At 74.5% G+C, this 56,572-nt stretch carries 50 protein-coding genes, 2 pseudogenes and 1 riboswitch (2 of these 53 only partly in view); of the genes and pseudogenes, 29 read left to right on the forward strand and 23 right to left on the reverse strand.

Going from position 1 to position 56,572, the window contains the following annotated elements; all coding sequences use genetic code 11:
• From DEH69_RS01805 to DEH69_RS01815, 3 genes are all read left to right on the forward strand, one after another.
• Positions 1–223: the final stretch of a GuaB1 family IMP dehydrogenase-related protein gene (locus DEH69_RS01805; RefSeq protein ID WP_113685069.1), read on the forward strand. Its footprint begins 1,241 nt before the window's first position; only the last 223 of its 1,464 coding nucleotides appear in the window; its start codon lies off the left edge, out of view; the stop codon is at positions 221–223.
• 62 nt (positions 224–285) lie between these two features.
• Positions 286–987, forward strand: coding sequence for a bifunctional 2-polyprenyl-6-hydroxyphenol methylase/3-demethylubiquinol 3-O-methyltransferase UbiG (locus tag DEH69_RS01810; RefSeq protein ID WP_113685070.1), 702 nt, complete (start codon positions 286–288; stop codon positions 985–987).
• Between the two features lie 129 nt (positions 988–1,116).
• On the forward strand, positions 1,117–1,575 hold the full coding sequence (locus DEH69_RS01815; RefSeq protein ID WP_113685071.1) for a phospholipase: 459 nt from the start codon (positions 1,117–1,119) through the stop codon (positions 1,573–1,575).
• Between the two features lie 81 nt (positions 1,576–1,656).
• Here DEH69_RS01815 and DEH69_RS01820 read toward each other — a convergent pair whose 3' ends face one another.
• The gene (locus DEH69_RS01820) at positions 1,657–2,907 is read right to left on the reverse strand and encodes an MFS transporter (protein ID WP_113685072.1); all 1,251 of its coding nucleotides are present in this window, start codon (positions 2,905–2,907) and stop codon (positions 1,657–1,659) included.
• Positions 2,908–2,967: 60 nt separating this feature from the next.
• Here DEH69_RS01820 and DEH69_RS01825 point away from each other — a divergent pair, with 60 nt between their 5' ends.
• The 9 genes from DEH69_RS01825 (at position 2,968) to DEH69_RS01865 (ending at position 10,797) form a co-directional block, all read left to right on the forward strand.
• A complete protein-coding gene (locus DEH69_RS01825) occupies positions 2,968–4,185 on the forward strand; it encodes an ROK family transcriptional regulator (protein WP_113685073.1) in 1,218 nt (405 codons plus the stop codon).
• A gap of 331 nt (positions 4,186–4,516) precedes the next feature.
• Positions 4,517–4,647: riboswitch (FMN riboswitch) on the forward strand.
• 159 nt (positions 4,648–4,806) lie between these two features.
• Positions 4,807–5,892 carry a bifunctional diaminohydroxyphosphoribosylaminopyrimidine deaminase/5-amino-6-(5-phosphoribosylamino)uracil reductase RibD gene (ribD, locus tag DEH69_RS01830; RefSeq protein ID WP_113685131.1) on the forward strand — a complete coding sequence of 362 codons (1,086 nt, stop codon included), beginning with the start codon at positions 4,807–4,809 and terminating at the stop codon, positions 5,890–5,892.
• Entirely contained in the window at positions 5,893–6,513 is a 621-nt protein-coding gene (locus tag DEH69_RS01835) for a riboflavin synthase (protein ID WP_113685074.1), read from the forward strand. It begins immediately after the preceding gene.
• Positions 6,510–7,199 (forward strand): nicotinamide mononucleotide transporter family protein, encoded by a 690-nt coding sequence (locus tag DEH69_RS01840; RefSeq protein ID WP_113685075.1) that lies wholly within the window; start codon positions 6,510–6,512, stop codon positions 7,197–7,199. The genes DEH69_RS01835 and DEH69_RS01840 overlap by 4 nt, the downstream gene beginning before the upstream one ends.
• Complete coding sequence (locus tag DEH69_RS01845; protein ID WP_113685076.1) at positions 7,196–8,494, forward strand: bifunctional 3,4-dihydroxy-2-butanone-4-phosphate synthase/GTP cyclohydrolase II; 1,299 nt, start codon at positions 7,196–7,198, stop codon at positions 8,492–8,494. The genes DEH69_RS01840 and DEH69_RS01845 overlap by 4 nt, the downstream gene beginning before the upstream one ends.
• Positions 8,495–8,615: 121 nt before the next feature.
• Complete coding sequence (gene ribH / locus DEH69_RS01850; protein ID WP_113685077.1) at positions 8,616–9,101, forward strand: 6,7-dimethyl-8-ribityllumazine synthase; 486 nt, start codon at positions 8,616–8,618, stop codon at positions 9,099–9,101.
• Between the two features lie 33 nt (positions 9,102–9,134).
• Positions 9,135–9,407, forward strand: a complete 273-nt coding sequence (locus DEH69_RS01855) for a phosphoribosyl-ATP diphosphatase (protein WP_113685078.1) — start codon at positions 9,135–9,137, stop codon at positions 9,405–9,407.
• Positions 9,408–9,469: 62 nt separating this feature from the next.
• Positions 9,470–10,318, forward strand: coding sequence for an ATP phosphoribosyltransferase (gene hisG / locus DEH69_RS01860; RefSeq protein ID WP_113685079.1), 849 nt, complete (start codon positions 9,470–9,472; stop codon positions 10,316–10,318).
• Positions 10,315–10,797, forward strand: a complete 483-nt coding sequence (locus DEH69_RS01865; protein WP_113685080.1) for a PH domain-containing protein — start codon at positions 10,315–10,317, stop codon at positions 10,795–10,797. Before hisG ends, DEH69_RS01865 begins: the two co-directional genes overlap by 4 nt.
• 53 nt (positions 10,798–10,850) lie before the next feature.
• Here the strand turns inward: DEH69_RS01865 and DEH69_RS01870 are convergent, their stop codons facing one another.
• Both DEH69_RS01870 and DEH69_RS01875 read right to left on the reverse strand, forming a co-directional pair.
• On the reverse strand, positions 10,851–12,710 hold the full coding sequence (locus DEH69_RS01870; protein ID WP_113685132.1) for an AAA family ATPase: 1,860 nt from the start codon (positions 12,708–12,710) through the stop codon (positions 10,851–10,853).
• A gap of 51 nt (positions 12,711–12,761) precedes the next feature.
• Positions 12,762–13,364: a uridine kinase gene (locus tag DEH69_RS01875; protein ID WP_258534363.1), complete on the reverse strand. Its 603-nt coding sequence runs from the start codon at positions 13,362–13,364 to the stop codon at positions 12,762–12,764.
• 170 nt (positions 13,365–13,534) lie between these two features.
• On the opposite strand from DEH69_RS01875, the gene DEH69_RS01880 reads away from it, so the two are divergent.
• A complete protein-coding gene (locus tag DEH69_RS01880; RefSeq protein WP_258534364.1) occupies positions 13,535–14,917 on the forward strand; it encodes a peptidase C39 family protein in 1,383 nt (460 codons plus the stop codon).
• A 326-nt stretch (positions 14,918–15,243) separates the two neighbouring features.
• Positions 15,244–16,413 (forward strand): acyl-CoA dehydrogenase family protein, encoded by a 1,170-nt coding sequence (locus DEH69_RS01885; protein ID WP_113685081.1) that lies wholly within the window; start codon positions 15,244–15,246, stop codon positions 16,411–16,413.
• 29 nt (positions 16,414–16,442) lie between these two features.
• Here the strand turns inward: DEH69_RS01885 and DEH69_RS01890 are convergent, their stop codons facing one another.
• A complete protein-coding gene (locus tag DEH69_RS01890; RefSeq protein WP_113685082.1) occupies positions 16,443–16,832 on the reverse strand; it encodes a hypothetical protein in 390 nt (129 codons plus the stop codon).
• 199 nt (positions 16,833–17,031) lie between these two features.
• Here DEH69_RS01890 and DEH69_RS01895 point away from each other — a divergent pair, with 199 nt between their 5' ends.
• The 5 genes from DEH69_RS01895 (at position 17,032) to fxsA (ending at position 22,812) form a co-directional block, all read left to right on the forward strand.
• Positions 17,032–17,472 (forward strand): Lrp/AsnC family transcriptional regulator, encoded by a 441-nt coding sequence (locus DEH69_RS01895; RefSeq protein WP_113685083.1) that lies wholly within the window; start codon positions 17,032–17,034, stop codon positions 17,470–17,472.
• Between the two features lie 30 nt (positions 17,473–17,502).
• Positions 17,503–19,173 (forward strand): amidohydrolase, encoded by a 1,671-nt coding sequence (locus DEH69_RS01900; protein ID WP_113685084.1) that lies wholly within the window; start codon positions 17,503–17,505, stop codon positions 19,171–19,173.
• A gap of 589 nt (positions 19,174–19,762) precedes the next feature.
• A complete protein-coding gene (gene lnt, locus DEH69_RS01905) occupies positions 19,763–21,430 on the forward strand; it encodes an apolipoprotein N-acyltransferase (protein WP_258534376.1) in 1,668 nt (555 codons plus the stop codon).
• Positions 21,427–22,194 (forward strand): polyprenol monophosphomannose synthase, encoded by a 768-nt coding sequence (locus DEH69_RS01910; protein ID WP_258534365.1) that lies wholly within the window; start codon positions 21,427–21,429, stop codon positions 22,192–22,194. Before lnt ends, DEH69_RS01910 begins: the two co-directional genes overlap by 4 nt.
• A 3-nt stretch (positions 22,195–22,197) precedes the next feature.
• Complete coding sequence (fxsA, locus tag DEH69_RS01915; protein WP_113685085.1) at positions 22,198–22,812, forward strand: FxsA family membrane protein; 615 nt, start codon at positions 22,198–22,200, stop codon at positions 22,810–22,812.
• Positions 22,813–22,932: 120 nt separating this feature from the next.
• Here fxsA and DEH69_RS01920 read toward each other — a convergent pair whose 3' ends face one another.
• Entirely contained in the window at positions 22,933–23,307 is a 375-nt protein-coding gene (locus tag DEH69_RS01920) for an RNA polymerase-binding protein RbpA (protein WP_059008394.1), read from the reverse strand.
• Between the two features lie 169 nt (positions 23,308–23,476).
• Complete coding sequence (locus tag DEH69_RS01925) at positions 23,477–24,184, reverse strand: YitT family protein (RefSeq protein WP_258534366.1); 708 nt, start codon at positions 24,182–24,184, stop codon at positions 23,477–23,479.
• Positions 24,185–24,296: 112 nt separating this feature from the next.
• Here DEH69_RS01925 and DEH69_RS01930 point away from each other — a divergent pair, with 112 nt between their 5' ends.
• Positions 24,297–25,802, forward strand: coding sequence for a PLP-dependent aminotransferase family protein (locus DEH69_RS01930; RefSeq protein WP_113685086.1), 1,506 nt, complete (start codon positions 24,297–24,299; stop codon positions 25,800–25,802).
• A gap of 266 nt (positions 25,803–26,068) precedes the next feature.
• Here the strand turns inward: DEH69_RS01930 and DEH69_RS01935 are convergent, their stop codons facing one another.
• Positions 26,069–27,697: a bifunctional 3'-5' exonuclease/DNA polymerase gene (locus DEH69_RS01935; RefSeq protein ID WP_113685087.1), complete on the reverse strand. Its 1,629-nt coding sequence runs from the start codon at positions 27,695–27,697 to the stop codon at positions 26,069–26,071.
• Between the two features lie 305 nt (positions 27,698–28,002).
• A complete protein-coding gene (locus tag DEH69_RS01940; protein ID WP_113685088.1) occupies positions 28,003–28,842 on the reverse strand; it encodes a DeoR/GlpR family DNA-binding transcription regulator in 840 nt (279 codons plus the stop codon).
• A 172-nt stretch (positions 28,843–29,014) separates the two neighbouring features.
• On the opposite strand from DEH69_RS01940, the gene DEH69_RS01945 reads away from it, so the two are divergent.
• Positions 29,015–31,408 (forward strand): hypothetical protein, encoded by a 2,394-nt coding sequence (locus DEH69_RS01945; RefSeq protein ID WP_113685089.1) that lies wholly within the window; start codon positions 29,015–29,017, stop codon positions 31,406–31,408.
• On the opposite strand, the gene DEH69_RS01950 is transcribed toward DEH69_RS01945, so the two are convergent.
• The gene (locus DEH69_RS01950) at positions 31,405–33,810 is read right to left on the reverse strand and encodes a right-handed parallel beta-helix repeat-containing protein (RefSeq protein WP_113685090.1); all 2,406 of its coding nucleotides are present in this window, start codon (positions 33,808–33,810) and stop codon (positions 31,405–31,407) included. The genes DEH69_RS01945 and DEH69_RS01950 overlap by 4 nt on opposite strands.
• 375 nt (positions 33,811–34,185) lie before the next feature.
• Between DEH69_RS01950 and DEH69_RS01955 the strand changes: the two genes are divergently transcribed.
• Both DEH69_RS01955 and DEH69_RS01960 read left to right on the forward strand, forming a co-directional pair.
• Positions 34,186–35,598, forward strand: coding sequence for a family 2B encapsulin nanocompartment shell protein (locus tag DEH69_RS01955; protein ID WP_113685091.1), 1,413 nt, complete (start codon positions 34,186–34,188; stop codon positions 35,596–35,598).
• Between the two features lie 74 nt (positions 35,599–35,672).
• On the forward strand, positions 35,673–37,049 hold the full coding sequence (locus tag DEH69_RS01960) for a family 2B encapsulin nanocompartment shell protein (protein WP_258534367.1): 1,377 nt from the start codon (positions 35,673–35,675) through the stop codon (positions 37,047–37,049).
• A gap of 12 nt (positions 37,050–37,061) precedes the next feature.
• On the opposite strand, the gene DEH69_RS01965 is transcribed toward DEH69_RS01960, so the two are convergent.
• Positions 37,062–37,604, reverse strand: coding sequence for a DUF6643 family protein (locus tag DEH69_RS01965; protein ID WP_258534368.1), 543 nt, complete (start codon positions 37,602–37,604; stop codon positions 37,062–37,064).
• Positions 37,605–37,865: 261 nt separating this feature from the next.
• On the opposite strand from DEH69_RS01965, the gene DEH69_RS01970 reads away from it, so the two are divergent.
• Genes DEH69_RS01970 through DEH69_RS01980 form a run of 3 tightly spaced genes read left to right on the forward strand, consistent with a single transcriptional unit; the run spans position 37,866 to position 40,545 of the window.
• A complete protein-coding gene (locus DEH69_RS01970; protein WP_113685092.1) occupies positions 37,866–39,272 on the forward strand; it encodes a TerD family protein in 1,407 nt (468 codons plus the stop codon).
• Complete coding sequence (locus DEH69_RS01975; RefSeq protein ID WP_113685093.1) at positions 39,269–40,048, forward strand: glutamate racemase; 780 nt, start codon at positions 39,269–39,271, stop codon at positions 40,046–40,048. Before DEH69_RS01970 ends, DEH69_RS01975 begins: the two co-directional genes overlap by 4 nt.
• 11 nt (positions 40,049–40,059) lie before the next feature.
• Positions 40,060–40,545, forward strand: a complete 486-nt coding sequence (locus DEH69_RS01980) for an NUDIX domain-containing protein (RefSeq protein ID WP_113685094.1) — start codon at positions 40,060–40,062, stop codon at positions 40,543–40,545.
• Here DEH69_RS01980 and dhaM read toward each other — a convergent pair.
• From dhaM to DEH69_RS02035, 11 genes and pseudogenes are all read right to left on the reverse strand, one after another.
• A complete protein-coding gene (gene dhaM, locus DEH69_RS01985; protein WP_113685095.1) occupies positions 40,532–40,942 on the reverse strand; it encodes a dihydroxyacetone kinase phosphoryl donor subunit DhaM in 411 nt (136 codons plus the stop codon). The two genes, DEH69_RS01980 and dhaM, sit on opposite strands and share 14 nt — an antisense overlap.
• The gene (gene dhaL, locus DEH69_RS01990) at positions 40,935–41,540 is read right to left on the reverse strand and encodes a dihydroxyacetone kinase subunit DhaL (RefSeq protein WP_113685096.1); all 606 of its coding nucleotides are present in this window, start codon (positions 41,538–41,540) and stop codon (positions 40,935–40,937) included. The genes dhaM and dhaL overlap by 8 nt, the downstream gene beginning before the upstream one ends.
• Before the next feature lie 13 nt (positions 41,541–41,553).
• Positions 41,554–42,546 (reverse strand): dihydroxyacetone kinase subunit DhaK, encoded by a 993-nt coding sequence (dhaK, locus tag DEH69_RS01995; protein WP_113685138.1) that lies wholly within the window; start codon positions 42,544–42,546, stop codon positions 41,554–41,556.
• 119 nt (positions 42,547–42,665) lie between these two features.
• Positions 42,666–43,814: a Gfo/Idh/MocA family protein gene (locus tag DEH69_RS02000; protein WP_258534369.1), complete on the reverse strand. Its 1,149-nt coding sequence runs from the start codon at positions 43,812–43,814 to the stop codon at positions 42,666–42,668.
• On the reverse strand, positions 43,811–44,575 hold the full coding sequence (locus tag DEH69_RS02005; RefSeq protein ID WP_113685097.1) for a ThuA domain-containing protein: 765 nt from the start codon (positions 44,573–44,575) through the stop codon (positions 43,811–43,813). Before DEH69_RS02005 ends, DEH69_RS02000 begins: the two co-directional genes overlap by 4 nt.
• Positions 44,572–45,726, reverse strand: coding sequence for a cytochrome P450 (locus DEH69_RS02010; protein WP_258534370.1), 1,155 nt, complete (start codon positions 45,724–45,726; stop codon positions 44,572–44,574). The genes DEH69_RS02005 and DEH69_RS02010 overlap by 4 nt, the downstream gene beginning before the upstream one ends.
• 63 nt (positions 45,727–45,789) lie before the next feature.
• A pseudogene (locus DEH69_RS33325) lies at positions 45,790–46,607 on the reverse strand (FcoT family thioesterase); the annotation flags it as partial.
• A gap of 238 nt (positions 46,608–46,845) precedes the next feature.
• Positions 46,846–47,037: pseudogene (locus DEH69_RS31205) on the reverse strand (hypothetical protein); the annotation flags it as partial.
• Between the two features lie 148 nt (positions 47,038–47,185).
• Entirely contained in the window at positions 47,186–48,331 is a 1,146-nt protein-coding gene (locus DEH69_RS02025) for a glutathione-independent formaldehyde dehydrogenase (protein ID WP_113685099.1), read from the reverse strand.
• 452 nt (positions 48,332–48,783) lie between these two features.
• Positions 48,784–49,386, reverse strand: a complete 603-nt coding sequence (locus DEH69_RS02030) for a bifunctional 4-hydroxy-2-oxoglutarate aldolase/2-dehydro-3-deoxy-phosphogluconate aldolase (RefSeq protein ID WP_113685100.1) — start codon at positions 49,384–49,386, stop codon at positions 48,784–48,786.
• A complete protein-coding gene (locus DEH69_RS02035; RefSeq protein ID WP_220131159.1) occupies positions 49,383–50,387 on the reverse strand; it encodes a sugar kinase in 1,005 nt (334 codons plus the stop codon). The genes DEH69_RS02030 and DEH69_RS02035 overlap by 4 nt, the downstream gene beginning before the upstream one ends.
• A 153-nt stretch (positions 50,388–50,540) precedes the next feature.
• Here DEH69_RS02035 and DEH69_RS02040 point away from each other — a divergent pair, with 153 nt between their 5' ends.
• Both DEH69_RS02040 and DEH69_RS02045 read left to right on the forward strand, forming a co-directional pair.
• A complete protein-coding gene (locus tag DEH69_RS02040) occupies positions 50,541–52,370 on the forward strand; it encodes a serine/threonine-protein kinase (protein ID WP_113685101.1) in 1,830 nt (609 codons plus the stop codon).
• A gap of 31 nt (positions 52,371–52,401) precedes the next feature.
• The gene (locus DEH69_RS02045) at positions 52,402–52,899 is read left to right on the forward strand and encodes a hypothetical protein (protein WP_113685102.1); all 498 of its coding nucleotides are present in this window, start codon (positions 52,402–52,404) and stop codon (positions 52,897–52,899) included.
• A gap of 27 nt (positions 52,900–52,926) precedes the next feature.
• Here the strand turns inward: DEH69_RS02045 and DEH69_RS02050 are convergent, their stop codons facing one another.
• The gene (locus DEH69_RS02050) at positions 52,927–54,036 is read right to left on the reverse strand and encodes an aminoglycoside phosphotransferase family protein (RefSeq protein WP_113685103.1); all 1,110 of its coding nucleotides are present in this window, start codon (positions 54,034–54,036) and stop codon (positions 52,927–52,929) included.
• Positions 54,037–54,281: 245 nt separating this feature from the next.
• On the opposite strand from DEH69_RS02050, the gene DEH69_RS02055 reads away from it, so the two are divergent.
• Positions 54,282–55,784, forward strand: a complete 1,503-nt coding sequence (locus DEH69_RS02055; RefSeq protein ID WP_113685104.1) for a hypothetical protein — start codon at positions 54,282–54,284, stop codon at positions 55,782–55,784.
• Between the two features lie 99 nt (positions 55,785–55,883).
• Here DEH69_RS02055 and DEH69_RS02060 read toward each other — a convergent pair whose 3' ends face one another.
• A protein-coding gene (locus DEH69_RS02060) for a SpoIIE family protein phosphatase (protein WP_113685105.1) crosses the window boundary here: on the reverse strand, positions 55,884–56,572 show its 3' end. 703 nt of this gene lie beyond the right edge of the window; only the last 689 of its 1,392 coding nucleotides appear in the window; its start codon lies off the right edge, out of view; it ends in the stop codon at positions 55,884–55,886.

Below are 56,572 nucleotides of genomic sequence, written 5' to 3' on the forward strand. Positions count from 1 at the left end.
CAAGGGGCTGTTCGAGGAGGGGATCTCCACGTCGCGGATGTTCCTCGACCCGGTGCGGCCCGGCGTCGAGGACCTGATCGACGCCATCGTGGCGGGTGTGCGATCGGCGTGCGCTTACGCGGGTGCGGGGACGCTGCGCGAGTTCGCCGAGCGCGCCGTCGTCGGGGTGCAGAGCGCCGCCGGGTACGCCGAGGGGCAGCCGCTGCACGCCAGCTGGCAGTAATCCGGGGGCGGTTGGCGTTCCGGCCCCTGGTGGGGGCGGGTGCCAGGTGGTCTGATGGGCCCGTGGGCGGACAGGCACGCGAGGGCAGCGCCGGAACGGGTCCCGGGGTCATCACCCCCGACGGGAGCCCGGTGGAGTGGTGGCTGCGGCTGCCGGTGGGGCGCGAGCCCGATGTGATCGCCTCCGTCTCGCCACCGGGCGCCCGCCTGCTGGAGCTCGGCTGCGGCGTGGGCCGGGTGACCCGTCCCCTCCTTCGGCGCGGGTTCACCGTCACGGCGGTCGACGAGTCGCCCGAGATGCTGGCCCATGTCTCGGGCGCGCGCACGGTGTGCTCGCCGATCGAGGCGCTTGAGCTCGGCGATGAGCGCTTCGACGTGGTGGTCCTCGGCTCGTTCCTGGTGCACTCGGGTGATCCCGCGGTGCGGCGCGGCCTGTTGGCCGCATGCCGCCGCTATGTCGCCCCCGGCGGCGCGGTGTTGATCGAGCGCGAGGGCGAGGACTGGCACGTCCGGGTGCCGCGCGAGCGGGAGTTGGGCAACGGCGGGGTGGTGCGCGTCGTGTCGGCGGACCCCGTGGACGCCGACACCTCGCGGATCCGCGTGGAGTACGCGATCGATGGCGCGGAGTGGAGCCAGACGTTCCTCTCCCACCGGTACGGCGAGGGCGCGTTCGAGCGGGCGCTCGCCGGGGCCGGGCTGGCGTTCGACGCCGCGCTGACGGACGACGGGTGCTGGGTCAGGGCGCTTCCCGTTGACGCGCGTTGACGTTCGCCTCCGCGTCAACAACCGTGCATGCGGGAAGGGTTGAGTATCCCTTTACCCGCAAGTAGCTTTCCCTCCGGAACCCCCACGCGGCCCGCTCGCCCGGCCGCCCACATCCTCCGGAGGATGCGCATGCGCACCCGTCAACGGCTCGCGACCGCGGTGTCCGCTTCCGCCTTGGCGCTCGGCGCCGTCGCCGTCTCGGCGTCCCCCGCCGCCGCCGCTCCGCCCGACAAGCCCCAGGTGCTGTCCAGTTGGACGCAGACCAGCGCGAGCAGCTACAACGCCTGGCTCAACGCGCGTCACAACCAGGCGGCTTGGGCCGCCTACGAGTTCGACTGGTCGACGGACCTGTGTTCCTGGTCCCCGGACAACCCCTTCGGCTTCCCCTTCGAAACGGCGTGCGCGCGCCACGACTTCGGCTACCGCAACCACAAGGACCTCGGCATTTTCGAGCCCAACAAGGCCCGCCTCGACAGCGCCTTCTACGAGGACCTGCTGCGCGTGTGCGACGGGTACTCGGGCGCCACCGGCGCGGCCTGCGACGGCACCGCGTGGACCTACTACCAGGCCGTTCGCAACGTGGGCTGAACGCAACGGAGTTGACGCGACGCGCGTCGACCCCGAGGGGCGCGGGCGGCGGCGGAGGCAGTGACCGCCGCCCGCGCCGTCTCACTCGCGGGCCAGCCGCCCGCCCGCGTCCCCTGAGGCCCGCGCCCCGCCGGGCGAGGACAGGTCCGAGGCGACCGTGGTGCTCCTTCCCCCCGCGCCCAGCACGCCCGCCGCGGCCACGAGCACCGCGGTCGCGGCCGTCACGACGCCGAACGACACGGGCAGGGACGTCACTTCGCCGATGGTCCCGATGAGCGTGGGGGCGATGAGGCCCGTCGTGTAGGTCACCGTCGCCACGCCGGCGATGGCCTGGCCGGGGTTCGGCCCGCTGCGCCCTGCCGCCGCGAAGGCCAGCGGCACCACGACCGCGATCCCCACCCCGAGCAGCGCGAACCCCACGATGCCCTGCGCCGGCGCCTGCGCCGTCACCACCAGCGTTCCACCGGAGACGGCGAGCACCCCGCTCAGCCGCACGGCGCGCACCGGGCCCATGCGCCGCACCACGGCGTCCCCGGCGAGCCGCGCGGCGGCCATGGTGCAGGCGAACGCCGTGTAACTCGCGGCCGCCACCGTCTCGGACGCGCCGGTCACGTCCCTGAGGTACACCCCCGACCAGTCGGCGCTCGCGCCCTCGGCCAGGATCGCGCACATCCCCACCGCGCCGATCAGCAGCGCCGAACGCGGGGGCAGCGCGAACCGCGGCGGCGGGTCCTCGTCCGGCCCTGGGCGCACGTCGAGCAGCCCCCGGCAGATGAACGGCGTCGCCGCCACCAGAGCCGCGGCGACCAGCGCCAGGTGCGCCCGCGCGTCGACGTTCAGGTGGACCGCGCCCACGCCGATCGCGGCGCCCAGCAGGGTGCCCACGCTCCACAGGCCGTGCAGCCCGGACATGATGGACCGCCCATGGGCGCGTTCGACGTCCACGCCCTGGGCGTTCATGGCGACATCGGCCATCCCGGCGGTCGCGCCGAAGACCGCGAACACGGCGCACAGCGCGACCAGCGAGGGCGCCACCGCGGGCAGCGCGAGGGCGGCGCACCACAGCATCAGCAGGCCGCGCACGGCGGCGAGCGCGCCGTAGCGGTGCATGATCCGGCTGGCGAGCGGCATGGCGAGCGAGGCGCCGATGGCGGGGAAGGCCAGGGCGAGGCCGAGAACGGCGGTGCTCAGGTCGAGCTGGTCCTTGATCCACGGGATGCGTGTGGCGAAGCTGCCCTGCGCCGCCCCGTGCACGGCGAAGACGGCGCCGACGGCCAGGCGGGCGCGGCGGGTCGAGTCGGGCGAGGGGGCCGGGGGGTCGGGGTGCGGCATGGCCGTAAACTATCAGGAAGCCTTACTGATAAAAAGTGGAAGGTCTGCGAGGATGCCGGGATGAGCACCGCGCGCACCGCGTCCCCCCGCACGGCCAGGGCCATCAACGACCGCATCGCCCTCGAACTCCTGGTCGAGCGCGGCCCGTTGACCGCCACCGGGCTCAGGGAGCTGACGGGCCTGTCCCGGCCCAGCGTCTCGGACCTCCTCGACCGGCTGGGCCGCAGCGGCCTTGTGCAGGTCGTGGGGGAGGCGGGGGAGGAGCGCCGCGGGCCCAACGCCAAGGTCTACGGCCTGGTCGGCGAACGCGCCCATGTCGCGGCGCTCGACGTGCGCACCGGAGGGGTGGCGTTTGCCTTCGCGGACCTGACAGGCGCCACGGTCGGGCGGGGCGCGGTGCCGGTCGACGGCGGCGCCGACGCGGTGGGGAACGTGCTGGCCGCCCTGGACGACGCGCGGCGCGCCGCGGGCGTCCCGGCGTTCCACACGGCCGTGATGGGCGCCCCAGGGCTGGCCGACCCGCGCACGGGCGCGCTGCCGCCGTTCGGCGGACTGCCGGGCTGGCACGGGGAGTTGCTCGCGGCGCTGCGGGAGGGGATGGCCGCTCCCGTGCTGCTGGAGAACGAGGTGAACCTCGCGGGCATCGCCGAGCACCGCGTCGGCGCCGTCCGCGATCGCGACACGTTCGTGCTGATCTGGCTCGGCCACGGCATCGGCGCGGCGGTCGTCCTCGACGGGGTGCTGCGCAGGGGCGCGTCGGGCGGCGCGGGCGAGCTCGGCTTCCTGCCGGTGCCGGGCACGGGCGGGCTGCCATCGGCGACCGACTGCGACGGCGGCTTCCACACGCAGGCGTCGAGCGGCGCGGTGTGCGCGCTGGCCCGCCGCCATGGCCTCTCGGCGGGGGCGGGGGACGACGCGGCGGCGGCCGAGGCGGTGGTGCGCGCGGCGGCCGAGGAGAACGCGGGGGCGGGGAACGCGGGGGCGGAGGGGGGCGCGGCGGCGAGCGCGACGTTCCTCGACGAGCTGGCCGAGCGCGTCGCGGTGGCCATCGCCGGGGTGGCCGCCGTTCTCGACCCCGGCTGTGTGGTGCTCGGCGGTGAGGTCGGCCGGGCGGGGGGCGCCGCGCTGGCTGAGCGCGTCGCGGCCCGCGTGCGGCCGCTCTCCCCGCTGGCGACGGAGGTCCGCGCCTCGACGGTCGCCGGTAGCCCGGTCCTGAACGGCGCCCTGCTGACGGCTCTGGACGCGGCGCGCGAGGCGTTGTTCACGTCGACCGCGTGAGGGGTGCCCTGCGGGCGGCTGCGACGGCGGCTACGGAGGGTCCGGTGGTGCGCGCCGTCGGCCGTGGTGGCTTGTCTCGTCGTCGGCCGGGACCGTACGCCGAACGGGCAGGCGGATACCGGTATGTGGCGGCCGCGCTCCCGGTGGCCGCTCCCGGTGGCGCGCGCCGTTCAGCGGGCTCGCTGGCGTTGACGCCCCGCTGACGCGGGGAGGTTCGTTGTGTGTCGCCGGGATGTCCGTGGCTGCCCCGGGGGAAGGCCCTCTGTGAGGCGTCACACAGCCGGGACCCGCCGAAGGCGAGGCGTGGCACACTGGTTGTGTACCAGTGACGTAGCGCACTCCGGGGTCGGTGAAACTCCGAACCGGCGGTTACAGTCCGCGACCCGTCCGCCTCCAGCGGCCGGTTGACCAGGTGGAATTCCTGGACCGACGGTGAAAGTCCGGATGGGAGGCAGTGCGCGGCGGAGCGGGACCGGTGTGTCCCGGGTGCTGGTCCGCCCGTGGGGCGGACCGGGTGTCCGAGGCGGCCGTCTTCCGTTGCCGTCCTGTCCCTCGCGCCCCGGAGCCGTGCCCAAGAGGCAGGAGGATCCGGTGGCCGCCCCCGCAGCAGAGGCCGAGGCGATGCGGCGCGCCGTCGCGCTCGCCGCCCGTGGCCTCGGCACCGCAAGCCCCAACCCCGTCGTCGGCTGTGTCGTCATCGACGCCTCGGGAGCGCCCGTCGGCGAGGGCTGGCACCGGGCCGCGGGCGGCCCGCACGCCGAGGCGCACGCGCTCGCCGAGGCCGGGCCCGCCGCCAGGGGCGGCACCGCGGTCGTCACGCTCGAGCCCTGCGCCCACACCGGCCGCACGGGCCCGTGCGCCCGCGCCCTGATCGACGCCGGGATCGCCCGCGTCGTCTACGCCGTCGCCGACCCCAACCCCACCGCGTCGGGCGGCGCCGCCGTCCTCGCCACGGCCGGGATCGACGTCGCGGCCGGGCTGCTCGCCGACGAGGCCGAGGCCGTGAACGCCGCGTGGCTGACCGCCGTTCGCCTCGGCCGCCCCCATGTCCGCTGGAAGTACGCCGCCACCCTGGACGGCCGCGTCGCCGCCGCCGACGGCACGAGCCGCTGGATCACCTCGCCCGAGGCCCGCGCCGACGTGCACCTCCTGCGCGCCCGCGCCGACGCCGTGCTCGTCGGCTCAGGAACGGCCCGCGCCGACGACCCGCACCTCGCCGCGCGCGACATCCCGGGCGCCCGCCAGCCGTTGCGCGTCGTCGCCGACACCGAGGCCGTGGCCGTCAAGCCGGGCGCCCGTGTCCTCGACGGCGCCGCCCCCACCCTGATCGCCGTCGCCGACGACGTCCCCCCGGAGCGCACCGATCCGCTCGCGCCCCATGCCGAGGTCGTACGCCTGCCGCGCGCCCCCGGTGGGCGCGGGCTGGACATCCCCGCGCTCCTCGCCGCCCTGCACGCCCGCGACGTGCGGTCGGTGCTGCTTGAGGGCGGCCCCACGCTCGCCGGCGCGTTCGTCGCCGCCCACGCGGTCGACGCGGTCACCGGCTATCTCGCCCCCGCGCTCCTCGGCGAGGGCCCCACGGCCCTGACCGGCGCAGGAATCACCACGATCGCCTCGGCGTTGCGTCTGCGCGTCACCGAACTGACCCGTGTCGGCCCCGACGTTCGCCTCACCGCCGTGCCGACCACCGTCCCCCAGGAGTCGTAAGTGTTCACCGGAATCATCGAAGAGCTGGGCGAGGTCCTTGCCGTCGAACGCGTCGGCGACTCGGCCCTGTTGCGCCTGCGCGGCCCCGTCGTCACCGCGGACGCCGCCCACGGCGACTCGATCGCGGTCAACGGCGTGTGCCTCACCGTCACCGAGACCGGTGACGGCGCGTTCACGGCCGACGTCATGGCCGAAACACTCACCCGCTCCAACCTCGGGGAGTTGACGCCCGGTTCACGCGTCAACCTCGAACGCCCCACCCCCGTCGGCGGCCGACTCGGCGGCCACATCGTCCAGGGCCACGTCGACGGCACCGCGGCCGTGCTGAGCCGGGTGCCGGGCGACCAGTGGGAGGCCGTGACGTTCTCGCTCCCCGAGGGCCTGGCACGCTACGTCGTGGAGAAGGGCTCCATCACCGTCGACGGCGTCAGCCTCACCGTCACCGAGGCCACCGGTGACCGCTTCGCCGTCGGCCTCATCCCCACCACGCTCGACCTCACCACCCTCGGCCGCAAGCAGCCGGGCGACACGGTGAACCTCGAGGTCGACATCATCGCCAAGTACACCGAGCGCCTGCTGACCCACCGCGAGCGGACGCCCGAGGGGGCCGATCTCCGATGAGCCCGCTGGACCCGTTGCACGCCACGGCGTTCACCGCCTTCGGGCAGGACGTCATCTGGTCCGACATGACCGGGAACCTCGCGGGGCTCGCCGCCCTCGCCCTCGGCTGGCGGCGCTCCCTGCTGACGTGGCCCGTCCAGCTGCTCTCCGGCGCCATCCTGGTCGCCGCGTACGCCTCGGCCGACCTGGCCGGGGGCGTCGGCAAGCAGCTCCTCGTCATCACCGTCGCCGTGTGGGGCTGGCGCCAGTGGCACCTCGGGCGCGACACCGGCGGCGGCCGGATCGCCATCCGGTTCGCCACGTGGCGTGAGCGCGGCGCGCTCGCCGCGGGGGCGGCTCTTGGCACCCTCGCCGTCGGCGGGCTGTTCTCCGCCTTCCCCGACCTCTCCTGGAACCCCTGGCCCGACGCGTACATCTTCGTCGGAACGCTCGTGGCCATGGTCGCCCAGGCGCGCGGCCTCGTGGAGTTCTGGTTCGCCTGGCTGCTGGTCGACCTCGTGGGCGTCCCGCTCGCCTTCAGCAGCGGCCTGCCGTTCTCCGGGCTCGTCTACGTCGTCTACCTCGTCCTCGTCCTGTGGGGACTGCGTGACTGGTGGCGGCGCTCGCGCGCCGCGGACGCCCCCCAGGACCGCACGACCGCACCGCCCGCCGCCAGGCGACCCGTCACGGAAGGAGCGACCGCATGACCGTGGCCCCGCGACGCCCACTCCCCGAGGAGCGCCAGGCGCCCCTCGACCCGGTCAGGCGCGCCATCGACGACATCGCGCTCGGCCGCCCCGTCGTGGTCGTCGACGACGCCGACCGGGAGAACGAGGGCGACCTCATCGTCGCCGCCGAGCTGATCACGCCCGAGATCGTGGCGTTCATGATGAGCCAGTGCCGCGGCATGATCTGCGTCCCCATGGCGGGCGACGACCTCGACCGGCTCGACCTGCCGCAGATGGTGGAGAAGAACACCGAGTCGATGGCCACCGCGTTCACCGTCTCGGTCGACGCCACCGCGGCGCACGGCGTCACCACCGGCATCTCCGCCGCCGACCGCGCCGCCACCATCAGGCTGCTCGCCGACCCGGCCGCCGCGCCCGCGGACTTCTCGCGCCCCGGGCACGTCTTCCCGCTGCGCGCCCGCCCCGGCGGCGTGCTGGCCCGCCCCGGGCACACCGAGGCCGGGGTCGACCTCGCCCGCCTCGCCGGGCTGCGGCCCGCCGCCGTCGTGGTGGAGATCGCAGCCGAGGACGGCACGATGCTGCGCCTGCCCCAGCTGCGGACGTTCGCCCGCACCCATGGCCTCGCCCTCGTCTCCATCGCCGACCTCATCGCCTACCGCGGCCAGGCCGAGGAGGAGGCGCCGCCCGCCGTGCGCCGCGAGGCGGAGACCGCCCTGCCCACCGCGCACGGCGACTTCCGCGCCTACGGGTACCGCTCGGCCGCCGACGGCGTCGAGCACATCGCCCTGGTCGCGGGCGACCTCGGCGACGGCGATGACGTCCTGGTCCGCCTGCACTCCGAGTGCCTCACCGGCGACGTCCTCGGCTCCCAGCGCTGCGACTGCGGCCCCCAGCTGCGCGCGTCGATGGCCCGCATCGCCGCCGAGGGCCGCGGCGTGGTGCTCTACCTGCGCGGCCACGAGGGCCGCGGCATCGGACTGCTGTCCAAGCTGCGCGCCTACGAGCTCCAGGAGCGAGGCCGCGACACCCTGGACGCCAACCTCGAACTCGGCCTGCCCGCCGACGCCCGCGACTACGCCGCGGGCGCCAGGATCCTCGCCGACCTCGGCGTGCGCTCCCTGCGGCTCATGACCAACAACCCGGACAAGACCGCCGCACTGACCCGGCACGGCCTGCGCGTCATCCGGCGCGAGCCCGTGCCCGTGCCCCCGGGGGCGCACAACCTGCGCTACCTGGAGACCAAGCGCGACCGCCTCGGCCACGACCTGCCCTGGCTCGACGCGGCGCCCGTCTCGCCCTGCGCGAGCCAGTGAACGCCCGCCCCCGCGGGTCCCATCCACCCACGCACCACCCCACGCACCACCCCACGCACCACCCCACGCACCACCCCACGCACCACCCGACACACCACCCCACACCCACGAAGGAGAACGAGTGAGCGGCAACGGCGCTCCCGAACTGCGCGTGACCGACGGCGCCGACCTCAGGGTCGCGATCGCCGCCGCCCAGTGGCACGCCACGGTGATGGACGGCCTCATCGACGGCGCCCAGCGCGCCCTCGTCGAGCTGAACATCCCCGAGCCCACCGTCGTCCGCGTCCCCGGCAGCTTCGAACTGCCCGTCGCCGCCCGCGCCCTGGCCACCCGCGGCTACGACGCCGTCGTGGCCCTCGGCGTCGTCATCCGCGGCGGCACCCCGCACTTCGACTACGTCTGCCAGGGCGTCACCCAGGGCCTCACCCAGGTCAGCGTCGACACCGGGGTCCCCGTCGGCTTCGGCGTGCTGACGTGCGACACCGAGGAGCAGGCCATCGACCGCGCCGGGCTGCCGGGGTCAGCCGAGGACAAGGGCCACGAGGCGGTCACCGCGGCCGTGGCCACCGCGGCCGTGCTGCGCGAGGTCCCCGGGCCCGCGCGCTGAGCCGTTCAGGTCAGGCCGTAGGGTAAGAGGACCATGGCCAACAAGACATTCGACGAGCTGTTCGCCGAGCTTCAGCACAAGGCCGCCACCGGCGACCCCCGCACGTCACGGACCGCGGAGCTGGTGGCCTCCGGGGTCCACGCGATCGGCAAGAAGGTCGTCGAGGAGGCCGCGGAGGTGTGGATGGCGGCCGAGCACGAGGGCGCCGACCGCACCGCGGAGGAGATCTCGCAGCTGCTGTACCACCTTCAGGTGATGATGGTCGCGCGCGGCATCTCCCTCGACGACGTATACGCTCACCTCTGACCCGGACAGCCCGCACCCGGACGGCCCCAGGCACCGGTGCGCCCGACGAGAAAGCTGGAGCCATGCTGCGCATCGCCGTTCCCAACAAGGGTTCCCTCTCCGAGCCTGCGGCGGCGATGCTCCATGAGGCCGGCTACCGGCAGCGCAAGGACCGCCGCGAGCTGGTCCTGATCGACGCCGACAACCAGGTCGAGTTCTTCTATCTGCGCCCCCGCGACATCGCCGTCTACGTCGGCTCGGGCCGCCTGGACATCGGCATCACGGGCCGCGACCTGCTGCTGGACTCCGGGGCGCACGCCGAGGAGATCATGCGGCTCGGCTTCGCGGCCTCCACCCTGCGCTACGCCACGCGCCCCGGCACGGTCACCGGCGTCGGCGAGTTCGGCGGGCTGACCGTCGCCACGTCGTTCGCCGGGGTCGTCACCAAGCACCTGGCCGACCACGGCGTCGACGCGGCCGTCGTCCACCTGGACGGGGCCGTCGAGACCGCGATCCAGCTGGGCGTCGCCGAGGTCATCGCCGACGTGGTGGAGACCGGCACCACCCTGCGCAACGCCGGGCTCGAGATCGTCGGCGAGCCCATCATCGAGTCCGAGGCCGTCGTCATCCGCCGCCCCGGCGACAGCGCGCAGGAGGCCAAGGCGCGGCAGTTCCTCCGCCGCCTCCAGGGCGTCCTGGTCGCGCGGCGCTACGTGATGATGGACTACGACATCCGCTCCGAGCTGGTCGACAAGGCCGTGGCCCTCACCCCGGGACTCGAGTCGCCCACCGTCTCCTCGCTGCACGACAAGGGCTGGGTCGCCGTCCGTTCGATGGTTCCCGTCCAGGACGCCCAGCGCGTCATGGACGAGCTCTACGACCTCGGCGCCCGCGCCATCCTGACCACCGGCATCCACGCGGCCCGCCTGTGACCGCCCCCGTCGACCCCGTGCCCGCCGACCCCGTCGCCGCGCTCCCGCTGACCATCCGCCCGACGGTCACGCGGGTGGCGCTGATGTCCATCGGCGCGGCCGTGTTCGCCGTGCTCACGCTGATCGCCGCCCTCCTCCCGGCGGGCGGCGCGGTCAGCTGGAGCCTGGGCGAACGGGCCGCGGTCGCGGCGAGCGGGCTGCTGGCCTGGGGCGTGCTCGCGCTGCTCAGCCGCCCCAAGGTGACCGCCGACCGCGAAGGGCTGACCGTGATCAACCTCACGACCACCCGCCGCCTCGCCTGGCCCGAGGTCGTCCGCGTCACCCTGCGCCCCGGCGACCCCTGGGTGACGCTCGACCTCGCCGACGGCACCGTTCAGCCGGTGATGGCCATCCAGCCGGGCGTCGCCCGCTCCCGCGCCCTCGCCGACGCCCGCACGCTGCGCTCCCTCGCCGAGACGCTGGGCACCAAGGCGCCCTGACCGTACGACGGCCCTGCGGCGATCACACGACGGCCCTGCGGCGCCCCGCGCGCTCACGCCAGCGGCGGCAGCTCGTCGTCCTCCCGCGGGCGCCCCCGCCCCGCCAGCACCTCGCCGTACGCCTGCATCAGGTCGGGCAGCCGCAGCGTCGCCAGCTCCTGCCGCGTGGGCGCCGCCGCCGCCTCCGAGAGCCGCATGTCCCGGAACGCGCAGCTCGACTCGTACAGGGTGCGCAGGAAGCGGCCGTTCCCCAGCTCGTCGATCCAGCCCTCCGCCACCACGTGGTCCGCGATGCTGCGCAGCTCCTCAAGCGCCTCGGCGTCCCACGCGTCGCCGTGCTCGGCCGCCAGCAGCTCGCCGATCGCCGTCAGCTCGCCCGGCTGGTAGCTCGGGAACTCCACGCGCGCCGAGAAGCGCGAGCTGAGCCCCGGATTGGCCGCGAGCAGCCGGTCCATGCCCGCCGGATACCCGGCCAGGATGACCACCAGGTGCTCCCTGCTGTCCTCCGCCCGCTTGAGCAGCACCTGCAACGCCTCGTCCCCGTACGCGTCGCCCTTGCTGTAGCCGGTGTGGACCAGGCTGTACGCCTCGTCGACGAACAGCACCCCGCCGAGCGCCGAGTCGATCAGGCGGTTGGCCTTGACCGCCGTCTGCCCCAGGAACTCCCCGACCAGATCGGCGCGTTGGGCCTCCACCAGCCGGTCGTGGCTGAGCACGCCCAGCGCGTGGAAGACCCGCCCCAGGATCCGCGCCACCGTCGTCTTGCCCGTGCCCGAAGGGCCGGAGAAGACGAAGTGCCGCTTGGGCGGCTGCACAGGAAGCCCCTGCCCCGAGCGGAGCCGCGCCATCCGCAGCTGCGCCGACATCGCCCGCACCTGCTCCTTCACCGGGTCGAGGCCCACCATGCGCTCCAGCTCGGCGAGCGTGCGCGCGAGCAGCTCGGGGTCGGGCGCGGGCGGCAGCGTCCGCGCCAGCCGCGGCGAGAGCCCGTGCCCCGCGGCGGCGGGGGCGGCGGGGGAGGGGACCCTGCGCCCGGCGGGCCCGCCGGTCAAGGGGGCCGCCGCCTCCTCGTCCGACGCCCCGAAGTCCGCGTCCGCGCCGTCCCTGTGGTCCATCACATGCCCGGCCTCGGGGTCCTCAGAGGCCAGCGCCGTCAGCCGCACCGCCGTGTCCATGAACTCGGGGTCCACGTGGTGCACCGCCCGGTACAGCGGGATCGCCGCCGCGCTGCGCCCGCTGCCCTCACGGGCGCGCGCGAGCCAGTACCGCAGCTCCTTGCGCTGCGGCTGCTCGCTGCGGCACCGCATGAGCGCCGCCGTCAGCAGCGGCTCCGCCTGGTCGAACATGTCGAGCCGTACCCGCGCCATCCCGGCGAACAGGCCCGCCTCCACGCCCAGATGGGGATCGTCGGTGAGCGAGGCCGTGAACCGGTAAAGGCCCTCCCAGTCCTTCGACAGATAGCACCGGCACGCGTGCAGGAAGCGGGCGTAGGGGTCCGACTCCGGCGCGGGGCACTCAGCCAGCGCCCGGTCGAGCTCTGGCATGCGCCGCCCGTCGAGCAGCTGCGAGGCGTGCGCGAGCAGCAGGTCGCGCGGGGTCTCCAGCACCGGCTGCACCCACCAGCCCAGCCAGTACCAGGAGCTCAACGGGCGCCCGTGCCTGGCGCGTTGCTCGCCGAACCTGGCGCGGTTGCGGTACATGTGCCGCAGCGCCGCGGGGACGTCCGTGCGCAGCGCGTGCAGCCCGAGCCAGGCGTCCGCCATGCCGGGGTCCTCGCGCACCGCCGCGCGGAACTCCTCCTCGGCCTCCGGATAGGCCGCGGCCGTGTAGGCGTCCACCCCGCGCAGCCACGCCAGATCGGCGCCCGTCTCGGGACGATGGTGACCGGACCGGACATGAGCGCCAGAGTTCATGACGACCCCCACAACGGGCTTCCGCTGTCTGCCCCCTGCACGAGGACGTCCTCACCAGCGCGCATCGTGACGACCACCCCTCGATAACATCAGGATATCCGCAAAGGGCCTCGACGGATCTTTCACGAAGTGCGCGGACTCGGCCGCCTCCCAGCGGTCCCAGAAGTCCCCGAGGCCCGGTCCGTCCCTGCGCCGCCCGCGTTTCCAGGCGACCGGCGCGGGGACGTCGAGCCAGATCAGCAGCGCGAGCCACGGGCGCAGCGCGCGCCGTCCCGCACCGACGCCCTCGAGCAGCACAACGGGCGCGGGCTGAAGCACCCGCGCGCCGGTGAACGCGCCCCTCTCCCAGTCGTACGTCAGGTACCGCGCCGTCCGCCCGGCCGCCAGCGGGCGCAGCACCTGACGTGTCAGCGGCTCGGTCCATCCGAAGAACGACGCGTGCGTCGCGAAGTCGTCGAGTCGCACCACGGGAGCGCCGCCGAGCGCCGCCGAAAGCCGGTCGGCCAGTGTCGACTTGCCGGAACCGGCGTGCCCGTCGATCCCCACGAGACGCGCCGGGCCGCACGAGGGCGGGAGCGCGCGCACCCTTTCCCGGAGTCCGGCGATTCCGGCGAGTCCGTCGTCGTCGAGTCCGTCATCCGGGGCGGCGATCATCGCGATCAGCCTAACGTCGGTTCGGCATCGTCACTGGTCGACACCAATATTGCTTCCGCGCGTTCCCGGTCGCTTACTGGTCGTCAGCTGACCGACCCGCGATAGTGGTGCTCCGCGCCCTCGCCCGCCCTCACCCGGCGAACGCCGGAAACGACCGGGAGACAATCACCGTGACCACGCCGCCCCGCCGCACCGTTCTCGCCGCCGCCGTCGCCGCTGCCGTCGGCTCATCCGCCTCCTTCTCCGCCCCGGCCGCGGCCGCCGATGGCGGCGGTGGCGCCGCGGCCCGCCACCGCCCCCGCCCCCGCCCCACCGCGTCCACCATCGGCAACGCCGCCTGGACCACCGCCGCCGACTGGCGCGCGGGCCACGGCGACGGCACCGCCGTGGTGACGGGCGACCGCCCGGGCGTGACCATCGGCACGCCGGTCGGCACGGTCTCCTACACCGACCCGCACACGGGCACCACCGCGTCGTGGGAGTACGCCACATGGCTCTCCCCGGTCCGCGAAGCGGCAACCCCCGCAAGCGAGTTGATCGCCTCGTGGAACGCCGACACCCCCGCGGGCACCTGGGTGCGCATCGAGCTGTTCGGCGTCTACACCGACGGCTCCCACACCCCCTGGTACACCATGGGCGTGTGGGCCTCGGGCGACGGCGACATCCGCCGCACCTCGGTGGACGACCAGTCGGATGGCAAGAGCACGATCTGGACCGACACGTTCTCCATCGACGACACCGACGCGGGCCCCCGCCTCGCCACCTACCAGCTCAGGCTCACCCTGCACCGCGCCCCCGGGGCAGGCGCCTCGCCCACCGTGTGGCGCCTGGGCGCGATGACGTCCGACGTGCCGGCCCGCTTCGAGGTCCCGGCGACCGAGCCAGGCCAGGCCGCTGGCGTCGAGATCGACGTCCCGCCCTACTCGCAGAACGTCCACATCGGCCGCTACCCCGAGTACGACAACGGCGGCGAGGCGTGGTGCAGCCCCACTTCCTCACAGATGATCATCGAGTCCTGGGGCCGCGCCCCCACCCCCGAGCAGCTGGAGTGGGTCGACCCCGCCTACGACGACCCGCAGGTCTGCCACGCCGCGCGGTACACGTTCGACTACCAGTACGACGGCTGCGGCAACTGGCCGTTCAACGCCGCCTACGCCGCCACCTACCCCGGGCTCCAGTCGGTGGTCACCCGCATCGCCTCCCTCACCGACGCCGAGCGCCTGGTCGCCGCGGGCATCCCGCTCATCACGTCGCAGTCCTTCTACGAGGCCGAGCTCGACGGCGCCGGATACGGCACGGCAGGGCACCTGATGACCGTCGTCGGCTTCACCGAGGACGGCGACGTCATCGCCAACGACCCGGCGAGCGACAGCAACGCCGAGGTCCGACGGGTCTATCCGCGGCGGCAGTTCGAGAACATCTGGCTGCGCACCCGGCGGTACAACGAGAGCGGCGGCGTCAGCAGCGGCACCGGCGGCGTCTGCTACCTGTACTTCCCGACCGACCTCACCCACCGGCAGCGCGCGGCCCTCGCCGCCGTCGGGATCCGCTGACGCCGTCGCCCGATCACCCTCTCCCGGACGCCCGGCGACCTCTCGGTCGAGGTCTCGGCGCGCGGCGGCACCGCGGTCGAGCCCCCGGGCGTCCGGCATGTCCCCGTCGGCCGTTCCCTCGGCCGTATCCTCGGCACGGAGCCGGTCGTTGAGTACACGACGTGCCTCACCCCGGAAGGCAGCCCGCTCGCGGCGCCCGCCGACGACCCGTTGCGGCTCCTGCCCGTTCGATCGATCCTTGTCGACGCATCCACGGGCCGCCGCGATCCGGCGGCCCGATGGGTGACCGACGTGTGACCTGCCGCCCACCCCAGGGAGGAAGCGCGATGACGACCCTTGACGCCCCCCGCCCCGTGCCGCGCCAGCTGCCGACACCCGAGGCCCGCGACCTGCTCGCCCTGGTGCGCGACCTGGTCAGGCGCGAGGTCCGCCCCCTCGCCGCCGCCGAGGAGGAGGCGGGCGTCTTCCCCCGCGACCTCTTCGCCCGGCTCTCCGCGGCCGGACTGCTGTCGCTGCCCTACCCCGAGGAGTACGGCGGGGGCGACCAGCCGTACGAGATCTACCTCCAGGTCCTGGAGGAGCTGGCCGCAGCGCGGCTCACCGTGGGCCTCGGCGTCAGCGTGCACACGCTCGCCTGCCACGCCCTGGCCGAGTTCGGGACCAAGGAGCAGCGCGCCGAGCACCTGCCCGCCATGCTCGGCGGCGGCCTGCTCGGCGCCTACTGCCTGTCCGAGCCAGGGTCGGGATCCGACGCCGCCTCGCTGCGCACGCGCGCCGAACGGGACGGCGGCGACTGGGTCATCAGCGGCACCAAGGCGTGGATCACCCACGGCGGCATCGCCGACTTCTGCACCGTGCTGGCCCGCACCGGCGACGACGGGCCCGACGGCATCACGGCGTTCCTGGTGCCGGGCGACGCCCCCGGGCTCGTGACCGCGGTCCCCGAGCGGAAGATGGGCATGGCCGGATCGCCCACCGCCCAGCTGCACTTCGACGGCGTGCGCGTCCCCGACGCGCGCCGCGTCGGCGAGGAGGGCCGCGGCTTTCGCGTCGCCATGGCCGCGCTCGACGGGGGCCGCCTCGGCATGGCGGCGTGCGCCGTCGGCGTGGCACAGGCGGCGCTCGACGAGGCGCTGGCGTTCACCGCGGGGCGCGAGCAGTTCGGCCGCCGCGTCGCCGACTTCCAGGGGCTTCGCTTCATGCTGGCCGACATGGCGACCCAGATCGAGGCGGGGCGCTCCCTCTACCTGGCCGCCGCCCGGCTGCGCGACGCGGGCAGGCCGTACTCCCAACAGGCCGCGATGGCCAAGCTGTTCTGCACGGATACCGCGATGCGGGTCACCATCGACGCGGTGCAGGCGCTCGGGGGCTACGGCTACACGGCCGACTTCCCCGCCGAGCGGTATCTGAGGGAGGCGAAGGTCCTCCAGATCGTCGAGGGGACCAACCAGATCCAGCGGGCGGTCATCGCCCGCCACCTGGTGGGCGCCTCGTAACGGGCGGGTCTTGGCCGTGTTGGGCGGGCTCAGGCCGCCTGGCGCATCCCCGCGGAGGCCACCACGGCGTGCGAGAAGGGCTGGAGCCGCCAGTCCAGGCTCTCCGGCAGGGCCACGAGCGCCGTGGTGTCCCCACCGGAGGGCGCGTCGGGGGCCACGGCGGCCCCTTCGCCCGGCACGGCCAGCCCTGAGCCGGGGCACAGGGTCAGCCCGAACGGGTTCCACGGGGTCGGGCAGAGCGCGTGCTCCGGGATCTGCCCGCCCGAGCCGACGAGCGCGATCGGGCGCGCGCAGTCCGAGCACACGACCCTGACCGGGTCCGCGTCGCCCTCGTCGTCGGCGGGATCGGCGATCTCGATGTCGAACTCCGCGGCGAAGGCGTTGGGTTCGGCACGCTTGAGTGGCTTCGCAGTGCGCATGAGCATCCCCCTTGGACGGCACAAAGGCGTTGGCCACAGCAAGCAATGCCCGCGGCGATCAGCGAATAATCGTGAAGGGGAAACGGACGCGGACACGTGTTTGTGTCGTTCGTCACATAAGCATTGCCGGGGCGTGCGCTGTCCCCTCCGCGCCGGTGGGCGCGCCGTGGCGCCGCCGTTCCGGGTAGGTTACGGAGGCGTGGAGGAATTGGACCGGCGCATCGTGGAACTGCTCGTCACGGACGGGCGGATGAGCTACACCGACCTGGGCAGGGCCACCGGCCTTTCCACGTCGGCGGTGCACCAGCGCGTACGCCGCCTCGAACAGCGCGGCATCATCAGGGGATACGCCGCGATCGTCGCGCCCGAGGCGGTGGGGCTGCCGTTGACCGCGTTCATCTCCGTCAAGCCGTTCGACCCCAGCGCCCCCGACGACATCGCCGACCGGCTCGCGGACGTTCCCGAGATCGAGGCATGCCACAGCGTGGCAGGGGACGAGAACTACATCCTCAAGGTCCGCGTCGCCACCCCCGCCGAGCTCGAGCACCTGCTCAGCCGCATCAGGAGCCTGGCCGGGGTCTCCACCCGCACCACCGTCGTGCTCTCCACGCCGTACGAGGCCAGGCCGCCCCGGATCTAAGCGGCGGCGCGGGCGCGCCAGGATGGGGCCATGACCGCACGCACCACCCCCGGCGAACGAGCCCCGGACGAACGAGCCCCCGGCGAGCCGCCCCGCACCGTCCTGCTGCGCCGCGGCGAGGTCCACAGCCCCGCCGACCCGTTCGCCACCGCCATGGCCGTCACCGGCGACCGCGTCGCCTGGGTCGGCTCCGAGTCGGCTGCCGACGCGCTCGCCGCGTCGGCCGACGAGGTCGTCGACCTCGAAGGCGCCCTTGTCACCCCCGCGTTCACGGACGCGCATGTGCACATCACCGCAACGGGCCTTGCGCTGACGGGACTCGACCTCGCGGGCGCCCGTTCGGCGGCCGACGCCCTCGCCCGCGTCGCCGCCCACACCGCGCCGCTCCCCGTCGGCGCCACCGTCATCGGGCACGGCTGGGACACCACCGAGTGGCCCGGGGCGCACCCGCCCACCCGGGCCGGGCTCGACGCCGCCGCGGGCGGCCGCCCCGTCTACCTCGCGCGCGTCGACGCCCACTCCGCGCTGGCCACCACGGCCCTGCTCGACCTCGTCCCCGGCGTCGCCGACCTGCCCGGATTCCACCCCGACGGGCCGCTCACGGGCGACGCCCACCACGCCGTCAGGCACGCGGCCGACGCCGCCCTCACCCCCGCCCAGCGGGCCGCCGCCCAGCGCGCCGCGCTCGCCCGCGCCGCCTCGCTCGGCATCGGCTCACTCCACGAGTGCGCGGGGCCCGACATCTCAAGCGAGGACGACCTCACCGCGCTGCTCACGCTGGCCGCCGACGAGCCGGGCCCGCGCGTCTTCGGCTACTGGGGCGAACTCGTCACCACCGCGAAGGAGGCGCGGCGCGTTCGCGAGCTCGGCGCGGTCGGCGCCGGGGGCGACCTCTTCGTCGACGGCTCGCTCGGCTCCCGCACCGCCCACCTGCACAGGCCCTACCTCGGCGGCGACGACACCGGCGTCGCCCACCTGAGCGCGGACGACGTCGCCGCGCACGTCGCCGCGTGCACCGAGGCCGGGCTCCAGGCCGGGTTCCACGCCATCGGCGACGCCGCGCTGACCGCCGTCACCGACGGCTTCGCCGCCGCGGCGCGACGGCTCGGCGCCGACCGCGTGCGCGCCCAGCGCCACCGCGTCGAACACGCCGAGCTGCTCGCCCCCAACACCATCGCCGCCTTCGCCGCCTTCGGCCTGACCGCGTCCGTGCAGCCCATGTTCGACGCCGCGTGGGGCGGCCCCGACGGCATGTACGCGCGGCGGCTCGGCGCCGAACGGGCCAGGGCGCTCAACCCGTTCGCCGCCCTCCTGCGCGCCGGCGTCCCGCTGGCCTTCGGCTCCGACGCGCCCGTCACCCCGCTCGGGCCCTGGGAGGCGCTGCGGGCGGCGGCGTTCCACCGCACCGCCGAGCACCGGGTCTCCGTGCGCGCCGCCTTCACCGCCCACACCCGCGGCGGCTGGCGCGCCGTAGGGCGCGACGATGCGGGCGCGCTCGTCCCCGGCGCCCCGGCCGACTACGCCGTGTGGCGCGCCGGGGCGCTGGTCGTCCAGGCGCCCGACGACCGCGTCGCCCGCTGGTCCACCGACCCTCGCTCGGGCACCCCAGGGCTGCCCGACCTCACCCCTGGCGCCCCGCTCCCCACGTGCCTGCGCACGGTGGTCGCCGGTCGTACGGTGTACGACCGGCTGAACGAGTGATTGCCCCGCGGGCCATACCGCCGAACGATGTGCGCTCAGCCTGTCGAACGAGCGGCCCCGCGCGGCACTGACCTGGTCTTTTGGCGGAAAGAGGCAGGTCAGACAACTGTTGACAGCCGCCCGCCGTCGAAGGGTAGGTTCGGCCGGGTCCACCACAGGACGTCCGGCCGGCGCTCCTCCGCGCAGTCGTCGAACGCCACTGGGCCAGAGGGCGGGGTGCCACGACCCCGGCATTCCGCCAGCGGGAGCCAGGTCCAGTGGCCTGCGGCACGGGGGCGGAAGCATCGCCCGGTCGGCGGGTGCGACCCGGGGCGGGGCCCGGACGCTCAGTAGACAACGGCTTCGGTCGACCCGCAGCCAGCGGGTCCCGGGTCGGACCGAAGGGCTCCGGGTCCCGATCCGCAGCCCCCGCGTCGCCGCTCCGCGCCCGCCACGAGGTACGGTCGTTCATCATCGCCCGCTCAGCAGAGAGGCCACGACCGTGCCATCGGGCCCCGAGACGACCACGGCAAGCGACACCGATGACGTGCGCCCTGGCGAGCCCACACCGGACGCCGCCCCGGTGACCGAGGTGCCCGCCGCGGCGCCCCTGCCCCCTGCCGAGCCCGCCCCCGCCGAGCCCGCCCTTGCCGAGCCCGCCCGGGCCGCCCGCCGCCCTGGCCGCCTGCGCAGGACCGCCGCGGCCGCCCGCGCGACCTGGCCGCGGGCCCTGGCCGCCGCGGTCGCGGGCCTCGCGCTCGCCGTCGCGTTCCCTCCTTACGACATCTGGCCGCTCTCCCTCGTCGCGGTCGCGGTGCTCTCGGTCCTCACCCACGGCGTAACGGCCAAGCGGGGCGCGTGGTTCGGCTTCGCGCTCGGGCTGCCGTTCTTCGTCGTCCTGCTCAAGTGGCTCCATGTCATCGGCTGGGACGCGGTCGTCGGCCTCTCGCTGGTCGAGGCGCTGTTCTTCGTGCCGATGGGCGCCGGGCTCGCCGTCACCTCCCGGCTGCCTGCCGCCCCGCTGTGGGCCGCGTGCCTGTGGGTCGCCCAGGAGTGGGCCAGGGACCGGGTGCCGTTCGGCGGGTTCCCCTGGGGCCGCCTCGCGTTCGCCAACACCGACACCCCCTACACGCCGCTCGCCGCGCTCGGCGGGGCGCCGCTCGTCACGTTCGCCGTCGCGCTGACCGGCGCGCTGCTGGCCTGGGCCGCGCTGCGGCTGTGGCCGCTCCTGCGCGCTCGGCCCGTGGCGCTGCCCCGCGCCGTCGCCGCGCCGCTGGCCGGGGCCCTCGGCCTGGCCGCCGCGGTCACCGCCGCCGGGTACGCCGTCCCGGTGCGCACCGACGCGGACGACACGGTCTCCATCGCGGTCGTGCAGGGCAACGTGCAGCAGGCGGGCATGGACTTCCTCGGCCGCCCGATGATGATCCTCAACAACCACGTCGAGGCGACCCTCGAGCTCGCCGACGACATCGACGCGGGCCGCGCCGAGCGCCCCGACCTGGTGATCTGGCCGGAGAACGCCTCGGACCTCGACCCCTACACCGAGCCCGAGGCCTACGCGGTCATCGACAGGGCGGCCAAGGCGGTCGGCGTCCCCATCCTGGTCGGCGCCCTCGTGGACCACCCCACCAGGGAGGGCTACGTCGAGAACCAGGGCATCGTCTGGGACCCCGAGACCGGCCCTGGCGACTCGTACACCAAGCAGCACCCCGTGCCGTTCGGCGAGTACGTCCCGTTCCGCGAGCAGCTGAGCACGGTCATCACCCGGCTCGAACGCGTCCCGCGCGACTTCTACCCCGGCGAGGAGAGCGGTGTCCTCGACGTGGGCCCGGCCAGGCTCGGCGACGTCATCTGCTTCGAGGTGGCCTACGACGGCATCGTCCGCGACACCGTCAACGACGGCGCCCGCGCCCTGGTCGTGCAGACCAACAACGCCACCTACGGGCGCACTGGGCAGCCCGAGCAGCAGCTGGCGATGTCCAAGCTGCGCGCCGTGGAGCACGGGCGGGCCGTCGTCACCGCCGCGACCAGCGGCATCAGCGCCATTGTGGCGCCCGACGGGACGATCGAGCAGCGCACCGAGGAGTTCACCCAGGACGTGCTGACCGCCGAGCTGCCGCTGCGCGACGACAGGACGCTCTCCGACCGGCTCGGCGCCGCACCCGAGTGGGCGCTGGCCGCCCTCGGCCTGCTGGCCTGGGCGGGCGTCGGGCTCAGGGACCGCGTCAGGCGGAGGGCGGCGGTCAGTCCCGCGGGCCGGAGCGAGGAGGCCGGGTGAGCCGGGCGACGCGGCCCGAGCGCCGCCCGCTCGGCCAGGGCCTGGTGATCATCCCCACCTACAACGAGGCCGACAACATCGCCCCGCTCATCAAGCGGCTGCGCCTCGCCGTCCCCGCCTGCGACATCCTGGTCGCCGACGACAACAGCCCCGACGGCACCGGCAAGATCGCCGACGAGATCGCCGATGCCGACGCCCAGGTGCACGTGCTGCACCGCGCGGGCAAGGAGGGCCTGGGCGCCGCCTATGTGGCGGGCTTCCACTGGGGCCTCGAACGCGGCTACGACGTGCTGATCGAGATGGACGGCGACGGCTCGCACCGCCCCGAGGACCTGCCCAGGCTGCTGACCGCCCTGCGCGACGCCGACCTGGTGCTCGGCTCCCGCTGGATCCCCGGCGGCCGCATCGTCAACTGGCCCAGGTACCGCGAGCTGATCTCCCGCGGCGGCAGCGCCTACTCCAGGCTGGTGCTCGGGATGCCGGTCCGCGACGTCACCGGCGGGTTCAGGGCGTTCCGCGGGCATGTCCTCGCGGGCATGGAGCTGGGCGACGTGGTCTCCCAGGGGTACTGCTTCCAGGTGGACCTGCTGCACCGCACCCTCGCGGCCGGGCACCGGGTGGCCGAGGTGCCGATCACGTTCGTGGAGCGCGAGCACGGCGACAGCAAGATGAACCGCGACATCGTCGTGGAGGCGCTGTGGCGGGTGACCGCGTGGGGACTCGCCGCCCGGTTCGGGAAATCCGGCCGCTCCAGGCACACTTGATCCATGACGACCGGGCAACCGACCCCCTACCGCAGACGCAGGCCGAGGCGGGGGACGCGCGCGCTGCTGCCGCTGGTGCTCGCGGCCTGGGCGCTGCTTGAGATCTGGCTCTATCTGGTGGTCGGCGACGCGACCAACGGGTGGCTCGTGCTGCTGCTCCTGGTGGCGGCGTTCCTGCTGGGAGCCCTCGTCATCAAGCAGGCGGGGCGCCGCGCCTGGCGGCGCCTCGCCCAGACCCTGAACACCGGCACCCCACCGGGCGACGACCGCGCCACCCGCGGCGGGAACGGCCTGGCGATGCTCGGCGGGCTCCTGCTGATGGCGCCTGGCCTGATCTCCGACACGCTCGGGCTGCTGTGTGTCTTCCCGCCCACGGCCGCGCTGATCCGCGGCGCCGGGCTGCGCTATCTGAGGCGGGGCGCGGGTCCCGTGGGGGTGGCGTTCGAGGAAGCAAGGGCCGCGCGGGACCAGGCGCGGATGCGGCGCCCCGACGGCAAGGTCGTGCCGGGCGAGGTCATCCGCGAGGACGACGACGCGCACGGCGAGGGCCGCGGGGACCGCGGCGAGGGGGAGCCAGGGGACGGGGAGCCGGGGGGCGCGCCCCCTGAGCGACGCTGAGGCCCCCGCGCGCCGGTGGCGTTCCGGCGTGCGCGGGGGCGCGGGTGTGCGGGCATACAAACGGGCTGGGTCACTTACGGGTGACCCAGCCCTCGCTGTCGGGACGCCTGAGTCGGCGTCCTAAGCCGTCTTGCGGCTGTCCCGGGGGTGCACCGCGATGTTCATCGCTCCGGAACGCAACACCGCCAGCCGCTCGGCCAGCACCTCCTCCAGCTCCTCGCGGGTACGGCGCTCCATCAGCATGTCCCAATGCGTCCGGGCGGGCTTGCCCTTCTTCTCCTCGGGCCCCTCGCCGTCCACCAGCAGGGCTTGGGCGCCGCATACCTTGCATTCCCACTCCGGCGGGATCTCGGCCTCCACCGAGAACGGCATCTCGAACCGATGGCCGTTCTGGCATGCGTACTCCACCGCCTGACGCGGCGCGAGGTCAATGCCGCGGTCCGTCTCGTAGCTGGTCACCACGAGCCGCGTGCCGCGTAGAGCTCGCTCACTCATGAATCGTGCCTCCCGGGCTGGTCGCCCACAGGACAGGTGTCGCTGTCATCATCACTCCGGTCAACGTCCGGTCGGCGGTGAAGATTCCCGTTTACAGGTATGCGTCGCCCGTCGTACCGCCCCTTCTCGTACCCACCGGCGTCCGGTTTGTCACATCTGGCAGGAGATGTCACCGGGCGTCCGCAGGGGATGGCTCGGGGTGACGGTCCAACCGGCGGGAACGAACGCGTAGAATACCCGGCCGCCGCCGGTCGTCGAAATCCATTCCGGTCCGCGTCCCCGAGATCGCGCACATGCGCAGGAAGAACTGGGCCAGCGGCCCTATCGCCAGCGCGTACACCACGGTCCCCACGCCCGCCGTTCCGCCGAGCACGATGCCCACCGCGAGCACCGCGACCTCGATCCCGGTGCGCATCAGGCGCAGAGAACGCCCCGTGATCCGGTGCAGCCCCGTCATCAGGCCGTCGCGGGGTCCAGGTCCGAAGCGCGCCGCGATGTAGAGCCCCGTGGCCAGGCCGTTGAGCACCACCGCGCCCAGCATGAGCGGCACCCGCGCCGCCAGGTCGTCGAGCCCGGGGGTGAGGGCGAGCGTGGCGTCCATCGCGAAACCGACGAGCAGGACGTTCGACACGGTGCCGAGCCCGGGGCGCTGGCGGAGCGGGATCCACAGGAGCAGCACCAGCAGGCCCGTGATGTTCACCACCATGCCGATGGAGACCCCGGTGCGCTCGGAGACGCCCTGGTGGAACACGTCCCACGGGTCGAGCCCGAGGTCGGCGCGCACCATCAGGCCCGCGCTCACCCCGTAGAGCAGCAGCCCGCCGTAGAGCTGCGTGAGGCGGCGCGCCAGGCGGCGTGGCGGGTGCGGCTGGTTCATGAGGACCCCTCTCTGGCGTGGCAGGTCTGGCGCAAGTGGCCTGATATATGACACCCTGTGGCCTTGAGTGGCGGCTCATCCAGGGCCAATTGACGAAAGGTGGACTGAGATCATGCCGCAGTGGACCTCAACGGTCGGTGCCGGTCAGCTGGCCAGGCTCCTGGGTTCGAGGGACGGGCGCGGCGCGGTGGCGCCCGCCGCGGGCGGCGCCCACGTGCCCGCCTACCGGGCCCTGGCCGACGGGGTCAGGCTGCTGGTCCTCGAAGGCCGCGTGCCGGTCGCCGCGCGGCTGCCCGCCGAGCGCGAGCTGGCCGGGGCGCTCTCGGTGAGCCGCACCACGGTGGCCGCGGCGTTCGAGGCGCTGCGGGCCGACGGGTTCCTCGAGTCCCGGCGCGGCTCGGGCAGTTGGACGGCGGTGCCCGCGGGGCGGCCGCTGCCGGGGCGGGGCCTCGACCCGCTGCCGCCCGAGGCGGGCGGCTCGGTCATCGACCTGGGCTGCGCGGCGCTGCCCGCGCCCGAGCCATGGCTGACCAGGGCGTTCCAGGGCGCGCTCGAGGCGTTGCCGCCCACGGCCATGACCCATGGCGACTTCCCCGCCGGGCTGCCCGCGCTGCGTGAGACGCTCGCCGACCGCTACACCGCGCTCGGCGTGCCGACGATGCCCGAGCAGATCATGGTGACCACGGGAGCGATGGGCGCGATCGCCGCCATCTGCCGCCTGTTCGCGCCCGCGGGCGAGCGCATCGCGGTCGAGCACCCCTCCTACGCCAACGTTCTCCAGCTGATGCGCGAGGCGGGCGCCCGCCTGGTCCCGGTGCCGATGGGGGAGGGGATCGGCGGCTGGGACCTGCCCGCGTGGCGCCGGGTGCTGACGGAGGCGTCGCCGCGCCTCGCCTATGTGATGGCCGACTTCCAGAACCCCACGGGCGCGCTCGCCGACGAGGAGCGGCGCAGGGACCTGGTCGCCGCGGCCCGGGGCGCTGGCACGGTGCTCGTGGTCGACGAGACGATGGCCGACCTCGCGCTCGACGTCGCCCCTGGGGAACGGCCCAGGCCCGTGGCGGCGTTCGACCACGGCGGCGCGGGCGTCATCACGGTGGGCTCCGCGAGCAAGGCGGTGTGGGCGGGGCTGCGCATCGGCTGGGTCAGGGCGGCCCCCGAGGTGATCCGCAGCCTGGTGGCCGCGCGCGCCAGGGCGGATCTCGGCACCCCGGTGTTCGAACAGCTGGCGCTGTGCTGGCTCCTGGCGTCGGGCGGCTGGGACGAGGCGATCGAGCAGCGCCGCGCGGAGATCCGCGCGAACCGCTCCGCGGTGGTCGCCGCACTCGGAGAGCACCTGCCTACGTGGGACTTCACGGTCCCGAACGGCGGCCTCACGCTGTGGGTGCGCACCGGGGGGCTGTCCGGCTCCCGGATCGCGGAGGCGGGCGAACGCCTGGGCGTCCGGGTCGCCTCGGGCCCGAGGTTCGGCCTCGACGGGGCCTTCGAGGGCTATGTCCGCATCCCGTTCATCGTCGACACCCCCCTCGCGACGGAGGCCGCCACCCGCCTGGCGACGGCGGCGAGCATGGTGGCGGACGGCCTGAGCGTGGACGCTCCGCTGGGGCACATCGCGTAGTGCGCTCCGCTGGGTTCGCCGTTCGGGCTGGGGTTGCGACGTGACCTTTCGCGCCGTCGAGCGGTGCGCGTGCCCGTTGCGCGGAGCGTGACGCTCCTTGGTGCCTGGGGTTGGCACCACCGGGCAGCAGGTGAGTACGACCTGTACGCGGTGCCGTGCCGACCGGGGTGCCGCGGCCCACCTCCGCCGTAGGCGGCCCGGCTCCGCGGACGCCCGCGGTCTCGGCCGTCGCTTGGCTCGCCGCAGGCGATCCCGCGGGGGAAGGGCTACTTCGCCTCCGCGTAGCAGCGCACCGTTGCCGTGGTGAAGGGGTAGCGGACCGGGGTGGGGCCGAATGTCAGGCGGGCCGCCGACTCGCCCGCCGCGCGGATCGACTCGGCCACCGCGTCCGCCTCGTCGGCAGGGCAGTGCACGATCACCTCGTCGTGCTGGAAGAACACCAGCTCGGCCCGCGTGTCCTTCAGCAGCGCGCGCAGCGCGGCCAGCATCAGCAGGGCCCACTCGGCCGCGCTGCCCTGCACCACGAAGTTCCGCGTGAACCGGCCCCTGGCCCGGCTCCCCTCGCCACCGGGGCTCGTGCGGCCCAGCCAGGTGCGGACGAGGCGGCCCTCCTCGCCCGCCCTGGCCGCCTCGTCCACATAGGCCACCGCGGCGGGGAACCGCCGCCGCAGGTCGGCGAGATGGCGCAGCCCGTCGCCCGACGTCTGGCCGTAGATCGCGCCGAGCAGCGCCAGCTTGGCCGCCGCCCGGTCGCCAGAGAAGCCCCGGTGGGACAGCGCGCCGTACAGGTCGCCCGCGCCGCCCGCCGTCGCCATCAGCCCGGGGTCGCGCGAGATCGCCGCGAGCACCCTCGGCTCCAGCTGGTCGGCGTCGGCCACCACCAGGCGCCACCCCGGGTCGGCCACCACCGCGCGCCTGACCGCCCGCGGGATCTGCAACGCCCCGCCGCCGTGCGTCGTCCAACGGCCCGACGGGGCGCCGCCCGGCACATACTCCGTGCGGAACCTGCCGTCCCGCACCCACGTCCGCAGCCACGACCAGCCGTGCGCCGTGTGGATCCGGTACAGCCGCTTGTACTCGAGCAGCGGCTCGACGGCCGGGTGGTCGACCGCGCGCAGCTCCCACGCCCGGGTCGACCCCAGCCTGACGCCCGCGCGCGCGAACGCCCTGATGATGTCCGCGGGGAGGTCGGGCCGCACCCGCACCCCGTCGCCGAACGCCTCCGACACCCGCTCCGCAAGCTCCGCGAGCCGCCGCGGCTGCGCGCCCCCCGGATAGCGCTCGCCCAGCAGCTCCCGCAGCACCTCGCGGTGGATGTCCGCCCGCCACGGGATGCCCGCCCTCCCCATCTCGGCCGCCACCAGCGTCCCGGCCGACTCCGCGGCGAGCAGCAGCCGCATCCGCTCGGGCCGCGCGGTCGTGCCCGCGCGCGCCAACTGCCCCTCGTACACCGTGAGCAGCGCGTCGAGCGGGTCCGCGTCCGCGGGCAGTGGCACGGGGCCCGCCGCGAACAGCGAGGGCTGCGCCGTCTCCGCCACCGCGGGAGGCGGATCCTCCGGCACCGGCAGCCCGCGCAGCCGCGCGAACGCCGCGCTCAGCGACCGCGGCAGGCCCCAGCTCCCCTCGTGCCCGAGCAGCAGCGCCTCCGCCGCCTCCACGTCGTAGCACCGCTCCACCCGGAGACCGGCCGCGAGCACCCCGGGGTACACCGCGGCCGTCGAACGCCACACCCACCGCGTCACCCAGGGCCTGGCGCGCACGGCCGCCGCCGCGTCGGGCTCGCGCTCCACCGGGCCATCGGGGCGCCCGCGCTCGTCGAGGAGGCAGACCGCGACCGAGCCGTCCGCGTACTCGGCCAGCGCCCATCTGCCGGGGCGCGCCCGCTCCTCACCCATGCCGGGGAGTCTGGCAGCCGCCACTGACAACGCCGGGCGCGTCCGCCGCGCGCCCCCTTGCGCACACGTTCGACGACGGCGCTCCTGGGCCGTGGATCCCGCTGTTCGCGCTGATCTGGGCGGCGGCCCTGGCGCGAGACGCCCGCCGACCTGCAGGCCAGGCGGTTCGCGGCGGGGGAGATCAAGGCGGACGAGTACCGGGGGAGGCTCGCCGTCCTCGGCGAGGACCGCCGCAAGGGCGCCACCGGCTGAACGCGGGCCCCGCGCCGGTCAAGGGCGTCCGACCCGTCGGCAGCGCGGGGCCCTCACGCCCCAACGCGGTCCCCGTCGTCGTCGGCGCCCGCGATCACCAGCTCCGCCAGGTGCGCGGCGATCTCGTCGCGGTCCGCCCCCGGCAGCCCCGCGTCGGTCACCAGGGTGTCGACCTCGTCCAGCGTGGCGAACGAACTCAGGCCCGTCGTCCCCCACTTGGTGTGGTCGGCCACCACGACCACGCGCCGCGCGGAGCGGATGAAGTGGCGGTTGGTCTCGGCCTCGGCGAGGTTGGGCGTGGACAGCCCGGCCTCGACCGAGATGCCGTGCACCCCGAGGAACAGCACGTCGAAGTGGAGCGAGCCGATCGCCGCGTCGGCCACCGGGCCCACCAGCGCGTCCGACGGCGTGCGCACCCCGCCGGTCAGCACGACCGTGGCCGCGGGCGCGGTCCCGCCCTCGGCGGCCTGGCGCGCGTGGTGGAACACGTCGGCCACCCGCACCGAGTTGGTGACCACCGTCAGGTCCGGCACCTCGAGCAGCTGGTGGGCCACGGCGAACGTGGTGGTGCCGCCCGAGAGGGCCACCGCGCTGCCCGGCGTCGCCAGGGCCGCCGCCGCCCTGGCGATCTGGCTCTTGGCCGACAGCTCGAGCGACGACTTGGCCTCGAACCCCGGCTCGTGCGTGCGCCGTTCGGCCACGGGCACCGCGCCGCCGTGCACCTTCTCCAACGCGCCCTGCCGCGCCAGCACGTCAAGGTCGCGGCGGACGGTCATGTCGGAGACCTGGAGCATCCGCGTCAGCTCGCTGACCCTGATGCCGCCCCTGCGGCGCACCTCGTCCAGGATGAGCGCCCTCCGCTGTCCCGCCAGCAGGTTCTGGTTGTCGCTCACGCCCACTCCTCGCTCACCCCGTGGTGCACCCCGCCGCCGCGGCGGCTGTCCGTGGTTGCCATGACGAGGGGACATCCTCCCACGCATCAACATCCCCCGATCGAAGGCGGTTCGGCACGGTCCGGGCTGGAGAAGAGCGGGACGACGGGACTCGAACGAGCGGGGGATCACGATGAGCACCGACGGCACCCCACGGCCGAACGGGCACGCGGACGCGGACGGCACACCACCGGCGCGCGACCGGGACCCCGCGCCCCCGCCCGCCTCAACGCCCCCGCCCGCGCCCCCGCCCGCCGTCGAGCTGCTGGTCCACGGCGTCGGCGGCACGACGCCCGAGGAGATGCTCGAGGACAACCGCGTCACGCGTATCACGGGCGACTCCACCGCCAACATCCACCGGCGCACCGACGACCTCGACGACCGCCCCTGGGCCGCCGACACCCCGCCGCTGCGCGAGGCGTACACGTGGTGCAACCTGACCTCGGGCAACGGCGCCCGCGCCCTGTGGCTGCTGCTGCTCCCCTTCATGATCGTGAACATGGCGCACTGGATGCGCCCCGCCACCAGGGGCCCGGTTCGCACCCACCGCCTCTACGACGGCCTCGTCCGGTTCACCGCGCTGTCCCTCACCGTCCTGCTGGTCGCCGGGGCGTGCGCGGTCTCGCTCGACCTGGTCGCCTGGCAGTGCACCGGCTCGGCGGCCTGCACCGACACGGTCTCGTGGCTGAAGCCCCTTGAGCAGGGCGGCGGTTGGTGGGGGCAGCCGGGGCGGCGCCTCGCCCTGGCGGCGGCGCTGCCCGTGGCGTTGATCGCGCTGCTGTGGTGGCTCTCCCACCGCACGTGGAGCGCGTACGAGTCCGCCTCGCCGCCCGTGCGGCCACGGCCCGACGGCGGGGAGCACGCGCTGCTCAGCCTGCCCGGCTTCTGGTACGGGCGCGGCCTGGTCGCCAGGCTGCGCTCCGCGCACACCACCGCGGCGCTGCTCACCGTGGCCGCCGCCCTGCTGGCCGCGTCGTGGTCGCACGACCGGGGGGCGAACGGCGCCGGTCCGCTCGAGGCCACGGGGTGGGCGCTGGCCGCGCTGACGCTGGCCGGGTGGATCGTGATCGCCGTCCAGCAGGTGCGGCACGGCCGCACCGAGGACGCGCCCGACCAGCGCCCCTCGCCGCGCCTGGCCCGCGCGCTGCCCTGGGCCGCCGTTGCCCTGCTGGCGCTCGTGCTGCTGCACACCGGCTGGAGCCGCGACGGCTGGGCCACCGAGGGGCGGTACCCCACGGGGAGCGCGGTCTTCCCCGTGCTGATCGTCGTGCAGGGCGCGTTGGCCGTGGGCCTCGCGCTCACCGCGTACGCGCTGCACCGCCGGGCGCGCGACGCGGACCGGGGCGCGCTGTTCGGGCTCGGCGGTGCATGCGTGGCGCTGCTCGCGTGCGGGATCGCCGGGGTCTTCACGGGCGGCGTGGCCCAGCGCGTCGCCGACTGGCTCGACCCCTCGGCCGTGCCGGGCGAGGAGGGCGCCACGATCGCCGGGCCCCCGGTCGTGCTCAGCTGGGAGGCGTCCGCGATCCCCGTGCTGCTGCTCGTCGTCGTGGTGTTCGCCGCCGTCGTGGTGGTCAGGGTGCGGCGGGAGCGCGCGCGGCTCGCGCCGACCGTCAAGGGGCGCTATCCAGGGGAAGGCCAGGAGGAGCTGGCCGACCGCAGCGGCGAGATCGCGGGCGCCCTGGCGCGCGCCGGGCTCACCGAGACCGCGGGGCCCCTGGTCGGCTGGATCAGCGGGGCCTGCCTGGCGCTCGGCCTGGTGGCGGTGGCGGGCGCGGCCGTGGGCGAGAGCCCTTCCCGGGCCGCGGCGGACGGGCCAGCGGCCGTCTCGGTGGTCGCCGACGCCTGCCAGGGCCTCGGCTCGTGGCTCATGGGGGCGGGCGTCGTCCTGCTGCTCGCGCTCGGGCGCCGCGCCTACCGGGACGCGGGCGCCCGCAGGACGGTCGGCATCCTGTGGGACATCGGAACGTTCTGGCCGCGCGCCGCCCACCCGTTCGCGCCGCCCTGCTACGCCGAGCGCGCCGTGCCCGACCTGTCGTGGCGCATGGGGACGTGGATCGAGGTGACCGGGGGGCGGCTGGTGATCTCGGGGCACTCCCAGGGCAGCGTCCTGGCCGCGGCGGCGGTGTGGCAGCTCGACGCGGCCACCCGCAGCCGGATCGCGCTGCTCACCTACGGCTCGCCGCTGACCCGGCTCTACGGGCGGTGGTTCCCCGCGTTCTTCGGAGCCGCGGCGCTGCGCTCGCTCCACCGCGACGTGCCCTGCTGGCGCAACCTGTGGCGGGCCACCGACCCCATCGGGGGCCCGGTCGGCGTCACGGGCCCCACGGGCACGGCCGTGGACCGGGGCCCGCTCGCCGACCCGCTGCACTACGGGCGCAACCTCCTGCGGCCGCTGCCCGAGCCGGTCCTCGGCCATGGCGACTACGCCGACGACCCGGCGTTCGCCCAGGAGCGCGCGGCGCTGTTCACGCTGCTCACCAGGGACGGCGCCCCGCCCGCGCTGCCCGAGCAGGCCGCGGCGCGTTAACGCAGGGGCGGCAGGTCCGCGGGGTGCATCACGCTCAGCTCCTCGGTGCTCGGCTCCGCGAGCCGCGCCACGCGGCCCGCGTGCCGCTCCACCATGGCCTCGAACGTCTGGCGCGCGGCCCGCCCGTTGCCGAACGAAGGGCCGCGGTCCATCGCCGTGAAGTACTTGAGCAGGGCGTCCCTGGTGCCCTCGCCCAGGTCGTACTCGTGCTCGCTCGCCTGCTGCTCCAGGATGCTAAGCAGCTCCTCCGGGGAGTAGTCGCCGAACGTGATGGTGCGCGAGAAGCGGGAGGCGACGCCGGGGTTGACGGCGAGGAAGCGTTCCATCTCGGCCGTGTAGCCCGCGACGATGACGACCACGGCCTCCCGGTGGTCCTCCATCAGCTTCACGAGCGTGTCGATGGCCTCGCGGCCGAAGTCGCGGCCCGCGTCCTCGGGGGAGAGGGCGTACGCCTCGTCGATGAACAGCACGCCGCCACGGGCGCGTTCGAACGCCTCCTGCGTGCGGATCGCGGTCGAGCCGATGTGCTCGCCGACCAGGTCCACGCGCGAGACCTCCACCAGGTGGCCCCGGTCGAGCACGCCGAGGGAGGCGAGGATCTCGCCGTAGAGCCGCGCCACGGTCGTCTTGCCGGTGCCGGGGGAGCCCGTGAAGACCAGATGGCGGCGGACCGAGGCCGCCTTGAGCCCGGCCTGCCTGCGGCGGCGGCCCACCTCGATCATGTCGATGAGCGCCCGCACCTCGCGCTTGACCGTGGCGAGGCCGACCAGCGTCTCCAGCTCGGCCAGCACCTCGTCGGCGGGGCGGCCCCCGTCCGCGGGCTCGGGCTCCGGCGGGGCCGTGGCCTGGACGGACTTCTCCGAGCCCGCCGCCTCGCGCGCCGTGCGCCGCGCGGCCTCGCCCGCCTTGAGCCGGACGTCGGCCCCCGGCGCGGTCGTCTCGTCGCTCTGGCAGTCGGTGAGCACCGGGCTGTCCTCGGCGAAGACATAGCCGCCGCGCGAGCACCGCTCGGTGCGGCACCGTTCGAGCTCGGTGCGGCAGCCGTCGATGATGTGGAAGCCGTAGCCGCTCGACCCGGTGACCCGGCACCGGGAGAACCGGCCCCGCCCCCCGGCCGACACATACACCCCGGCCTCGGCGGGCCCGCTCACGGTGCTGTCGCTCACCTGCGGGTCGGCGCCCTTGGTGACGATGAAGCCCGTCCTCGCCCCCTCGACGGTGCACCCGGTCACCGTGCCGCCGCTGCCCTCGTCGCGGAACCACGCCCCGGTGCCGACGTCCTGGATCCGGCAGGCGTCGAGCTGGGCGGTCGCACCGTCGCTCACCGACACCGCCGAGCCGCGCACCTCCTCGATGCGGCTGTCCACGACGTCCGCGCGCGAGCCCGCGTCCAGCACGAACAGCGCGTCGGGAACGTGGTGCACCCGGCAGGACTCGAGCACCGCCGTGGCGCCGTCGCTGACCCACACCGCGGGGTAGTCCCCCGCCGACTCGTGGATCTCGCAGTCGTGCGCGTCGGCGTGCGTGCCCGGGTCCCACACCGAGAGGCCGTTGCGCCCGAAGCCGCTGATGGCGGTGCGCACCAGCGTCAGCACCGAACGGCCGCGCAGGTCGAGGGCGTTCTCCGGGATCCCGGTCAGCCGCGAGTCGGTCAGCGTGAGCACGGCCTCGGAGTCCAGCGTGATGCCGTCGCCCGTGGTCGCGCCGACCGCGCACTCGGTCAGATGGGCCGTGGCGCGCTCGGCGAGCACCACGCCCGCGCCCCTGATCTCCTCGACGCGGCACCCCACCGCGTCCACCGCGCTGCCCTCGCCGGTCACCGAGAGCCCGGCGCCCGACGAGCGGGTGATCCGGCAGCGCTCAAGGCGCAGATGCGCGGGCCCCCTGACCGAGACGCCCGGCTGGCCCGCCTCCACGACCTCGCACTCCTCGAACAGGCCGCCCGCGCCGTCCCCGACGCTGATGCCCGCGCCCGTGGGGTTGCTGACGACCGACTGCCGCACGGTCGGCCTGGCGCCGCCGCGCACCTCTATGCCCGACGCGGACGCGGCGTGCACCTGAAGGCCCGTCAGCTCGGGCGTGCTGTTCTCGATGAGGACGGCAGGGGACGCGGTGTCCTGACCCTCGATGCGCAGGTGCTGGACGGTGGCCGAGCCGCGGACCGTCAGCGGGACGCCATCGGGCGGCGCGATCCGCGCCGGGCCGTCCTTCGCCTCGCTCGGCCCCCGCAGGGTGACCGACTGCTCGATCACCAGGTTCTCCCGGTAGGTGCCGGGCCCCAGGACCAGGACATCGCCGTCGGCGGCCGCGGCAAGGGCCTCGGTGACGGTGGTGTAGACGGCGGTCCGCCGCCGCCAGCGTGCTGTTCCGGTGTGCGTCACCTGGACAGAACCCTTGGTCATGGAACCGGTGTGCCCCAACCTCGTGCGATGACGTGCGCGTTATCACGCGTACTTGGCCGCTCCACCGTAGCGCGCCGCAGGCCGGGGGAATGACCGTAGCGTCGGCATGGCACGCGCGCCCCCCGCACGCAACCGCACAACCGTCGTGCGCCCGAGCGCCCCCCAGCCTATGCCGTGACCGATCGTGCCCCCGCGCGCACCCTGGGTGGTGCGAGGCGCGGAAGTCCCACCGGGATACCCACCAATTCCCTTGAAAAACCCCGGAGTTGGGCCCACTTTCGAGTGATTGCCCCGTGTGAGCACCAGCCTCTAGCTTCATTCGCGGGATCCCCCGAATGGCCCGAGTACGACCGCAGATTGGCGGTGTTCTTTCGCATGACCACGTCCACCGAACCGACCGCAGGAAATGAGTCGGCGCAGCCCCGGCTGAGCCTTGACACCTCTGCCGCGCGCAATCTCGCCACCACCACCAAGACCCCTCCGCAAATGCAGGGGATCACCTCGCGGTGGCTGTTGCGGGTGCTGCCGTGGGTGCAAGTTTCCGGCGGGACGTTCCGGGTGAACCGCAGGCTGACCCACACCGTGGGGAACGGCCGCGTCGAGTTCACCTCGACCGGCGCCGAGGTCAGGGTGATCCCCGCCGAGCTGGGCGAGCTCCCCGCGCTCGCCGGGTTCGACGACGCCGAGACGCTCGCCGCGCTCGCCGACGCCTGCGTCCAGCGGGACTTCGCGGCCGGCGACGTGCTGCTCGCGGCCGGGGGCCCCGCGGACCGGGTCGTCCTGATCGCCCACGGCAAGCTCGCGGTGCGCGGCGCGGGGGCGTACGACACCGAGACGCAGCTCGGCGTCCTGGGCGACGGCGACTTCCACGGCGACGGCGTGCTCACCGACGCCGACGCGGGCCTGTGGGAGCACAGCCTCGTCGCGCTCACCAGCGGCACCGTTCTCACCCTCGGCAGGCAGGAGTTCGCCGGGATCGCCGCCCGCTCACCCGGGCTGACCGGCCACCTCGCGGCCTTCCGCGCCGCCGAGCCCGCCCAGCGCAACGCCCAGGGCGAGGCGGCCATCGCGCTGGCCTCGGGGCACGCGGGCGAGCCCGTGCTGCCGGGGACGTTCGTCGACTACGAGACGTCCCCGCGCGAGTACGAGCTGAGCGTCGCCCAGACCGTGCTGCGCGTGCACAGCCGCGTCGCCGACCTCTACAACGAGCCGATGAACCAGGTCGAGGAGCAACTGCGCCTGACCGTCGAGGCGTTGCGTGAACGCCAGGAGCACGAGCTGGTCAACAACCGGGAGTTCGGCCTGCTGCACAACGCCGACCTCCGCCAGCGCCTCCACACCCGCTCGGGCCCGCCCACGCCCGACGACCTCGACGAGCTGCTGGCCACCGTCTGGAAGGACCCGAGCGTCATCCTGGCCCACCCCAAGGCGATCGCGGCGTTCGGCAGGGAGTGCAGCGCCCGCGGGCTCTACCCCGGCAGCGCGGACATCGAGGGCCACGCGGTCCCCGCCTGGCGCGGCGTCCCCGTGCTGCCCTGCGACAAGATCCCGGTCAGCCGCGCGGGCACCAGCTCTATTCTGGCGCTGCGCACCGGGGAAAAGGCCCGGGGCGTCGTCGGGCTGCACCGCACGGGAATTCCCGATGAATACCAGCCCAGCCTCTCCGTCCGTTTCATGGGCATCAACGAGCAGGCCGTCATCTCCTATCTGGTGAGCGCCTACTACTCGGTGGCCGTTCTCGTGCCCGACGCCCTCGGAATTCTGGAGGACGTCGAGATCGGGCACTGAGACGCCCGCGTCCCCCCGCCCGCTTCCCCGGCCCGTCCCGCCGGGCCCCGCACCCCATCGGAAGGCACCTCTTCGTGAACTCGCCCGTGCGTCCCACGCGCAGCAGCCTCGACACCACCGCTGCCCGCAATCTCGCGAGCACCCTCAAGACCCCTCCGCAGATGCAGGGCATCACACCGCGGTGGCTGCTAAAGGTCCTTCCCTGGGTGCAGGTCTCCGGCGGGACGTTCCGTGTGAACCGGAGGCTCGCCCACACCCTCGGCGACGGGCGCGTCGAATTCACCTCGACCGGCGCCGACTTCCACGTCATCCCCGCCGAGCTGACCGAGCTGCCCCCGCTGCGGGGGCTCGACGACCCCGCGGCCCTCGACGCGCTGGCCGACGCCTGCGTCCAGCGCGAGTACGGTCCGGGCGAGGCCGTCGTGGAGGCGGGGGGCCCCGTGACCGGGGTCGTGCTGATCGCGCACGGCAAGGTGCGCAGGCTCGGCCGCGGTGCCTACGACGGCGAGACCTCCCTCGGCACCCTGGCCGACGGCGACTTCGCGGGCGACGGCGCGCTGCTCGGCGATCCCGGCGCCTGGGAGCACACCCTGCGGACGGTCACCCGCTGCACCGTGCTGACCCTGCCCCTCGACCGGGTCGCCGAGGTCGCCGAGGCGCACCCCGCCCTGCGCGCCCACCTCGACGAGGCGGCCGCTGCCCCGCCCGCCGCCCGCAACAAGCGCGGCGAGGCCGACATCGCCCTGGCCTCGGGGCACGCGGGCGAGCCCGTGCTGCCGGGGACGTTTGTCGACTACGAGACGTCCCCGCGCGAGTACGAGCTGAGCGTCGCCCAGACCGTGCTGCGCGTCCACACCCGCGTCGCCGACCTCTACGGCGAGCCGATGGACCAGGTCGAGGAACAACTCAAGCTCACCGTCCAGGCGTTGCGCGAACGCCAGGAGCACGACCTCGTCAACGACCGGCAGTTCGGCCTGCTGCACAACGCCGACCCCCGCCAGCGCCTCCACACCCGCTCGGGCCCGCCCACGCCCGACGACCTCGACGAGCTGATCTCCCGGCGCCGCAAGACCCAGTACCTCATCGCCCACCCGCGCACGATCGCGGCGTTCGGCAGGGAGTGCAACGCCCGCGGAGTGCACCCGGGCCACACGGAGATCGACGGCACCAGGGTCGGCGCCTGGCGGGGCATCCCGCTGCTGCCCTGCGACAAGATCCCCGTCACCCCCGAGGGCACCAGCTCGGTGCTCGCCCTGCGCACCGGCCAGGAGAACCAGGGCGTCGTCGGGCTGCGCCAGACCGGCATCCCCGAGGAGTACGAGCCGGGCCTGAACGTCCGCTTTATGGGCATCAACGACCAGGCCGTGATCTCCTACCTGGTCAGCGCCTACTTCTCGGCCGCCGTCCTGGTCCCCGACGCCCTCGGGATCCTGGAGGACGCCGAGGTGTGACCTCCGCAGGTGTCAGTGGCCCGCCCCCTGCTCCGACCAGTAGCCGGGGGACGGGTACTGGTGCGGCGCCTGCCCGTGGCCCTGCGGCTGGGGCTGCTGCTGCCCCGGATACGGCGCCTGGTACGCGCCGGGCTGCATCGGACGCGGCGCGGCGGGCCGCGGCGTCGCGGGGCGCATCTGCTGCGGCACCGGCGCCTGCGGGCCCGGGTAGCCCCGGGGCTCGCGCGCCTGCTGGGGGAAGTACGGCGTGGGCGCCTGGGGCGTGGCCGCGGGCAGCGGCTGGCGCACCGGCGTCGCCTGGTACCCGGGGTAGCCGGACGGCGCCTGGGCGTGCTGGTGCGGCTGCGATGGCCCCGAAGGGAGCGCGGGCAGGGCGGGCAGCGCGTTCGGCGCGGGGGTGTGCTGATAGCCGCTCGCGGGCTCGTAGGCGGCGGGCACGCGGATGGGCGCGATCTGCGGGGTCCCCCGCTCGGCCACCAGCCTGTCGTAGATGGGGGTGTCGGGGAACGACGATGAGGAGTAGCCACCGCCGTAGGAGGGGCGCGGGGAGGTCATGCCCCATAAGTTAAGCCCACCATGTGCTTGTTGGGGAGTCCGATCAGGCGGTCTTTTCACAGCCTTGAGCTTCGCCCACGGGGTCAATTCGAAGGAATTCCGGAAAAAACGTCGATCTCACCCCTCATGATGTTGTATCAGGGGTCAGCCCGGAGGGCCATGGGGCGGGATGGCATAGTGGGGCATGCCACCCGGCAACAACCCCCCATACAAGCGCAGCACAGGTGACGTGACGACGGTCACCCGACGGAGGAAGCCGAGATGCTCAAAGGTGCGAATGTCCCGGTAGCGGCCAGTTCGGTCCGCATCGAGATCGGCTGGAACACAGCGGGTGGCGTACCTGACGTCGACGCCTCGGCCCTGCTGCTCGACCAGGCGGGCCGGGTCCGTTCCGACGCGGACTTCGTCTTCTACAACCAGCCGCAGCACGCCTCGGGATCCGTGCGGCACGAGGGCAAGCAGCCCGCGGGCGTCTCCGTGACCGACCGCCTCACCGTCGACCTCGCGCGCGTCGAGCCCGGCGTCGAGAAGATCGCGCTCGCCGCCTCCGCCGACGGCGGCACCTTCGGGCAGGTCCCCGGGCTGCACATCCGGCTGCTCGACTCCGGCTCGGGCGCCGAGGTGGCCAGGTTCGACAGCGCCGATGCCTCGTCCGAGACCGCGTTCGTGCTCGGCGAGCTGTACCGGCGCCAGGGCGCCTGGAAGTTCAGGGCCGTCGGCCAGGGCTACGACAGCGGACTCGCCGGGCTCGCCACGGACTTCGGCATCAGCGTCGACGAGGAGCCCCAGGCCGCCCCCGCGGCGCCCCCGCCCCCCGCCCCGATGCCGCAGGCTCCGCTGCCGCCGTCCGCGCAGATGCCGCCCGCGCCCATGCCGCAGGCTCCGCTGCCCCCCTCGACGCAGATCCCGCCCGCGCCCATGCCGCCCGCGCCCCTGCCTCCCCAGGCCCCGATGCCGCCCGCCCCGCCCGCGGCCCCCGCCCCGCCCCAGGCGCCCGCGGCGCCCGCGCCCTCCGGCGGCGCCGTGCGGCTGAGCAAGGTCACGCTCACCAAGGAGTCCCCGGCCATCTCGCTGGCCAAGCAGGGCGCCACATCGGGCCGGATGAACGTCAACCTCAACTGGCAGCAGCGCACGCCCGCCAAGCAGTCGGGCGGCGGCTGGCGCGACAAGCTGACCCGCGCCATGGGCGGCAGCCTCGACCTCGACCTGTGCGCCCTCTTCGAGCTGTCCGACGGGCGCAAGGGCGTCGTCCAGGCCCTGGGGAACGCGTTCGGCTCCCTCCACCAGCCGCCCTACATGCACCTGGACGGCGACGACCGCACCGGCGCCGTCGCCCGTGGCGAGAACCTCACGATCAACCTCGACCACGCGCGCGACCTCAAGCGCGTCGTCGTCTTCGTGACGATCTACTCCGGCGCCAGCAGCTTCCAGAACATCGCCGCCACCGTCACCCTCACCCCGGAGAACGGCGCGCCCGTCGAGTTCCACCTCGACGAGTGCACCGTGCCATCGCCGGTGTGCGTCCTGGCCGTGCTGACCAACGACAACGGCGCCCTCGTCGTCCACCGCGAGGCCAAGTACCTCATCCCCGACCGCGGCGTCAGCCCCCAGCGCACCGTCGACTACGCGTACGGCTTCGGCATGCAGTGGACCCCGGGCCGCAAGTGAGGATCGCGCTCGTCGACTCGGGCCTCGGCTCGCTCGCGGCCGCCGCGGCCCTGCGGCGGCTGCGGCCCGACGCCTCGCTGATCCTGTGCGCCGACCCCGACGGGATGCCCTGGGGGCCCCGCACCCCCCAGGGCATCACCGCCCGCGCGCTCGAGTGCGCCGGGCCCGCGGCCGCCGAACGGCCCGACGCGCTGATCGTCGCCTGCAACACCGCGTCGGTGCACGCGCTGCCCGCGCTGCGCGCCGCGTTCGAGCCCGCGGTGCCCGTCGTCGGCACCGTCCCGGCCGTCAAGCCCGCCGCGGCGGCGGGCGGCCCGTTCGCCGTCTGGGCCACCCCCGCCACCACGGGCAGCGGCTACCAGCGGCGCCTCATCGAGGAGTTCGCCGCGGGGGCCGCCGCCACCGAGGTGCCATGCCACGGGCTCGCCGAGGCCGTCGAGCGCGCCGACGGGGCCGCCGTCCGCGCCGCCGTCAAGGCCGCGGCCGAGCTGACCCCGCCCGACACGGCCGCCGTCGTCCTGGGCTGCACGCACTACGAGCTGGTGGCCGAGCCGATCCGCGCCCAGCTGATGTCGGTGACCGGCGCGCCCGTCACGCTGTTCGGCTCCGCCGACGCGGTCGCCGCCCAGGCGCTGCGCCGCGTCGGCGCTGCCCCGGCGCCCGGCACCCCGGCCACCGGGGGCCTCACGGTCTTCGCGAGCGGCCGCGCGGCCGAGCTGCCCGAGGCGGCGCTCGCCTACCGGGAGGGCCGTTTCCTCGCCGGGGTTGCCGCGTAGGCTCGGCTCCCATGGGAACCCCCGACTTCATCCGCGAGCTGCGCGTCAGCATCGGCCACCAGCCGCTGTTCCTGCCGGGCGTGACCGCCGTCGTCCTCGACGACGAGGGCCGCGTGCTGCTCGTGCGGCGGGCCGACAACGGCAGCTGGACCCTCGTCAGCGGCATCCCCGAGCCGGGGGAGCAGCCCGCCGAGACGGCCGTGCGCGAGACCTGGGAGGAGACCGCGGTGCGGTGCGTCCCCGAGCGCCTGCTGCTGGTGCAGACGCTGCCGCCGACGCGCTATCCCAACGGCGACGTCTGCCAGTTCATGGATGTCAGCCTGCGCTGCCGGGCGGTCGGCGGCAGCGCGCGGGTCAACGACGACGAGTCCTCCGAGGTCGGCTGGTTCGCCCTCGACGCGCTGCCGCCGCTGCACCAGGGCGCCCTCGACCGCATCAAGCTGGCGACGGAGGACGAAGGGCCCGCGTGGTTCGACCGGGGCGTCAGGTCTTCCTGAACGTGTACGCCTCGGCCGCCGCGGCCGAGACCGCCTCGATGTCGGCGCCCGCCGACGCCGTGACCAGCGCGGCCACCGCGCCCTCCACGAGCGGCGCGTCCACCAGGCGTGTGGGGGTGGGCAGCTCGTCGCCCTCCGCCAGCATCATCTGCACGGTCAGCACCGCGCTGCCCAGGTCCACCAGGACCACCACCCCCGCGCCCCTCTCCACGCGGCGCGCCGCCTCGGCGATCAGCTCGGGGCTCGTGCCAAGGCGCCCGTCGGCGGTGCCGCCCGCCGCGGCCACCGGGGCGAGCTCGCCGCCGCCCGCCAGGCCCCTGGCCAGCGCCGCCACCGACTCGGCGACCTCCCTGCTGTGCGAGACGATCACGACCCCCACGAGCGCCAGGTCACTCATCGGCCGCCGCCCGCGCCAGCGCGTCGAACAGCAGGGCCGACGACGCGGCGCCCGGATCCATGTGCCCCACGCTGCGCTCGCCCAGATAGCTGGCCCTGCCCTTGCGGGCCCGCAGCCCCACCGTCGCCTCCGCGCCCCGCGCCGCCGCCCCGCGGGCCGCCGCGTAGTCGGGCAGCGCCTCGACGGCGGGGCGCAGCGCGTCCAGCATCGTCTTGTCCCCCGCCACCGCCCCCGCCAGCTGGGCCACCGCGTCCACGCCCGCGGCCAACGCCTCGGCCACGGCCGCGTCGTCGACCCGTTCCGCGTCGCCGAGCGCCTTCCCCGCGCGGCGCAGCAGCGTGCCGTAGAGCGGGCCCGAGGCGCCGCCGACCGTGGAGACCAGGGTGCGCCCCGAGAGCAGCAGCACCGCGCCCGGCGCGCCTGGCGGCTCCTTCTCCAGGGCGGCGGCGACGGCGAGCATGCCGCGGCGCATGTTGCTGCCGTGGTCGGCGTCGCCGATGGCGGAGTCGAGCTCGGTCAGCCGGTCCGCCTCCGCGTCGAACGACCCGGCCGCCGCGGTGAGCCAGCGCCGGAAGAACCCGGCGTCCCTGAAGGCCACGTCTGCGCTCCTCTCAGCGTCCCCACCGCAGCCCCGGCGTCGCCACCGGCGCGTCCCACAGCCGCAGCAGCTCCTCGTCCACCTGGCAGAGCGTGACCGAGCAGCCCGCCATGTCGAGGGACGTCACATAGTTCCCGACGAGGGTACGCGCCACCTCCACGCGCCGCTCCCGCAGGACGCGGATCACCTCGCCGCCGAAGCCGTACAGCTCGAGCAGCGGCGTCGCGCCCATGCCGTTGACCAGGAGCAGCACCGGGCCGCTCGGGGTCGCGTCGTCCAGGATCGCGCCCACCGCGGCCTCGGCGATCTCGCTGGCCGTCATCATCGCGCGGCGCTCCCTGCCGGGCTCGCCGTGGATGCCGATGCCGAGCTCCAGCTCGCCGAGCGGCAGCTCGAACGTCGGGCTGCCCTTGGCCGGGGTCGTCGGGGCGCCGAGCGCGACGCCGAAGCTGCGCGAGGCGTCGGACACCCGCCATGCGACCTCGGCGACCCGGGCGAGCGGCGCGCCCTCCTCGGCCGCGGCGCCCGCGAGCTTCTCCACGAAGAGCGTGCCGCCCGTGCCGCGGCGGCCCGCGGTGAAGAGGCTGTCGGTGACCGCCACGTCGTCCCGCACCAGGACCTTGGCGACCTCGATGCCGTCCTCCTCGGCCAGCTCGGCGGCCATGTCGAAGTTGAGGACGTCGCCCGTGTAGTTCTTCACGACGAACAGCACGCCCGCGCCGCTGTGCACGGCCGCGGCGGCGCGCACCATCTGGTCGGGCACGGGGGAGGTGAACACCTCGCCGGGGCACGCGGCGTCCAGCATCCCGGGGCCGACGAAGCCGCCGTGCAGCGGCTCGTGCCCCGAGCCGCCGCCCGAGACCAGGCCCACCTTGCCGGGGATGGGCGCGTCGCGGCGGACGACGACCCGGTTCTCGGCGTCGACGACCAGCTCCGGATGGGCCGCGGCCATGCCGCGCAGCGCGTCGCCGATGACCCGCTCCGCCCCGTTGATCAGCATCTTCACGACGGACACTCCTCCCGAGGACAGCGGCGAACGCCCGGCTTCCTCGGCGTCAGGCGGGCCGTTTGGGCACCAGCCTACGGATCATGGCCTGGTACGGCAGCCTCCGTGCGGCGGCGAGGCTAGCCGCCGCGGCCGTCCGCGAGGTCCGCGAGCAGGATGTCGCGCACCTCGCCCTCGGCCAGCTCCACCGCCTCGGCGCGCGCGGTGGCCAGGACGTCGGCGAGCAGCACGCGCCGGTCGGTGCGCGCCGACAGGACGGCCGAGGCGACCATGGCCAGGCTCATCACGTTCTCGTGGATCTCACCGCGCGGGACCGTTCCGGTGCGCAGGGCGTGGACGAACGCGGCCAGCGCGCCGTCGATGCCCTCGGCCGCCCGGGCGGCCCGGAGGGCGGGCGCCGCCGCCCCGGCCTCGGCGACGGGGGCGTGGTCGCCGTCCCACACGGCGCTGCCGCGCTCGCCGCTGGCCCGCCACGCGCCGTTCCACGACGTTTCGAGGCCCGGGCTGCACCAGCTTCCGGTGTAGACGTACCGCGCGCCCCCGGTCATCTCGAACAGCGCGGTCGTGGCCGCGTCCCCTGCGTACCAGCTCCAGGAGGGGTTGAACTCCTGGCAGTAGACGGAGACGGGCTCGGCGTCGAGCAGCCAGCGCGCGGTGTCGAACGGGTGGATCGCCATGTCGAGCAGGAGCGGGTGCGGCATCGTCTCCCTGAAGCCGCCGAAGCGCGGGGCGCGGAAGAACTCGGTGGTGAGGATGCCGAGCCTGCCGAGGCGGCGGGTCTCGTCCCTGAACCGGGTCAGCTGCGGGTGGTAACGCCGGGACTGGCTGACCATGAACAGCAGCCCCGAGAGCTTGGCCGCGGCGGCCAGGTACAGCGCCTCGGGCAGCGTCGCGGCGGCGGGCTTCTCGCCGAGGACCGGCAGGCCGAGCTCGAAGGCCGTGAGCGTGACGGGGAGATGGGCCTCGGGGACGGTCACGTCGACCACGGCGTCGGGGGCCGTCGCCGCGGCGAGCGCGGCCAGGTCGGCGCCCGTGGGCACGCCGGGGGCGCCCGCCGCGTCGGCCGCGGCGCGCGCCACCGAGGGGTCGAGGTCCACCACGCACGCCAGCTCCACGTCGGGCGACGCGCTCACGGCGGCGAGCCAGGCCCGGCCCATCGCGCCCGCGCCGACGACGGCGACCCGCAGCGGGCCGCCGTCGCCGGGGACGGTCCGGAAGGCGGGGGCGGCCTCGGAGGCGGGGGCAGCGCGGCGGGCGGGGGCGCTCACGCGCCGTCGCCCGGCTCGAACCAGCCGGTGGGGTAACGCCCTATGCCCGGCTCGCCGCGCTCGGCGACGGGGCGGGCCCAGGCGACGGCGTTGGCGATGACGCGCCGCACGCCGGGGCTGTGGTACACGGGGTAGTCCTGGTCGCCCGGGCTGAAGTAGAAGATCCGGCCCTTCCCGCGGTGGAAGACGCAGCCGCTGCGGAAGACCTCGCCCCCGGAGAACGAGCTGATGAACACCAGCTCGTCGGGCGCCGGGATGTCGAAGAACTCGCCGTACATCTCCTGCTGTTCGATGACCAGCGGCTGGGGCACCCCGGCGGCGATCGGGTGCGCGGGGGCGACCGTCCAGACCAGCTCGCGGTCGCGCTCGTTGCGCCAGCGCAGCGTGCAGGTGGTACCCATCAGCGCGCGGAAGATCTTGGAGAAGTGCCCGGAGTGCAGCACGATCAGGCCCATCCCGCCCAGCACATGGCGCTGGACGCGGGCCACGACCTCGTCGGAGACCTCGTCGTGGGCCCGGTGCCCCCACCAGGTGAGGACGTCGGTGGCGGCCAGCGCCTCCTCGCCCAGGCCGTGTTCGGGCTCGTCGAGGGTGACGGTGCGGACGCGGGCGGCGTCGCCCAGGTGCTCGCCGATGCCGTCGGCGACGGCGGCGTGCATGCCCCGCGGATACAGCTCGGCGACGTTGGCGTCCTCGCGTTCGTGGCGGTTCTCGCCCCAGACGGTCACGCGCAGCGGGCTGGCGGGCGGTGGTGCGGTCATGGCGGCTCTCCCGGTCGCTCGTGTCGTGCGGGTCCCCTGGTCAGGGCCCCCAAGGGTGTTCCCCGGCGCCGGGCGGGGCAACCGGCCTTTGCCACCGGGACCCGCTCGGGGCCCACCACCGATGTGCCCGTCTTGAACGGCACGTCGGCCAGCGGCGCCGCGAGCCGCGGCGAGGGGACGCGGCGGGCCAACGCCTCGAGCGCGACGGTCAGTTCGAGCCGCGCGGTCTGCTGCCCGAAGCACTGGTGGGTGCCGTGCCCAAACCCCAGGTGCCCCTCGGCGTCCCTGGCGACGTCGAGGCGGCCGGGGTCGTCGAACGCCTCGGGATCGTGGTTGGCCGACTGGATGGCGAGGATGATGTAGTCGCCCTCAGCCACCGGGTGGCCGCCGATGCCGGTGTCGGTCGTCGCCTCGCGGACGATGCCCGCGCCGCCGCCGAAGAGGCGCACCATCTCCTCCACCGTGCCGGGCACCAGCGACGGGTCGTCGCGCAGCCTGGCCCACTGGTCGGGGTCGGTCAGCAGGGCCAGGACGCCATGGGCCAGCGCCGTCGCGGTGGAGTCGAAGCCCGCGACCAGCATCACGGCGCTCATCGCCACCAGCTCGACATCGCTGAACGGCGGCTCGGCGGACGGGGCGCGGGCCACCATGCGGCTGAGCGCGTCGTCCTCGGGCTCGATGCGGCGGCGCCGCACCAGCTCGAAGAGGTACCCCTGGAGCGGCCGCACCGCGGCGGCCAGCTGGACCTGGTCGGTGACATCGCTGAAGACGCCGGAGGCGGCCCGGTGGAAGAGGTCGCGGTCGGCGTAGGGCACGCCCACCAGGCCGCCGAAGGACGCGGTCGTGACGGGGATGGCGAAGTCCTGGTAGAGGTCGGCGGGCGGCCCGGCGTCGGCCAGCGCCCCGATCCGCTCGTCGACCGCGGCCCGCACCAGCGGGCGGAGCTTCGCCAGCCGCCTCGGCGAGCTGACCTCGGGGCCCATGTGGCGGCGGAACCGCTGGTAGTCGGGGCCGTCCATCCTGGTGAACTCGCCCTTGCCGATGGGGCGTTCGGGATCGGCGTGGGCCATCAGATGGACGACCTGGCCGGGGCGGCTGCTGAACCGCTCGGCGCCGCCGAGTATCTCGCGCACATCGGCGTAGCGGGACACCAGCCACGCCGTGAGCCCTGTGGGGCACGCCACGCGGGTCACAGGGGCCTCGGCGCGGAGGGCTCAGCCGGTGGCCCCGGGGTTTCCGAGGGCGAGGCGCACCGTTCCATGGCAGGCGGGCTTGTCGCCCTCGCCGAAGCGGCACGGCGTGCTGAGGATGATCACGGGGCCGTTCGAGCCGTCCCTCCGGGTGGCGCGGACGATGTCGAGCTCTCCCCAGCAGCGGCGCCCGCGCGTGGCGCGGCGAAACGAGCTCTGGAAGTCGACGATGAACATGTCGGGCAGCTGCCGCGTCCAGTAGTCGTCCATGGACCACCGGTCGAACACCCTAAGGATCCGCTCCTTCATGGACGTGCCATGAGGAAATAGATCATCTGGTTGAAGCAGATATTGAATTCGACGGAATTGAAGTGACCCGTGTCGTCGATGTAGCAGGATTCGCCGATGCGAAAGGCGCCGCGGAGGCTGATGCGGCCTTCCGGCTCGCTCGGATCTCCCATGGCGGTTACCGAGGTCGTCTCCAGATAGCGGCAGTGCGGCTTGTAGACCTCGAGTACCTGGTCGAGCAGGACTTTGTCGTGCGGGAACGCGACGGCGTTCTCGCCATCGGGCCGCGGCATGAACGAGTAGTCATGGTGCCAGAACTTCCCCGTCTGCGGGACCCCGACCTGCTCGCCGTCCTTCTTCACAATCGAGGAGACAAAGATCTCCTTGTGCTCGGGATGGTGGTACATCGGCTGGTAGTACGTCTCGACCTCGCCCAGCCTGCGGCCGAATTCCACGAACTCTGCGGGGGAGAGGCGCTGATTTCTCAGCACCACGATGCGGTGGCGGTAGACCAGTTGCTTGAGCGCCACCAGGTCGTCCGCGTGATCGTTGAGCGCTTGAGGAGCACTGAAGAACGCTCCGGGGAAAGGCGCGGCTTCGAGCCAGGAGAACGCCGCGGGAGGGTGCTCCCGCGGCGTCGCGCGACGGTGCCGATCAGGGCTCGGCGCCGCCCTCGGCGGTCTCTTCGCCCTCGCCGCCCTCGCCGCCTTCGCCGCCCTCGGCGGTCTCGGGCCCCTCCGCTGCCTCCGCCGCCTCGGGCGCCGCGGTCTCGCTGTCCACGGTCGAGGTGGAGCCCAGGATCGCCGCGTGCTCCAGCACGTCCTCCAGCGGGTCGTCGATCTGCCCGGTGCCGATCAGCGCGAAGCGCGAACCGATGTGGGTGGTGCCGCTGTAGTGCTCGTCCGCGGTGGCCGCCCCGGCCCCGAGTGCCGCCGCCCCCGCCGTCGCCACGGCCAGGACCGGCCACCGTACCCACTTGTTCATGCCGCACCTCTCGGGATCCGCACTGCGCATTACCGTGTGCTAATCACGTGGGCATCTCAGAAGTTACGGTCCGCGTCCATCGTATGACCGTGCGTCAGGTGAAATGACCGGAGGCGTGCGGCCCCTCGGCCCGGACGCGCGCCGGGCGTCAGGCGTTCGCCATCGCGGGCTTGAGCAGGACCTTCGTCCAGCCCTGTGCCCGCTTGTCGAACTGGTCGTACGCCTCGGGCGCCTGCTCGAGCGGCAGCCGGTGCGAGACGACGAACGACGGGGTGGCGCGGCCCGCGATGATGAGGTCGCGCAGGTGGCGGTTGTAGGACTTGACGTTGGCCTGCCCGGTGGCCATCCGCTGGCCCTTCTCGAAGAACTTGCCCATGCGGAAGAGTAGTTCGCCGTGCTTGGCGCTCTCGCTCGGGCCCCCGGGGTCGGAGGGCACATACAGGCCGACGACGCCGATCGTGCCGGTCGCGCGGACGGCGTTGACCAGCGTGTTGAGGATCATGGCGGGCTGCTCCTTGCCCTCGGGCACGGTGGCCTGGTACCCGACCGCGTCAATGCCGCGGTCGGTGCCGTCGCCGCCCGTCTGCTCCATGATCTGCTCGGCCGCGTCGCCCTTGGAGTAGTCGACGGGGATGGCGCCGATCTGCTCGGCCAGGCGCAGCCGGTCGGGCTGGCGGTCCACCACGAACACCTTGGAGGCGCCGCGGATCAGGGCGGAGTAGGCCGCCATCAGGCCGACGGGCCCCGCGCCGAAGACGCACACGGTGTCGCCTGGGCTGACCCCGGCGAGCTCGGTGGCGTGGTAGCCGGTGGGGAAGATGTCGGCGAGGAGGGCGAAGTCGTCCTCGTGGACGTCGCCGGGTGGCAGCTTGAGGCAGTTGAAGTCGGCGAACGGCACCCGCAGATACTCGGCCTGGCCGCCGCGGTAGGGGCCCATCGACACATAGCCGTAGGCGCCGCCCGCGAAGCCCTGGTTCACCGTGAGGCAGAAGCCGGTCTTGTTCGCCAGGCAGTTCCTGCAGAAGCCGCAGGCCACGTTGAAGGGCAGGACCACCCGGTCGCCCTTCTTGATCGTCGCGACGCCCGAGCCCACGTCCTCGACGACGCCCATGTTCTCGTGGCCGAAGATCATGCCGGGCTCGGCGCCCGTGCGGCCCTCGTACATGTGCAGGTCCGAGCCGCAGATGGCGGAGGTGGTGACCCGTATGACGACATCGGTCGGGTCCAGGATGCGCGCGTCGTCCACTTCCTCGACCGTGACGGAGTAGGGCTCTTGGTATACGACCGCCTTCACAGATGCCTCCCGGGGTGGCGTGGGATGTCCCTCGCGGCCTGCGCCCTTTGCGGCGTTTTGACCGCATCTCTACCACCTTAGGGAGGGAGCGCGGAAGTCGCGACAGCAGACGGGTGGCGCGGGGTGCGGATCGACCACGACACCGATCACGTTCCGCCGCCACTCGTGCACGCCGCGCCCGCGAAGCCAAGGCTATCCGGCCGATTACCGGTGAGAGTCGACCACCACCGCTCAGGTATGACCACGCGGGTTCACGCGGACGCCGCGTCCCGCGCTGATTGCCGTGGCCTCTTCCGGCGCCCTCTACGCCGCCGACCGCGGCGACCTGAGGGCGGACACGAGGGACACGGTCGTGGCGCGGGTCACCAACCACTGTCGCTGAGCCGCACCCCGCGAAACCGGTCAGTCGGCCGACGGCGGACGGGAGGGCGCCCCCCGCGGCCGTTCCGCCCTCAGCCGCCAGGCATCAGCTGCGCGAGCAGCGGCAGCTGCTCCGGGTCGTCGAGTGCCGAGCCCACCGCGAACCCCCGGCAGCCCGCCGCCAGGAACGCCGGGGCGTTGCGCGCGTCGAGGCCGCCCGTCGCCACGAAGCGCGCCCAGGGGAACGGGCCGAGCTGCGCCTTGATCCACCCCGGCCCCAACTGGGCCGCGGGGAACGCCTTCAGCCACGTCAGCCCGAGCGCCCGCGCCCGCGACACCTCCGTGGCGGTGGCCACCCCCGGCAGGTGCGGAAGGTCGCGCTCGGCGCACGCCTCGACCACCTCGGGCAGCAGCCCTGGCGCCACCGTGAACGCCGCGCCCTCCCGCGCCACTTCCTCGACCTGCGCGACCGTGGTGACCGTCCCCGCGCCGACCTGCCTGCCGCGCTCGCGCCCCGCGGCGATCGCTGCCCGCAGGGAAGGCAGCGCCGAAGGGACATGCACGGGAACCTCCACCAGGTCGATGCCGAGGTCCCACGCCCGGTGGCACGCCGCCACGGTGCGCTCCGGGTCGTAGCCGCGGAAGATCCCCATCACGGGCCCCGCGGCGAACGCCTTCTCGAAGTAGTCGGTCATGCTTGTCCTCTGGTCGTGTGCGGGACGAGCGGGGCGCGCGAGCCCTCGACCCAGCGCGCCCGCGGAATGCCTGTCCGGGCGCAGATGGTGTCCACGTCCGGCAGCGGGCCATGGTCGCCGGTGCTGCGCAGCGCCGTCCCCGCGATCAGATGCCCGAGCCGCAGCCGCGCCCCGTGGTCGAGGCCGCGCAGCAGCCCGCTGAGCCACCCCGAGGCGAACGCGTCCCCCGCGCCCACCGGCTCCACCACCTCGACGCGCGGCGCGGGCTCGGCCACCACCGCGTTCCCGTCGAAGCACACCGCCTCGGTCGCGCCGTCCTTCACCACCAGGCACGCCGGCGCGCCGATCAGCTCGCGCACCCCCGCCGCGTCGGCCACGCCCCACAGCCGCTGCGCCTCGTCGAGCCCGACGAAGACGACATCCGCGGCCCGCGCGAGCCGCAGCAGCTCGGGAGCGGCGTCGCGGCGCCACAGCGCGGGCCTGTGGTTGACGTCGAAGCTCACCAGCGGCCCGCCGGGGGGCCGTTCGAGCAGCAGCCGCTCCACCAGCGCGCGGCAGCTGTCGGACAGCGCGGGGGTGATGCCGCTCACATGGATCAGCCGGGCCCCGGCCGCCAGGGCCGCATCCCCTGTCCCCCCGTCCATCCCCGACGCCGCGGAGCCCGCCCGGTAGTAGTAGACCGAACTCCCCTCGGGCGCCGGGTCCTTGAAGTACACGCCGGTCGGCCGCCCCGGATCGCGCGCCACCAGCGACGTGTCCACGCCCGCGCCCGTCAGCTCGGATATCAGCAGTTCACCCAGCGGATCCGTGCCCACCCGGCTGCACCAGGACGCCCGGTGGCCCAGGCGCGCCAGGCCCGTCGCCACGTTCGACTCCGCGCCGCCAGGGCGCATGACCAAGGGGGAGCCGCCGTCGAGCCGCCCACCGGGGGCGGGCGTCAGCTGCACCATTGTCTCGCCGAGGCAGATAGCGTCGAGCGGGCCTGGGGATATCGCCACCACGGGGGCATCGTAGTCACCGGGCCCTCTTCCCTGGGGCGCCGGGGTCTGGAAAGGTGTGTTTCCCACACGTTGGCATAGGAACGTCCGCGGCCGGAAGCCATACTGGGGAGGGTGGGGCGCCGGCTGGCGGATTACGGGGGCGAGAGACGGGCGATGGTGGAACGCTCGCTGATCCATGGTCGTTACCAGCTGCTTGAGCTTATCGGGCGCGGTGGCATGGGCGAGGTGTGGCGTGCTCGCGACGAGGCGCTCGACCGGCGCGTCGCGGTCAAGTGCCTCAAGCCGCTCGGCACGCGGCAGGACGAGCCGTTCCTGCGGGTCCTGCGCGAGCGGTTCAGGCGCGAGGCCAGGGTGGCCGCGGGGCTCCAGCACCGCGGCATCACCGTGGTGCACGACTTCGGCGAGTCCGACGGCGTGCTCTACCTGGTGATGGAGCTGCTCGACGGCCGCAACCTCAGCGAGCTGCTGAGCGCGGGGCGCCCCGGCGCGCTGCCCGTCGGCGAGGTCGCCGACATCGCGCACCAGGTCGCCGCCGCCCTCGCCTACACGCACGCCCAGGGCGTCGTGCACCGCGACCTCAAGCCTGCCAACGTCATGCGCCTGGCCGACGGCACCGTCAAGATCCTCGACTTCGGCATCGCCAGGCTCGCCCAGGACATCGGCCTGAGCGCCAAGCTCACCAGCGCGGGCATGGCCATGGGCACCCCGCACTACATGTCGCCCGAGCAGATCGCCGGGCTCACCGTCGACCACCGCAGCGACCTGTACTCGCTCGGCTGCGTGCTCTACGAAATCGCCACGGGCGCGCCCCCGTTCGACCTCGGCGACCCCTGGGCCATCCTGATCGGGCACCGCGACACCCCGCCGGAGCCGCCCAGGCTGCGCCGCCCCGAGCTGCCGCCGCAGCTCGACGCGTTCATCCTCGCGCTGCTCGCCAAGGACCCCGCCGAGCGCCCCGATGACCCCGCAGCCCTCGCCCGCGACCTGCTCGTCGCGGCGGGGCATCACACCACCGCGGCGCTGCGCGTCCCCGCGCCCCGGCCCACCGAGCGGCTGCCGGAGTGGACCCGCGGCATGCGCCCCGGGTCGCGCGCCAGCGGCTCCTGGTCCCTGCGGCTGCCGCCCCCCGACAGGACCGCGGGGCTCACCGGGCAGTGGACCGGGCTGCCGCCCGCCACCGTCGTCGAGGCGCCGCCCGCTGAGCGGCGCGGCCCCGCCCCCGAGTACCTGGCGGTGCTGACCAGCCGCCACCGCGCCGGGCTCAGCCTCGGCCGCCTCGGCCGCTGGGAGGAGGCGTGCGACGTGCACCGCGCGGTCGCCGCCGAACGGGAGCGCGCCCTGGGCGGCGACCACCCCGACACCCTCAACAGCCGCTACGAGACGGCCTACGCGCTCGGCCGCCTCGGCCGCTGGCGCGAGGCGCTTGAAGGCCACCGGCACGTCGCCGAGACGTGCGCCCGCATCCTCGGGCCCGACCACCCGGTCACGCTCGACGCCAGGTACGAGACGGGCATCGCGCTGGGCAGGCTGGGGCGCCCCGCCGAGGCGCTCGCCCTCTACACCGACCTGGCCGCCGCCCGCTCCCGCGCCCAGGGCGCGACCCACCCCGAGACGCTGCGCGCCCGGCACGGCCGCGGCATCAGCCTCGGCAGGCTCGGGCGCTGGGACGAGGCCCTCGAAGAGGCGCGCGAGGTGTGGGCCGTGCGCGGCCTGGTGCTGGGCGATGACCACCCCGACACCCTGGTGAGCAGGCGCGAGATCGCCGTGGCGCTTGGCTGGTTGGGCCGCTGGGAGGCCGCCCTCGACGAGTACCGCGAGGTGCGGCAGGCCAGGGAGCGGGTGCTGGGGCCAGGCCACCCCGACGCCCTCACCAGCAGGAACGACGAGGCCCACTGCCTCGAACAGCTCGGCCGCGCCGGGGAGGCCGTCGAGCTGTACCGGCAGGTGGCGGCCCCCGAGGACCGGGGCGCCGCCGACCGCTGAACGGCCCGGTACGCCCACGTACCATGGCCGCATGTCCTTTCTCCGCCGCCGCAACGCCTCTTCACCCGCCGGGCCTGACTTCGACGTGCTGGCCATGGACCCCGGCGACTGGCCCGGAGTGCTCGGCGCCGGGCTGCTGCCCGCGCCCGACGGGAGCTGCCAGGGCGTTGTGCTGCGCTACGACCTGTTCGGCGGGCGCGGCCCCGCCATGGTCATCGGGAACCTCCCCGAGGGCTCTCCCGCGCGCGAGGTGGCCGAGGGCGATGTGCCGTTCGAGGTCCACCAGTTGCTGCTGGCCCTGGAGATGGACGAGGAGGTGACGGCCACCGGCGTGGAGGAGGTGCCGGTGATGCACGAGGGCAGCCTGCTGATCGTGCGCCGCGTGAGCTGTTCCGAGGGCAGGATCTCGTGCGTCCAGTTCGACCGCAGCGACGGCGTGCTCGTCACCATCGCCAGCTGGGACCGCCCGATCACCGACGAGCTGTACCAGCTGCTCAAGCCCCTGCCCGCGGAGATGTTCCAGCGCTGAGCCGGGCGTTGTGCTGAGTCGGGCGCTCTAGCGCGCCCCCACCGCGGCCCGCACCGCCTTGCGCGCCACCGCCCAGTCGTCGTACAGCCGCCGCAGCCGCCGTCGGCGCCGTTCGCCGTGGGACACCCCGCCGGGGGCGTGCTCCTGCCCGGTTGCCGCGACGGACCCCGGGTGGCGCATGGCGCGCTGCACCGCCTCCTCGCAGTGGCGGATCTCGCGCGTGAGCACGAGCATCAGGTTCACCAGGAACGCGTCGGCGCCCAGCGGCCCGGCCCCCTGCGCCGTCTGGCTGATCAGCCGCCTGATCCCCGGGGCGTGCGGCAGCGCCGTCCACAGCCGCGCCAGGTCGTAGCCGGGCAGGTACCAGCCCGCCGCGTCCCAGCCGACGAGCACCGGGCCCGCGGGGGAGAGCAGCACGTGGTCGGGCAGCTCGCCGCCGTGGCAGAACTGCCGGGGCGGCTCGCGGTGCCCGCGCGGGGTCAGGGCGCGTAAGAGTGCGCCCAGGTCCCCGGCGTCGCGGTCGGTGAGCAGCCCCATGGCGTGGTAACGCGCCACCCGCGCCGGGTAGTTGACCACATCGGGGAACGCGCCGACGGGCGGGCGCCAGGCGTTCACCCGGCACACCGCGTTGAACGCCATCCGCAGGTCCGTCGTGGTCGTGCCCGCCCCCGGGTGGCGCGCGGCCGAGCCCTGGCGCCCGGCCACGAACTCCGTGACCAGCACGCAGCCGTACGGGTCGTCGGCGATCAGCCGCGGCACCCGCACGGGCGGGCGGTGCCGCACGAAGAGGCGGTGCGCCGCGATGTCCCTGCGCAGGCCGTCGGCCGCGCTCCCCGCCGCGTCGGGCGGGCCCGCCACGCATGTGGCCACCACCGCGCGGCGCCCCGCCGTCCCGGCGACCACCACGCGACCCGTGCCGTCGGCGAGCAGCCGCACCGGGCTGAACTCGGGGCAGAGGTCGTGCACGGACGCCAGCGCGGCGCGCAGCCGTTCCCCCCGTTCGCCGGAGAAGTCGAGGCGCCCCGCGCCCCGCGGCGTCCGCGCGCCCCCGCGGGCGGGCTCGTCCTGTCCCGCGCCCGGGGGGCGCCCCAGCCGCGGACGCTGCCGGTGGATGACGGGGAGGGGTGCTGAATACATGGGCGGGCATGGTCCCTTCGTCTGCCGGAGGATGCCGGAAGGTCTGACGCGCTCCCCGGCCCGGAGGGGTCCTTGGCACCCTGGGGAAGTGCCGTCCGGCCCCGGTCCGGGGGAGCGCACACTCCACACCACTCCCTCCCACGGGTGGCACACCATGTGGCGGGGCCTGGCGGAACCTGGCGATTCGTCATGGGCACCCTTCTCCGCGGTTAATGTCAACTCAGCCGAGATCCTGGGGGCTTGACGTGAGCAGACGACCCAACACCCGCCTCGCGGACCTATTCGGGCTCGCGGGGTGGTCCAAGGGCGAGCTGGCCCGGCTGGTGAACCGCCAGGCGGCCGCCCAGGGCCACCCACAACTGGCCACGGACACCTCGCGGGTGCGGCGGTGGATCGAGATGGGGGAGACCCCGCGCGATCCGGTGCCCGAGGTGCTGGCGACGCTGTTCACCGAGCGACTCGGCCGTGTCGTGACCACCGAGGACCTGGGGTTGCGCCGGCCAGGCGACGCGGGCGAGCGGCCGTCCCTCGACGGACTGCCGTGGGCACCCCGCAGAACCGCCGCGGTCCTCACCGAATTCACGGGAATGGACCTCATGCTCAACCGACGCGGCATGGTGGGCGCGGGCGCCGCGCTCGCCGCGGGATCCGCACTCAGCGACGCCATGCACGACTGGCTCCTGGCCTCACCGGCAGGGGACGCCGGGCCCGACGGCGCCTCGGCCCTCGGCGACCCCGTGGGCCTCGACCGCTACGAGGCCGCGCCCGTCGGCCTCCAGGAGATCGAAGCGCTCGAACACTCCGTGGAGATCTTCCGCGCCTGGGACGCCGCCAGGGGCGGCGGCCTCCAGCGCAAGGCGGTGGTGGGCCAGCTCAACGAGGTGGGCGGCATGCTCGCCTACCGCCACCCGCCCGCGCTGCAACGCCGCCTGTGGGGAGTGGCCGCCAACCTGGCGGTGCTCGCCGGGTGGATGTCCCATGACGTGGGCCTCGAGCCCACCGCCCAGAAGTACTTCGTGATCGCCGCGCACGCGGCCCGCGAGGGCGGCGACCGCCCCCGCGCGGGCGAGGCGCTTTCCCGCGCGGCCCGTCAGATGGTCCACCTGGGGCGGCCCGACGACGCCCTCGACCTGATGCAGCTGGCCCGTTCCGGCATGGGCGAAGGGGCGCTGCCCCGCACCCGGGCCATGCTGAGCACGATCGAGGCGTGGGCCCAGGCGGCCAAGGGCCAGGGCCAGGCCATGCGCCGGATGCTCGGCGAGGCCGAGGACCTGTTCGTCTCCGACCGGGGAGACGTGCCGCCACCCAGCTGGATGCAGATGTTCGACGAGGCGGACCTGCACGGCATGGAGGCGCTGGCCTACCGCACGCTGGCCGAGCACGACCCCGCCGCCGTGGCGCCCGCCGAGCGGCACGCCCGCCGCGCGCTCGACCTGCGCGCGGACGAACGGCGGCGTTCGCGCATCTTCGACCAGCTGACCCTGGCCTCCGCGTGCCTCCTGGGCGACGACCCCGACCAGGCCGACCGCTACGCCAGGCTGGCGCTCGCCGCCATAGGGGAGAACTCCTCGCACCGGACATGGGACCGGCTGCGCGAGATGTACCGGCTCACCGGCCCCCACGCCCAGGACCCCGGCATCGCCCAACTCCGCGAGGAGATCGCCGAGGTGATGCCCGAACGGGTACAGGGCGGCGACCCCCTCGGCGTTCCCCACATGGCCAGGAGCGCCGGGTCCGTGGGGCTCTAGCTGTATTGATCACGAGAGCTGTATCGATCACGAGAGCTGTATCGATCACGAGAGCTGTATCGATCACGAGAGCTGCATTGATCACGAGAGCTGCATTGATCACGAGGATCTGACGCGCGCCACCAGGACGCACGCGTCGTCCGTCCGCCCGGTCTCGCCGCACGCGTCCACCACCACGCGCAGGCACTCGCGCGCGCTGGTGGCCGCGGCGAGCCGGGGGGCCAGGCCGATCAGCCGGGGCTCCCCGCCGTGGCCCGTGCGGCCATCGGGCGGGATGTCCGAAAACAGGCCATCCGTGTGGAGCACCAGCACATCGCCCGGCACGAGCAGGTCGGTCCGCTCCGCGTAGCCCGCGTCGGTGACCGCGCCGAGCAGCGGTCCCGCGGGGCGCGGCAGGGCCCACCCGGTGGAGCCGCGGCACAGCAGCGGCGCGGGATGGCCCGCCTGTGCCCAGGTCAGCAACCCGCCCACGGGCTCCCAGCGGCAGCACAGGGCGCTCACCAGCACCGGGTGCACGCCGCCGTCGAGCAGCTGGTTGAGATGGGCGAGCAACGCGCCCGGCCCGGCCCCCGTGAGCGCGATGCCGCGGATCGCGCCGAGCGCGGTGGCCGTCCCCGCCACGGCGGCGGGCCCACGGCCCGAGAGGTCACCCACGCTCAACACGCAGTCGCCGTCCGGGAGTTCGAGGGCGTCGTACCACTTGCCGCTCATCGGGGTGCCCGGCTGCGCGGGCAGGAAACGGGCGGCGAGCTCCAGCGAACCCGGCCGACCCCGCACCCGCCCCGCCT

This window comes from Streptomyces sp. PT12 (genome assembly GCF_003311645.1).
Lineage (GTDB): Bacteria > Actinomycetota > Actinomycetes > Streptomycetales > Streptomycetaceae > Streptomyces.

Bases quoted from the DNA above. Each gene is read 5' to 3' on its own strand.
- DEH69_RS01815 (WP_113685071.1), top strand. From the start codon at position 1,117: ATGCGCACCCGTCAACGGCTCGCGACCGCGGTGTCCGCTTCCGCCTTG.
- DEH69_RS01820 (WP_113685072.1), bottom strand. From the start codon at position 2,907: ATGCCGCACCCCGACCCCCCGGCCCCCTCGCCCGACTCGACCCGCCGC.
- DEH69_RS01825 (WP_113685073.1), top strand. From the start codon at position 2,968: ATGAGCACCGCGCGCACCGCGTCCCCCCGCACGGCCAGGGCCATCAAC.
- ribD (WP_113685131.1), top strand. From the start codon at position 4,807: ATGCGGCGCGCCGTCGCGCTCGCCGCCCGTGGCCTCGGCACCGCAAGC.
- DEH69_RS01840 (WP_113685075.1), top strand. From the start codon at position 6,510: ATGAGCCCGCTGGACCCGTTGCACGCCACGGCGTTCACCGCCTTCGGG.
- DEH69_RS01845 (WP_113685076.1), top strand. From the start codon at position 7,196: ATGACCGTGGCCCCGCGACGCCCACTCCCCGAGGAGCGCCAGGCGCCC.
- DEH69_RS01855 (WP_113685078.1), top strand. From the start codon at position 9,135: ATGGCCAACAAGACATTCGACGAGCTGTTCGCCGAGCTTCAGCACAAG.
- hisG (WP_113685079.1), top strand. From the start codon at position 9,470: ATGCTGCGCATCGCCGTTCCCAACAAGGGTTCCCTCTCCGAGCCTGCG.
- DEH69_RS01870 (WP_113685132.1), bottom strand. From the start codon at position 12,710: ATGAACTCTGGCGCTCATGTCCGGTCCGGTCACCATCGTCCCGAGACG.
- DEH69_RS01875 (WP_258534363.1), bottom strand. From the start codon at position 13,364: ATGATCGCCGCCCCGGATGACGGACTCGACGACGACGGACTCGCCGGA.
- DEH69_RS01885 (WP_113685081.1), top strand. From the start codon at position 15,244: ATGACGACCCTTGACGCCCCCCGCCCCGTGCCGCGCCAGCTGCCGACA.
- DEH69_RS01890 (WP_113685082.1), bottom strand. From the start codon at position 16,832: ATGCGCACTGCGAAGCCACTCAAGCGTGCCGAACCCAACGCCTTCGCC.
- DEH69_RS01900 (WP_113685084.1), top strand. From the start codon at position 17,503: ATGACCGCACGCACCACCCCCGGCGAACGAGCCCCGGACGAACGAGCC.
- fxsA (WP_113685085.1), top strand. From the start codon at position 22,198: ATGACGACCGGGCAACCGACCCCCTACCGCAGACGCAGGCCGAGGCGG.
- DEH69_RS01920 (WP_059008394.1), bottom strand. From the start codon at position 23,307: ATGAGTGAGCGAGCTCTACGCGGCACGCGGCTCGTGGTGACCAGCTAC.
- DEH69_RS01925 (WP_258534366.1), bottom strand. From the start codon at position 24,184: ATGAACCAGCCGCACCCGCCACGCCGCCTGGCGCGCCGCCTCACGCAG.
- DEH69_RS01930 (WP_113685086.1), top strand. From the start codon at position 24,297: ATGCCGCAGTGGACCTCAACGGTCGGTGCCGGTCAGCTGGCCAGGCTC.
- DEH69_RS01935 (WP_113685087.1), bottom strand. From the start codon at position 27,697: ATGGGTGAGGAGCGGGCGCGCCCCGGCAGATGGGCGCTGGCCGAGTAC.
- DEH69_RS01945 (WP_113685089.1), top strand. From the start codon at position 29,015: ATGAGCACCGACGGCACCCCACGGCCGAACGGGCACGCGGACGCGGAC.
- DEH69_RS01950 (WP_113685090.1), bottom strand. From the start codon at position 33,810: ATGACCAAGGGTTCTGTCCAGGTGACGCACACCGGAACAGCACGCTGG.
- DEH69_RS01955 (WP_113685091.1), top strand. From the start codon at position 34,186: ATGACCACGTCCACCGAACCGACCGCAGGAAATGAGTCGGCGCAGCCC.
- DEH69_RS01965 (WP_258534368.1), bottom strand. From the start codon at position 37,604: ATGACCTCCCCGCGCCCCTCCTACGGCGGTGGCTACTCCTCATCGTCG.
- DEH69_RS01970 (WP_113685092.1), top strand. From the start codon at position 37,866: ATGCTCAAAGGTGCGAATGTCCCGGTAGCGGCCAGTTCGGTCCGCATC.
- DEH69_RS01980 (WP_113685094.1), top strand. From the start codon at position 40,060: ATGGGAACCCCCGACTTCATCCGCGAGCTGCGCGTCAGCATCGGCCAC.
- dhaM (WP_113685095.1), bottom strand. From the start codon at position 40,942: ATGAGTGACCTGGCGCTCGTGGGGGTCGTGATCGTCTCGCACAGCAGG.
- DEH69_RS02005 (WP_113685097.1), bottom strand. From the start codon at position 44,575: ATGACCGCACCACCGCCCGCCAGCCCGCTGCGCGTGACCGTCTGGGGC.
- DEH69_RS02030 (WP_113685100.1), bottom strand. From the start codon at position 49,386: ATGACCGACTACTTCGAGAAGGCGTTCGCCGCGGGGCCCGTGATGGGG.
- DEH69_RS02040 (WP_113685101.1), top strand. From the start codon at position 50,541: ATGGTGGAACGCTCGCTGATCCATGGTCGTTACCAGCTGCTTGAGCTT.
- DEH69_RS02045 (WP_113685102.1), top strand. From the start codon at position 52,402: ATGTCCTTTCTCCGCCGCCGCAACGCCTCTTCACCCGCCGGGCCTGAC.
- DEH69_RS02050 (WP_113685103.1), bottom strand. From the start codon at position 54,036: ATGTATTCAGCACCCCTCCCCGTCATCCACCGGCAGCGTCCGCGGCTG.